The organism is Streptomyces sp. NPDC085866 (assembly GCF_044541035.1).
GTDB lineage: Bacteria > Actinomycetota > Actinomycetes > Streptomycetales > Streptomycetaceae > Streptomyces.
Map to the genome: position 1 here is coordinate 562,080 of NZ_JBITSQ010000004.1, position 56,657 is coordinate 618,736.

Here is a 56,657-nt window from a genome sequence, read left to right on the forward strand (position 1 = left end):
GACGACCACTTCGGCCACGTCCTGCGGCCTGACCGGGCCGAGTTCCCGGTGGATCTCGGCGGCGCAGTCCACCGCGGCGTCGATGCCGGGCCCGCCGGGGTGCATCTTGAACGACAGCGTGTCGGTGTGCCAGCGGCGGCCCAGCCCCTTCGCCACCGCCTGCGGCAGCGGCACGGTCGCGAACCGGGCCAGGAAACCGTCGCTGTGCTCCATGATGTCGGGCGCCCCGCGCAGCCCCGCGTACGCCGCGTCGCAGGCGTCCATCGCGGTGCGCACCGGCGTGAAGGTGTTGAACAGCCGGGCGTCACTGGCGAGGAAGGCCCGCATCAGCGGCCAGTTCGGCATCGCGAAGGCCAGCCCGAAGGAGTTCTCGAAGAGGGAGGCGGAAGCCCGGTCGCAGTGCAGGCGGCCCGCGACCGCGCCGGCCAGGTGGGTGTGCACGGCGCTCTGGCCGCGCAGCGGCCCGAGGGTCGCGGAGGCGGTGATGCGGGCCGCGCACTCGTTGGCCACGACCACCGCGGTGAGCAGCGAGAGCCCGTCCAGCCGACGGGCGTAGGCGAAGGCGAGCGGCACCGCGACCGTGGAGTTGGACAGGTGCCCGGCGTACGCGGTGTCGTCCAGGTTCAGCCAGGAGCCGAGCGCGGCGAAGACACCGGCGGCCTGGCGCGGGTCGCGCTGCATGGGGTGCCCGAAGGCGGCCACCAGCTTTCTGCCGAGGGGGTGCTGGAGACCGGCCCGGATGGAGGCGATCTGCGACAGCACCTGGCTCGCGGCGAGCTTCAGCACCCGGCACGGGATGTGCTGCGGGCGCAGGGTCGCGGCCCAGTGCGAGAGTTCGCGCAACGGGGTGTCGGCGGGCGCGCGGCCGCGGCCGGCCCGGGGCAGGGTGTGTGCCTGCTCGGCCCAGTCGGCGCACAGTGCCCGGGCGACGCTCTCCCCGAGGACAGCGGTCATGAGGCGGCTACCTTCCTTGCCGTGCGTGCGTCACGGGTGGGAACACGACCGCGGGAGCACCGTCGCCCCGGTGCTCCCGCGGTGTTGGGGGTGGTGCTCAGGCGGCCGGGACCTTGTCGAGGAAGCCGTAGACCGCCTTGATCTTGCCCTCGGCGTCGGTGACGATCACGTCGAAGCCGATCGCGATCGGCTCGGCACCCGGCTCGGTCACCAGGCCCCACTGGAAGCGGGCCTGGTCGTGGTGGGCGTCGACGGTGCCGTGCAGCTCGAAGGCGAGGCCCTTGAACTGGTCGCGGGCACCGGCCACCACGGCCCCGAAGCCCTCGTGACCCTCGACCGCCGCGAGCGGGTCGATGTACGGGGCGTCGGCGGTGAACAGCTCGGCGATGGCCGCGGCGCGCTTGTCGGCGTCCGCCTCGTTCCAGATGTCGAGGTAACGGGAGACGGTGGTGGTCAGGTCGCTCATGCGGGCGTTCTCCTCTGTGACTTGCTTGACTTGTTCTTCTGACAGGTGGCTTCGTACGGGCTTCAGGGGGTGGCCGGCGCCCAGACCGGGAGGGCTCCCGGGAGCACCTCGAAGGTGGCCGAGGCGCCGATGCCGTGCTGGTACTCGCCGTCGTGCTCCAGCGGCAGCCGGAGGCCGTCGGTACGCTCGACGGTGATCCTGCGACCGCGCGCGTACACGGTCGCCGGATGGTCCATGTGCGCGGCGTTCAAGGTCAGTTCGGGCACATCGGCCGCGGCGATCCCGCTGCCGATGACACAGACGTCGAGCAGTCCGTCGTCGAGCAGCGAGTCCGGCAGCACCTGGAACCGGCCGCCTCGGTACCGGCCGCCGCCGACGTTGGCGAGGACCGTGGGGCCCTCGTGCACGACCCGGCCGTCGACGGTGACCCGGCCCGGGTACGGCGGGTAGCCGTCGGCCGTGTCCGCGAAGGCGCGGGCATAGCGCTCCCGTCCGGTCAGGGGCAGCTCCCGGGCGGTGATCAGAGCGTCGGCGATCACGCCAGAACAGGCGCCCAGATAGACGTAGTTGCGGGTCTCGGCGAGGCGGGCCAGGTCCAGCCGACGGAGCCGGGCACTGCCGCCGATGCCGTTGTCGGTCAGGACCGCCTTCAGGGACTCGCTCCAGGGCCGCTCGCCCCAGAGCATTTTGTAGCCGGAGTTGCCGGTGCCGCCGGGCACCACCGCGAGGGTGGCGCTGCCGGTGACGGGCACAAGGCCCTGTACGGCTTCGCGAACGGTCCCGTCGCCGCCGATGACGACGATCAGGTCGGGCGCCCCGGTGGGCCGCTGCAGCGCCCGGCGCACGGCGACGGTGGCGTCGCCCGGTCCGGTGGTGAGGTGCACCTCGGCGCGTTCCAGGCAGGACGCGCACAACTGGCGCACCTCCTCGACCAGTTCGGGCGAGTGGCTGCCGGAAGCGGGGTTGCCCAGGACGAGGGCCCGGGTGGGAGCCGGGGCTGCGGTGTCTGCCATGAGGGGCGTACTCCTTCGTCGGACGGCACCCGCGGACCGGGCCGGCTGTGCGCCCGGCGTCGCGGCGATCTCCACTCTGCCGAGGGGCGCTGTCACGGGGCTGACACGGCGCTGACGCGGCACGCCGGGGCCGGAACGCGAACGTCCGGCCCCTTGCGCAGGGGCCGGACGCGGTGGGAGCGACGGGTGTCACTCCTTGACGAACGCCAGCAGGTCGGCGTTGAGCCGGTCCGCGTGGGTCGCGAACATGCCGTGCGCAGCGCCCTCGTAGGTGATCAGCCGGCTGTCGGGTATCAGTTCGGCGGTCCGCGGGCCGCACAGCGGGTACGGCGCCGCCAGGTCTGCGGTCCCGTGGATCACCAGGGTGGGCACCGGGACCGCGGCCGCCTCCGCGCGCTGATCGGTGGTGAACAGCGTGCGGTAGATCTCGATCCCGGCTCTCGGCGAGGTGTTCAGGCACATGCCGATCAGCCAGCCGGCGAGCTGCTCGGAGAGCGGCAGCTGATCCGGGTCCGGCTCCGGGCCCGCGAAGAACGGCCGGGTCAGCGCGGACAGCCAGGCGGCCCGGTCGGTCCGGATGGCCTGTTCCACCTGGTCGAAGAGCCCGGGTTCCAGTCCGTCGGGGTTGTCCGGGGCGCGCAGCAGGAACGGCGTCGTCGAGGCCACCAGGGCGAGCCCGGCCACCCGGGCGGTGCCGTACCGGGACAGGTAGCGCACGCACTCCCCGCCGCCCACCGCGTAGCCGACCAGCACGGCGTCCCTCAGGTCGAGGTGGTCGAGCAGGTCGGCGAGGTCGCCGGCCAGGGTGTCGTAGTCGTATCCGGTCCAGGGGATGTCCGAACGGCCGCTGCCGCGCCGGTCGTAGGTGATGCAGCGCAGCCCGTTCCCGGCGAGGAACGGCGCCTGGAACTCCCACATGCGCGAGTCCGCCATGGCCGCGCCGAGCAGGACGACGGGCCGTCCGTCGCCCCAGTCGCTGTAGTGCAGCCGGGTTCCGTCCCGGGTGGTGAGGTACGGCATCCCTTCTTGCCTCCTTCCTTCGTACGGTCGGGGGGGCTGGGAGCTCACTTCCGGGCGGCGCGGCCCGGGGCCGCGAGCACCAGCAGGGAGGCGAGGACGCCCAGGCAGACGAGGGGGATCAGGGTGACGGCGAACGCGTGCGGGTAGGCGTCGGCCTTGCCGCCCGCGTCCGCGAGCGCGGGGAAGAAGACCGTGCCGGCGATCGCCACGCCGACGGCGGCCCCGCCCTCCTGAGCGGTGTTGAGCAGCCCCGAGGCGGCGGCCGCGTGCTCGGGGACCGCGCCGCCCAGCACCAGGTTGGTCAGCGGACCGGTGGTCAGACCCATGCCCAGCCCGGCGATCAGCAGGACGGGCAGCAGCCACAGCACATGTCCGCTCATGTCCAGGCCGCGTGCCGTCAGCGCGATCGCGGTGTAGCCGACGGCCAGGACGAGCGGACCGACGGCGACCCGGCGGGCGGTCACCGAGGCGGCGAACCGGGCCGAGACGATGGAGGCGCCGAAGTAGCCCGCGCCCAGCGCCAGGAACATCAGCCCGGACTGCAACGGGGTCAGGCCGCGACCCAGTTGCAGGTAGAGGGCGAGGGTGAAGAAGAACGAGCCCATGGCCAGGAAGTAGACGACCGTCGCGACCAGGCCGACCGAGAACAGCCGGGAGCGGAACATCCCCGGCTCGATCAGCGGACCGCGCCCGGCGGCGGACCTGCGGCGCAGGTGCCGGACGGTCACGGCCAGCAGCACGGCCGCCCCGGCGAGCGACTCCCACACCCACACCGGCCAGTCCCGCTCCTGTCCTTCGAGCAGCGCGAACACCAGCAGTCCCAGGGTGACCGTGACCAGCAGGGCGCCGGCCAGGTCGAGCCGGGTGCCGCCCTGGCCGCGGGACTCGGGGATCGTACGGCGGACGAAGGCGAGGGAGAGCAGGCACAGCGGGACGTTGATCAGGAAGATCGTGCGCCAGCTCAGGCCGGCCACGTCGACCGAGATCAGCGCGCCGCCGATGAACTGGCCGAAGACTCCCGCCAGTCCGATGACCAGGCCGTAGACGTTGAAGGCGCGGTCGCGGGCCTGGCCGGTGTACACCGTGCCGATGATCCCCAGCACCTGCGGCACCATCAGCGCGGCGGACGCGCCCTGGGCGATCCGGGCCACCACGAGCACGGTCACCGAGGGCGCGAAGCTGCACGCGGCCGAGGCCACCATGAACAGCACCATGCCGAGGGCGAACATCCGTCGGCGGCCGTAGAGGTCGCCGAGCCGGCCGCCGGTGATCAGGCCCGAGGTGAAGGCGACGCCGTAGCCGACGACGATCATCTGGGCCTGTGCGGCGGTGGCGTCGAGGTCCGCCTTGATGGCGGGGACGGCCACGTTGGCGATGAAGAAGTCCAGCACCGTGATGAACGTCCCGACGAGGACCACCAGGAGGGCACCGGCGGAGGGGGCGGCAGCCGGTGCGCCCACGGGGGTCGTGCGCTCGCGCCCCTCCACCGCGACGTCGGGGGTTAATTCAGAAGTCATGACGACTCCGTTTCCTTGATCGTGCGTTGTGGGTTGTGCGGTGCACCGGGGATGTCTCCGGTCACCAGGTCACGGGCAGATGGGTCACCCCGTGGAAGACGGTGCCGCGGCGGAACAGCGTGCGCGGGTCGGCCGCGAGGCGGAGGTTCGGGAAGCGGCGCAGCAGGGAGCGCAGGGCCAGCTCCATCTCGAGCCGGGCCAGCGGGGCACCCTGGCAGTAGTGCGGGCCGAAGCCCCACTGCAGGTGGCCGCTGGTGTCGCGGTGCGGGTCGATGCGGTGCGGGCAGGCGAAGACGGACTCGTCGTGGTTGGCGGCGGGCACCGAGATGACCACGGCGTCGCCCTTCTCGATCGCCACGCCGCCCAGCTCCATGTCCTCGATCGCGAGGCGGACCATGGCGTCCTGGGAGATCGACCAATATCGCAGGCATTCCTCTACAAAATTCCCGATCAGCGCGCCGTCGTCGGCGGCGACCTGGGCCCGCAGTTCGTCGTCGCGCAGCAGAGCGAGGATGTTCAGGGCGATCTGGTTGGTGGTGGTCTCGTGGCCCGCGACCAGTACGAGGCGGGCGATGCCGACGAGTTCGTCCAGGGTGAGGGCGCCGGTCGCATGGTGGTTGACGGCGAGCCTGCTGATCAGGTCGTCCCCGGGGTCGGTGAGCTTGCGCAGCGCCAGCTTGGCGAGGTACTCGGACATCTCGACGAAGGCGGCCTGGGAGACGGCCGGGTCCTCCTGGGAGATGATGACGCGGGTCTTCTCGATGAAGAACGGGGAGTCCTCCTCCGGGACACCCAGTAATCGCGCGATGACGAGGGTGGGCAGCGCCCGGGAGAAGACGGCGTGCAGGTCGGCCGGCTGGGGCTGGGCGGCCAGTTCGTCCAGCAGCTCGTCCACCAGCCGCTGGACCGGCTCGCGCAGCCGCTTGACGCGGCGGTAGGTGAACTCGGTCTGGATCATGCCGCGCAGCCGCGCGTGCTCGGGATCGTCCAGGCGGAGGAACGAGCTGGGGTTGCCCCCGGGCGGCACCTGGATGCGCACGGGGGCGCCGGGTAACGTCTCGTCGGCGCTCAGCCGCGGGTCGGACAGGGCCTGGCGCACGTCGTGGTACCTGGTCACCAGCCAGGCCAGTCGTGACTGGGCTGCTCCCGCCGGGATGCGCACCACGCAGGGGGGTGCCTGGCGCAACTCGGCCAGCACGGGCGGCGGGTTGCCGTCCTCGGTGCGGGCGAAGGGCCAGTCCAGGATGTCGGTGTGGTCCGCGAGTGACATGTTCGTCCTCCGTGATCGGGGGGCAAAGGTGATCCTCGGCACCGACTCTCTTTCTGCGTGGGGCACGGTGAAGTGGGTCCGGACGACGCGCGGAAGAGGAATCTTTACCTCCGAGTTGTGCGCGGACGCCGAACGCCACCTTCGCGCAGTGCCCTGACGCGGCGCTGACACAGCGCTGACACGGGTCCCCGCAAGGGCCCGTGTGAGTCGGTGGTGAGTAATGACTTTGCCAAGGAGGACTGACCCGAAGCTGATCAGGGACTGACGGGGGTGGGCCGCGGGCGGGCAGCGGCGTGGGGGGCGGGGCCGTGCTGGGGCACGGCCCTCCTGTCACCCGCGGGGAGCGGCCGTCACCAGGTGACGGGGAGTTCCTCCAGGCCGTACACGAGGGTGTTCTCGCGGAAGCGCACGTCGTCGACGGGGACGGCCAGACGGAGCCCGGGGAAGCGGGCGAAGAGGAGGCTCAGGCAGACCTCCAGCTCCATGCGGGCCAGCGAGGCGCCGGGGCACAGGTGCGCGCCGAAGCCGAAGGCGAGGTGGCCGGAGGCGTTGCGGTGGATGTCGAGGCGGCCCGGGTCGGGGTAGACCGACTCGTCATGGTTGGCGCCGGGGATCGCCACGATCACGCCCTCGCCCTTGTGGATCTGCGCCCCGCCCAGCTCGACGTCGGCCACCGCGGCCCGCACCTGGTTGTCCTGCGAGATGGACCAGTAGCGCAGGAGTTCTTCGACCGCCGGCTTGAACAGGGCGGGGTCGGCGCGGAGTTCGGCCGACAAGGCCGGATCGCGCAGCAGGCTGAGGACGCTCAGGCTGATCTGGTGGGCCGAGGTCTCGTGCCCGGCGACCAGGAAGAACCGGGCCATGGCGACGAGTTCCTGGTGGCTCAGCTCGCCGGTCGCCACGTAGCGGGTGACCAGCCTGCTGATCAGGTCGTCCTGCGGGTCGGCGGTGCGCTGGGCGGCCAGCCGGTCCAGGAACCGGGTCATCTCCACGAACGCGCCGTACGTCTCCTCGGGCGTCGCGTCCTGGGAGAGGATGACCCTGCTCTGTTCGGTGAACGTCGCCTCGTCCTCCTCCGGGACGCCGAGCATGCGGGCGATCACCAGCGACGGCAGCCGGACGGCGAAGTTCTCCACCAGGTCGACCGGGTTCGGGCCCTTCTCCAGCTCGTCCAGCAGCTGCCCGACGAGGAGTTCGACCTCGGGGCGCAGGGCGCGGGTGCGACGGGCGGTGAACTCGGTCATCGCCATCCGGCGCAGCCGGCCGTGCTCGGGGTCGTCCATGCGGTTGAACGACATCACGCCGGGCTCCGGCGGCAGCTGGATCCGGATCGGGAAGCCCGGCTGCTGGTCGTCGGCGCTGAAGCGGTTGTCGTTGAGCACTTGGCGGACGTCCGCGTGCCGGGTCACCAGCCACGCCTCGCCGCCGCGTATGCGCACGCGCACCGGTGGCTCCTTGCGCAGCGCCGCGTAGGCGTCCGGTGGCGCGTACGGGCAGGAACGGGCCATCGGCCACTCGGGGAGCTGCTGCTCGCATTCGGACATAGGGGTTCCCTCCGTTGGCTGGTTTCCAGTAGGTGTCCAGCGTTGGAGACATCCTGATGAGCAGCCCTGACAGGGATCTGATGGATTACTGACGCGTTTTCAGCCAGTAAATGACTGGTTTCCGCTTGGCAAAAAGGGAAGGTTGCGTTCTGAACATTCGCAGGTGAGAGCCTCCCGGGAACACGGAAACGGGGGCCGGCGAGAACTCGCCGGCCCCCGTCGGGGGACTGTTTTCCGCCGCCGGTCAGGCGGCCTCGGGCGTGCTTTCGGCACCCGCCTGCCGCGCCCGCGGCAGCAGCTGCACCAGTGCCGCCACCAGGACGCAGAACCCGGCCTGCACCAGCAGGCTGGTGCCGAAGGCGTGGGCGTAGGTGTGGGCATCGATCCGGTGCCCGGCCACGCCGAAGAAGACCACGCCGATCACCGCGATGCCGATGGCGTTGCCCATCTCCTGGGCGGTGGAGAAGACACCGGACGCGGCGGCCGCGTGGTGCGGGGCCACCCCCTCCAGGACCAGCGAGGTGAGCGGGGCGACGACGAAGCCCATGCCGAACCCGCCGAGCACCATGGCCGGGATGCACCAGGCCACGGAACCGCTGCTGTCCAGGTGCCACACGGTCTCGGCCAGCGCCAGGTCACCCGCCGCCAGCAGCAGGGCGCCCAGGGCCAGCACCTGCTTGCCCAGCTTGGCCGCGGCCTTCGGCGCCTGCACCGAGCCGACGAAGAAGCCGAGGCCGAGCGGGATGAACAGCAGCCCGGACCGCAGCGCGGACTGGCCACGGCCCTCCTGCAGATACAGCGCGAGGACCAGGAAGAAGGAGGCCATCGCGGCGAAGAACACCAGCAGGGAGACCACGCCCACACCGAACGCGCGATCCTCGAAGAGGCTCGGATTGACCAGCGGCGACCTGCCGCGGGCCGCCTTGCGGCGCTGGGTGTACCAGAAGGCGGCCAGCAGCGGTACGGCCGCCACCAGGCACTCCCAGGTCCAGGTGGGCCAGCCCTGCTCGCGGCCCTCGACCAGCGGCAGCACGACGGCGGTGAGCCCGGCGGTCACCAGGACCACACCGGTCAGGTCGAGGCCCGTGTGGCCGTCGGCGCGGGACTCGGGCACCAGCTTCGGGGTCAGCAGCAGGACGACGGCGCCGATCGGCACGTTGATCAGGAAGATGGTCCGCCAGTCCCAGCCGAACACGTCCGCCTTGATCAGCAGGCCGCCGATCAGCTGCCCGAAGACGGCCGAGGCGCCGAGGGTCAGGCCGTAGGCGTTGAACGCGGCGACCCGGGCCTTGCCCGTGTACGTCGTGGTCAGGATGCCGAGGACCTGCGGGATCACCAGCGCGGCCGCGGCGCCCTGCACCGCGCGCGCCGCGATCAGCTCGCCCATGTTCGGCGCGATGCCGCAGGCCAGCGAGGCCAGCGTGAACAGGGCCAGGCCGATGGAGAAGATCCGCCGGCGGCCGTAGAGGTCGCCGAGCCGGCCGCCGGTGATCAGCATGGCCGACAGACCGATGTTGAACGTGGCGGCGACCAGCTGGATCTCGGCCGCGGTGGCGTGCATCCCCTGTTGCAGCGAGGGGATGGCCACGTTGACGATGAAGAAGTCGAGGTTGGTGATGAACAGGCCGGCCAGCACGACCAGAAGCGCGCCCCAGGCGGGTGCTCCGGCTGCCTCCTCGATGTCCGGTGGCGGTGCGGCCGAGGCCGCGCTGCCGGTCAGTTCCGCTTCGGTGGTCATGGACGACCCTCCCTAGGTCGTTTCGTGCCGGTTGATTGCGGGCCGCGGGGGTCCGCGACGCACTGCGGGGCGCGGGACGGCACCCGGAACACAGTCATCGGGTCACTGTCCCGCGCCCCGCTGACACGGCGCTGACGCGGTCTCCGGGCGCAGGGTCCGCCCTAGCCCGCGGCCTTGGCCACGGTCCGCTGCAGTCGGTGCGCGAAGTGCGCGGTGACGGCCTGGGCGTGCGTGTCGATGTAGAAGTGGCCGCCCTCGTACTCGTTGTGGCCGAGGTAGGCGGGGGTGCGTCCGGCCCAGTGGGTCATGGCGTCCGGGGCCTCCTGCAGCGGGTCGCTGCGGCCGCCGTAGGAGGCGAGCGGGCAGGTGACGCCGGCGCCGTCGTCCTCGTAGTCCCCGGCGACCCTGAGGTCGGCGCGCAGGGCGGGCACGACGAGCGCGAGCATCTCGGGGTTGTCGTAGATCTCGGCCGGGAACGAGCCCAACTTCTTGATCCACTCGACCAGTTCGGGCTCCGGCATCCGGCTCTGCTCCTCCGTCGGCTGGAAGAAGCCCACGGGCGACCATCCGGACATGCCGACCATCACCGGAACCGGTCCGCCCTCCGCCTCCATCCTGATCGCCAGCCGGAACGCCAGCTGGGCGCCGAGGCAGTGGCCGAAGAAGGCGAACGGCCGCTCGTCCAGGTCGTTGAGGACCGCCTCGTGCAGGGCGTCGAGCAGCGGCCAGAAGTTCTCGTAGGTCTGCTCCTCCCGGCGGTTGTGGCGGCCGGGCAGGGTCACCGCCTGGGCCGCGATGTCCGGGGGCAGCAGGCTCTCCCAGTCGCGGTAGATGATGGCGCCGCTGCCCGCGTGGGGCAGCAGGAACAGCCGGATGGAGGCGTCGGGCGAGGGCTCCACGGGGTGGAACCAGTGCCCCTCGGTGGACATCTGGCTGCCGACGGTGCCGATGGCGGTGGTCACGACTGCGTACTCCCAACGGTGGTGGACGGGCCGAGGGCGCGTACCGCGGGCAGCAGCACCTCGGCGATCTCCTTCAACTGCGGCTCGGGGTCCAGCGATCCGATCCGTACGACCAGGTGCCGGGCGCCGGCGCGGACGTAGCCGCCGAGCCACTCGGCGCACTTCTCGGCGCTGCCCCAGGCGTAGGCCTGGATGCTCCGCATCTGCTCCAGGGAGCGGCCGTAGTAGTGGCTGATGTAGTGCTCCAGTTCGGCCTTGGCCGCGCTCTCACTGGCGTTGACCGTGACGGTGGCGTACAGCGCGGGCACGACCGCGTCGGCTCCCCTGCCCGCCTCCTCGGCGAGTTCGGCGATACGACGGCGGGCGCGTGCGTAGGCGTCGACGTCCGGGAGGAAGGGCAGCCAGCCGTCGTAGCGGGTCGCCACGCGGGCCAGGACCTTGGGGGTGTCGCTGCCGGCCAGCCAGAGCGGCGGCCCGCCCGGGATCGCGGGCGAGGGAAGCCGGTCCAGGTTCTCCGCCTGCCAGAACCTGCCCTGGAACTCGGCGGGTTCGCCGTCCTCCCCCGACCGCCACGCCGTCCGCCACAGGGCGGTGATCTCGTCGAGGCGGCCGACGCGGCCCTGGAAGGAGGCACCGACCGAGGCGAACTCCTCCTCGGTCTCGGGCATGGGGAAGCCCGAACCGAGACCGAGGACCAGCCGGTCGGCGGCGACATGGCTGAGGCTCGCGATCATGTTGGCGCCGATGAGGGGGTGGCGCAGGGCCGGGGTGAGGGCCGCGGTGCCGACCGCGATGCGCGTTGTCGCTGCCGCTGCGGCCGAGAGTACGACGAGGGGGTCCAGGCGGGGGCGGGCGGTGAGGGAGTCCCCCGCCCACAGGGAGTCGAAGCCGAGCGCTTCCGCGGTTTTGGCGAAGTCGAGCAAGGGGGCTGCGGCGTAGGTGCCGTTGATGGCTTGTTCTCGGGTGGGCAGGAGTACGCCGATCTGCAAGAGGGACCTGCCGTCGTCTGCGGTCTGCGGGCCGGTGGGGGCTGGTCGCGCCCCACGGCGGAGCCGCAAGTCAGCAGAGCCCCGCGCCCCTTGGGAGTTGCTCTCCCTGGCGTTGGAAGGCATGCGGCGACTTCCTTTCTGGGCTGTCAGTGTTGTCAGATGACCGTTGCCTTCAAGGCGTCCCTGGTCGACGCCGTCAGCCGCTCCCTCACCGCGCGGCGCAGGATCTTGCCCGACGGGTTGCGCGGGAGGGACTCGGCGAAGTGGTACGTGCCCGGGATCTTGTAGTCGGCGATGCGGCCCCGCAGGGACAGCAGGAGTTCCCGGGGTGTGGCGGTCGCGCCGGGCCTGAGGACCACCACCGCGTGCACGCTCTCCCCCCAGCGGTCGTCGGGGAGCCCGACGACCGCCGTGTCGGCGACGGCCGGGTGCGCGGCGAGCGCCTTCTCGACCTCGGCCGGGTAGATGTTCTGCCCGGCGACGATGATCGTGTCGTTGATGCGGTCGCACAGATGGAGATAGCCGTCCTCGTCGAGGTAGCCGGCGTCGCCCATGTGCAACCACTCCCCCACCAGGGTGCGGGCGGTGGCCTCGGGCAGGTTCCAGTAGCCGAGCATCCGGGAGGGTGCGCGGACGCAGATCTGGCCGATGGCGCCCACGGGAAGGGTCTCGCCGGCGGGGCCGATCACCTTGACCTCGTTGCCGGGGCAGGGCCTGCCGACCGAGGTGAGGACCGTGCTGCCGGGGTGGTGCGCCTCGGGCGGGAGACAGACCGCGACGCTGCCGGTCTCGGTGCTGGCGTAGATCTGCGCGAACTCGCAGCGGTAGGTCTCCAGGCACTGTTTGAGCAGCGTCTCGGACATGGGGGCGGCGCCGTAGGCGATCTTGCGCAGGGAGGCGAACGCCTCGGGGCCCGCGCCGCGTTCGGCCGCCATCGCCTGGAGCATGGCCGGGGCGGCGAAGGTGGTGGTGACCCCGTGGCTGCGGATGAGCCGTACCGCCTGTTGCGGGTCGAACTGCGGCATGATCACGTTCGTGCCGCCGGCGTTGAACGTGTGCAGGAACCAGCCGATGCCGGCCACGCCGAAGCCCGGCAGGGAGATCAGGGCGACGTCCTCGGGCAGCCAGTCGATCCAGTCCACGCCCCGCTCGCGGCTCGCGTGCGGCAGCGTGAAGAAGCTGCGGTGGGCGAGGACCGCGCCCTTGGGCAGGCCGGTGGTGCCGCTGGTGTAGATCTGGATGACCGCGTCGTCCGGGCCGGTGCCGGGCGCGAGGTCGGTGTCGGGCTGGTCGGCGGCCCAGGCCGGCAGGCCCGCGCCGCGGGCGGGTTCGCCGTCGGCGTCGGTGCCGTCGACCCGGATCACCCTGCGCAGTCCGCGCAGCTGGTGGCGGACGGTGGCGACGGTGTCCCAGAACTCGTCGTCGACGAAGATCAGGGCGGCGCCGGAGTCACGCAGGATGTGGTCGACCTCGTGCGGGGTGAGCCGCCAGTTGACCGGCACCAGGACCGCGCCGGCCTTGGCGCAGGCGATCATCACCAGGTAGTAGTTGGCCGACTCGCGCCCCAGGTAGGCGACCCGGTCGCCACGCCTGACCCCGCTGGTGTGCAGGGCGTGCGCGGCGCGGTTGCTGTCGCGGTGGAGCTTCTCGTAGGTGGTGACGCGGCCCTCGCAGATGATCGCCGGGTGGTCCGGGCGGCTTCCGGCGTGGGCCCGGGAGGAGTGGTGGAGCGTCCAGCGCTCCCTCGGTATGTCAGTCATGGTGGGTTCCCGTCCCTGGGGGGCGTCCCCTGGCGAGGACGCCCCCCAGCTCTGTCACGCTGCCGGTACCGGACCGAGCTGACCGTCGACGAACTGGGCCAGCGCACGGACCGTGGGGTGGTCGTGGGTGAGGGAGGCCGGCAGGGGCAGCCGGAACGTCTGCTCCAGTGCGGCCTTGACCTGCTGGGCCATCAGGGAGTCCAGGCCCAGCGACACGAACTCGGTGGACACGTCCAGCTCGTCGCCCTCCTCCAGGTGCAGGACGGCGCCGACCTTCTCGCGGACCACGCCGGTGACGGCGGCCAGGCGTTCGGCCCCGGGCAGCGCGGCCAGTGCCGTGAGGTCGAGGCCGGTGCCGTCGTCGTCGGGGGTCTGCCGGGCGAGCCGGTCGTAGAACAGGTCTCCGGTGACGCTGCCCGCCACATAGCGGTCCCAGTCGAACTCGCCGACGATCCGCTGGGTGCGCGGCCGCCCCCACAGCCGGGCCAGGGTGTCCAGGGCCCGGGTCGGAGAGAAGAAGCGGACGCCGCTGCGCTCGATCTCCTGGCTGAGGTGCTCCTCCAGACGGGCCGACATACCGACCCGGGCCCAGGCACCCCAGTTGACCGAGAGCCCCGGCACCCCGCGGCGACTGCGCCACTCGGCGAGTGCGTCGAGCCCGGCGCTGGCGGCGGCGTAGTGGCCCTGGGTCGCGCCGCCGAGGACGGAGGCGATGGAGGAGTAGGTGACGAAGAACTCCAGCTCGGGGAAGGACTCCTCGGCCGCCTCGTGCAGCAGCCAGCCGCCGTACGCCTTCGCCGCCAGCTGGGCGTCGATCGACTCCCAGGTCAGCTCCGAGATCAGCTTCTTGTCGTAGGAGCCGGCCGCGTGCACGATCCCGCCGAGCGGGTACGGGCCCGCCGCGAGGTGCCGCACCAGGCGCTGGACGTCCTCCGAGCGGGAGATGTCGGCGCGTACGACGTCGATCTCGGCGTCGGCGGCCAGGTCCGCGAGGACCGGTGAGGCCTCCTCGGTGGCCCGGCCGCTGCGGCTGACCAGGGTCAGGTGCCGGGCGCCGAGCGCGACCAGCTTGCGCGCGGTGACCAGGCCGAGGCCGCCGAGACCGCCGGTGACCAGGTAGGTGCGGTCGGCGCGCAGTCCGGCCGGGCCCGCGTCGACCTGGTCGGTCTGCTCCTCCGCCGGGTCCTCGGGAAGCGTCACCCAGGCGCGTCCGGCGGGGTCGGACAGGGCGGTGCGCAGGGCCTCGCCGGTCTCGTCCAGCCGGAAGCGGGGCGCGGTGTCGTCGGAGCCGGTGGCGTGCACGACGGCCACCGCGGGCACGGTGAGCGTGGAGCGGAAGGTGCCGTCGTGCCGGACGAGGACCTCGTCGCCGGTTGCGAAGCCGGTGCCGTCGGCGGCGGCGAGGACCGTGCCGCGGGCCAACTGGCCGAGCAGCGGCGGCGGTTCCTCCACGCCTGCCTCCTCCTCCGCGCGTTCGGCGCGTCCGGTGTCCAGGGCGGTACGGGCGTCCTCGGCGGTCAGGCCGACGGCGTGCACGCGGACCTGGACCTCCTCGGCCTCGGGCGCCCGGTCCGTGACCGAGGCCGGCGCCAGGTCGGACAGGTCACCGGAGTCGGGGGCGCGCAGTTCGAAGCCGCCGGTCCAGGTGAGGGTCGAGTCACCGGCGAGCAGCCGGCGCACATAGCGGCGGCCGGGGCGGTGGGCGACCTGGTACTCGCCGGGCGGCTCGCTGCGCCACTCGTCCGCGAGCGGGGCGAGACCGCTGCCCGGGGCGAGGTCCACCAGGGTCGTCCGGTACTGCGGGTACTCGGTCAGCAGCACCCGGCCGAAGCCCCACAGAGTGGCGGCGCCGAGGTGCCCGCCGTCGCCGGCCGGGTCTCCGGGCAGCCACTGGGCGCCCTCGGTGACCAGCCACAGCCGGGGCGGCCGCGCGGCGCCGGAAGCGTCCAACGCGCCGATGAGGGTGAGGAGTTCGCGGTAATTGTCCTCGCACTCCACGCGCAGCCGGCCGTCGGACATCGGCGCCGGGCGCTGCCGCCAGATCCGGCAGACGTCGGTGACGGTGGGGTCCTCCAGGGCAGCCTTGAGGTCGGTGAGGTCGGGCAGCCAGGTGACCTTCAGACCGGGCTCGGCGGCGAGTTCGGCGGCGCGGACCGCGGACGGGTCGAGCAGGACGACGTGCCGGGCCGGTGCGTGCTCCTTGGCGGGCAGTGCCCGGCGCACCCAGTCGGGGCGGTGCAGGAACTGACGGCGGCCACCGCGGCCCTCGGGCCGGGCCATGCGCACGCCGAGCAGTTCGGCGACCGGATCGCCGTTCTCCAGCAGCAGCACGTCGGCCAGCCGCCGGTCCTGCTCGCCGCGGACCCGGGCGAGAACACGCAGATTCTCGCCGCGCGGCTTGCGGAAGTGCCGTACGGAGGCGATCTCGCGCGGCACGAACACCGGGCCCTCGGGGTCGAGGACGACCAGGGCCTGCACGGCGGCCTCCAGCAGTTCCGCCGGGACGTGCTCGACGGCGGTGGCGTCGCGGCCGGTCAGCTCTCCGGTCACCAGGCCGGCGCCGTGCCGGGCGGCGCGCAGCAGCAGCCGCATCCGGGGGCCCTGCGGGCGGCCGACGGAGGCGAGGTCGGTGTAGATGTCCTCGTCGTCGATCTGCTGTCCGGCGGGGGCGAGGGTGGCGTCCAGCTCGGCCAACTCCGAGACCGGGACGAGGGGTTCGCGTTCCGCGGCGACGACGGCGGTGGCGTGTATGTTCTCCTCGCCGCCGACGACCGTGAACACCTCGACCTCGGCGCCGCCACCCGGGCGCGGCCGCCAGCGGGTGGTCAGCGCGGTCACGGTCTCGGCGGGCAGCTCCAGCGGGGCGAGCAGCCTCAGGTCGCGGACGGCGGAGCGGGCGTGGCCCTGGACCGCGTCCTGCACGGCGAGCAGCAGGTCGACGTAGGCGCCGGCGGGCAGGACGGTACGGCCGCCGTCGGCGAGGTCGGCGAGCGCGCCGAGTTCCTCGGTGGTGAACTCCGCGTTGAACTCCCGCACTCCGCTGGCGAACCGCTCCTCGATGCCGAGCAGCAGGTGCCGGGCGGTGCCGTTCGCGACCGCCCTGCGGGGCGTGGCGGTGGGCAGCCAGTAGCGCTTGCGCTGGAAGGCGTACGTCGGCAGGTCCACGCGGGCGGGCGCGGGGTGCCCGGCGTGGTAGTCGGTCCAGGAGACGCCGAGGCCTGCCGCGTAGTAGTCGGCGAGTGCGGTGAGGGTGGTCGAGGTGGTGGTGTCGCGGCGGCGCAGGCTGGCCAGCCACAGGTGGTCCTCGACGGTGACGCTCCGCCGGGCGAGCGCCGTGAGCCCGGCCTGCGGGCCGATCTCGATCAGGGCGTGCCGGCCGCGCTTGGCGACGGCCCGGATGCCGTCGAGGAAGCGGACGGGTTCGCCGATGTGCCGCACCCAGTAGTCGGGGTCGCCGATCTCGCGGAACCGGGCGAGGCGCCCGGTGACGTTGGAGATGAGGCTGATCTTCGGCTCGTGGAAGGTGATGCCGTCGAGCGCGGCACGGAAGTCGTCGTAGACCTCGGCCATCAGCGGGGAGTGGAAGGCGTGCGAGACCTTGAGGCGGTCGACGCGGACGCCCCTGTCCTCCAGGACGCCCACCACCTCGTCCAGCGCGGCGGTGGCACCGGAGATCACCGTCTGGTCGGGGGCGTTGACCCCGGCCAGGGCCAGGTCGGCGCGGCCCTCCAGCAGGGGGGCGACCTCCTCGGCGGGGGCGGCGACAGCGGCCATGCCGCCCTCGGTGCGCACGGCCTGCATCAGCCGGGCCCGGGCGGCGACCAGCGTGACCGCGTCGGCCAGGCTGAACAGTCCGGCCACGGCGGCGGCGACGACCTCACCGATGCTGTGCCCGATGAGCACGTTCGGGCGCACCCCCCAGGCCATCCACTGCTGGGCGAGGGCGTACTCCAGGGTGAACAGGGCGGGCTGGGTGTACTCGGTGCGGTCGATCGCCTCGGGGTCGGCGGCGGTGCCGAGCAGCAGCTCGCGCACCGAGCGGCCGAGGTGCTCGGCGAACAGCCGGTCGCAGGCGTCGACCTGGGCACGGAAGACGGGGAGGGCTTCATAGAGGGCGGCGCCCATGCCGGCGTACTGGGAGCCCTGTCCGGTGAACATGAACGCGGTCTTGCGGATGCCGGAGGGCCCCTCGTGCTCGGCCTCGGCGGCCTGGTCCAGGAGCCGGGCGAGCGCGGCGCGGTCGGTGACGGGCGCGGCGACGCGGTAGGGGTGGTGGGTGCGGGTGGTGTTGGCGCTGTGGCAGAGCGCCGCCAGTGGCTGCTCCTCCACCAACTGCCGGTATTTTGCCGCAAGTTCACGCAGAGCGCCGGCGTTCTTCGCGGACAGGGTGAACACCGGTGCGGCCCCGCCCTCGGAGAGCTTCTCGGCCGGCTCGGGGGCCTGCTCCAGCACGACCGCGCCGATGGTCCCGGCGAAGCCGAAGCTGTTGACGACCGCGCGCCGGACCTCGGCCTCCCAGGGCTCGCAGGCCGTCGGGACCCGGACCGGGTAGAGGTCCCAGGGGATGCGTCCCGAGGGGGTGTTGAGGTTGATGTGCGGGTAGATCGTGCCCGCGCGCAGCTGGAGGACGGTCTTGATGACGCCGACGATGCCGGAGGCGGGCTCCATGTGACCGAAGTTGGTCTTCACCGAACCGACCAGCACCGGCCGGTCCTTGGTGTGGGAGTCGACGAAAACGTCCCCGATGGCGCCGAACTCGATGGGGTCGCCGAGCGGGGTGCCGGTGCCGTGCGCCTCGACGTACTGGATGTCCTCGGGCGCGAGGTGGGCGGCGGCCAGCGCGCTGCGGATCACCTTCTCCTGGGCGGGGCCGTTGGGCACGGTCAGACCGGCGCTGTCGCCGTCCTGGCCGACGGCGGTGGCGCGCACCAGCGCGAGGATCCGGTCGCCGTCGCGCTCGGCGTCGGAGAGCCGCTTGAGGACGACGATGCCACAGCCCTCGGCGCGCGCGTAGCCGTCGGCGGCCTCGTCGAAGGTCTTGCACTGCCCGTCCGGGGACAGCATCTGCGCGTTGGAGAACATCACCGGGATGCGCGGGTGGTGCAGGGCGTTGACGCCGCCGCACAGCGCGATGTCGCTCTCGCCGGCGCGCAGCGCCTGCACCGCGAGGTGCAGCGCGACCAGGGAGGACGAGCAGGCCGTGTCGACGCTCATGCTCGGGCCGCGCCAGCCGAGGAAGTAGGAGAGCCGGCCGGACAGCGGGAACATGGTGATGCCGGAGGCCAGATGGCCGTCCAGCTCCTCGTAGGGCAGCGAGTCCAGTTCGAGCGCGTAGTCGATGGAGCTGGCTCCGATGTACACGCCGCCGTTGCCGCGGCGCAGCGGCGCCGGGTCGATGCCCGCGTGCTCCAGGGCCTGCCAGGCGGTCTCCAGCAGCAGCCGCTGCTGGGGGTCCATGTAGCGGGCTTCCTTCGGGGAGATGTTGAAGAAGCCGGCGTCGAACAGGTCGATGCGGTCCAGGAACCCGCCGGCCGAGGCGCGGATCTTGCCCTTGTCGTCGGGGCCCTCGGGCGTGAACGCGTCGACGTCCCAGCGGTCCCGGGGGATCGGGCCGATTCCGCTGCGGCCCTCCCGCAGGAAGGCGTCGAACTCGTCGGGCGAGCCGCTGCCGCCGGGGAACCGCAGACCGATTCCGACGATCGCGACCGGCTCGGGCGCCTGCTCTGATTCCGTACGCGGCATGGAACGACTCCTCAAGCTTCCTGGATGGCCTGGGTCAGGTGGTCCACGAGGTGGGCGATCGTCGGCTCGTTGAAGAGCACGTTGACGTTGATCGACAGGTCCAGGAGCTGCTCCAGGCTCTGTCGTATCTCGGTCAGCCGCAGCGAGGTGAGGCCGAGATCGAAATAGCTGACGTCGAGGGGAAGATCCTCGGAATCGTCCATGAGCAGTACGGCCTTGAATTTCTTCAGGACGATTGACTCGATTTCTTCGGCGAGTTCACTGCGCGGCAGATCGCGCAACCGCTGGATCGTGCTGTCGACAGGTGGCATGCGGTCATGCAAGCAAGGCCGGCTGACGCCCCGCTGACGGCGCCGAGAGCGCTCCCGTGGCTTGATCGGCGCGGTCAGTCACGTGTCAGCGCGGGGTCAGATTCCGCTGTCAGGCTCGCATTGCTTCAAGAAATCCACACGCCATATCCGAAAGGCTGAAGATGCTTCGCGAAGCCGCGCAGGAGGAGAGTGCTGAGGCACCTTCCGGATTGAAGAGTTACGACCTCTACATCGCGGGCAAGGACGTCGCCGGGGACGGGTGGGTCTACACCGTCAGCGGGCGCTCCCTGCTGGAAGACGTGTTCACCAGCGTGACCCTGAAGCGCTCGCTCGAACAGGACCCCGAATCCGACGCGGCCAAGCACCCCTATGTCGTCGGGCGCTGCGCGATCGCGGACGACTCCGCCATCGACCTGGCCACCCAGGCGGCCGCCGCGGCCGCCCCCGACTGGGCGGCCGTACCGCTGGAGCGGCGGATGCAGCTGGGCACCCGCTTCCGCGAGGAACTGATCAAGCACCAGGACGAGTTCCTGCGCATGCTGGTCGCCGAGTCCCACCCCGTGAAGCTGGCCCGCTGGGAGCTGAGCTGCCTGCTGCAGATCTACGCCCCGGGCTCCCTGCGCTGGTACCTGAAGCAGATGCGGGTCGAGAAGGAGTACAACGGCCGCAAGCTGATCCTGCACCGCCAGCCGGACGGCGTGGTCGCCTTCAACCCGCCGCAGAACGCCCCGCTGCCCAGCACCGCCCTGTGCGTGCTGGCGCTCATGGCCGGCAACGCCGTGGTGGTGCGGGCGCCCCGCAGCATCGCGCTGTCCACCATGTGGCTGCTGCGCGACATCGTCGCCCCGTTGCTGGAGGAGATCGACGCGCCGGCCGGTGTGCTCAACGCGGTGTGCTCCAACCCGAAGCAGACCATGGACCGCTGGATCGCCGACCCGTTGATCAACGACATCTTCTACATCGGCGGCAGCCAGGAGGGCCTGCGCTTCGAGCAGCAGTGCGTGGCGCACGGCAAGAAGCCGATCCTCGAACTCGCCGGCAACGACGGCATCGTGGTGTGGAAGGACGCCGACGTGAAGTGGGCGGCCGAGGCCATCACCGAGTCGTTCTACGGCTCCGGGCAGATCTGCATGGTGCCCAACTACGTGCTGGTCCACCCCGAGATCGCCGAGGCGCTGATCACGGAGGTCAAGGAGCAGGTCAGGGGCATCAAGCCGGGCCTGCCCGAGGAGGAGGACGTGCTGCTGTCGCCGGTGCGGCGCAGCGAGCGCTTCTTCCGGCTGCTGCGGCAGGCGATGGACAACGGCGCCGAGCTGGTCACCGGCGGCAACCGCACCGAGGTCGACGGCACGGTGTCCGAGACGGGTGTCTTCCTGCAGCCGACGGTGGTCCGGGTGGACGGCCTGGACCGGGCCCGGACCTACGACGTGGTCCGGGAGGAGACGTTCTTCCCGCTGATCCCGATCGTGGTCGCGGAGCGCGACAACGACGACGCCCTGCTGGAGGCGTTCCTGCAGTTCGTCAACAGCAACGACTACGGGCTGCGCAACTCCCTGTGGTCGCGCTCGGACCACGTCATCGAGACCTTCGTGCGCCGCGTGGTCAACGGCGGCCTGCTCAAGGTCAACGACTCCCACATCGGCTTCCTGCCCTACCTGCCGAGCCACGGCGGCACCGGCCGCACCGGCGGCGCGTTCGGCGAGGCCAACTACCCGATGCTCAAGACCTCCCACGTCCAGGGAGTCAGCATCGCCCGCGACGTGAGCCCGTACGACGCGGTCTTCGGCGCCTGACCACACCCAGTCCTGCGGAGGTTTCCCGTGCGTTCCCTCGATGCTGCCCGGACCGTCTGCGAGCGGTTCCACCCCGGACTCCTCAAGGAGCTGGAGCAGATTCCGTACGCCGAGCGGGAGCGGCCCGGCAGCCCGGTGATCGACCTGTTCCGCATCCACGGCGGGGTCGGTCTGCTGATACCCGAGGCCTACGGCGGCCACGGAGCCGCCCCGCTCGAGGCGCTGCGGGTCCAGCTCGCCCTCGGCGCGCTCTCGCCGTCCCTGGTCGCGGCCGTGTCCATGCACCACTTCACCGCCGCCATGCTGTACTCGCTGGCGGTCAAGTCGGGCCGGCTCACCGCCGCGCAGACCGAGCTGCTGCACCGGATCGTGCCGGAGCAGCAGGTGATGGCCTCCGGCTGGGCCGAGGGCCGTACCGCGCAGAACATCCTGAAGCCGGCCGTGACCGCGCGTCCGGTCGAGGGCGGGTTCCTGCTGTCCGGCTCGAAGAAGCCGTGCAGCCTGTCGGGTTCGATGAGCCTGCTGACCGCGTCCATCGCCATCCACGGCGAGGAGGGCGGCGAGCCGGAGCTGGCGCTCGCGCTGGTACCGGCCGACGCGCCCGGCATGTCCGTGCACCCGTTCTGGGGCAACGACCTGCTGGCCGGCGCGGAGAGCGACGAGGTACGCCTGGAGGACGTGTTCGTCCCGTCCGAGATGGTCGTCCGGGCCGGCGCCGACGACCCCACCCGCCTCGACGACCTGCAGTCGGCCGGGTTCGTCTGGTTCGAGATGCTGATCTCCGCAGGGTACGCGGGCTCCGCCGCCGCGCTGGTGGAGCAGGTGCTGGAGCGGCAGCGGGGCAGCGCAGAGGAGCGGGCGGCTCTCGCCGTCGACATGGAGGCGACCCTCGCCCTGCTGGAGGGCGTGGCCCGGGGCACCGGTCCGGAGCCGGGCGACGAGGAGTCGGTGGCGCGGGTGCTGATCGCTCGGTACGCGGTGCAAAACGCACTGCCGGGCATTGTGGCTCGGGCGCTGGAGCTGCTGGGCGGGCTGGACTTCATCAGCAACTCCGCGAGCGCGCAAGCCGCTGCCGCTACTCGTGCGCTGGCCTTTCATCCGCCATCTCGACTCGCCGCCGCGGAGCCGCTGCTCGCGTACTTCGGCGGAGGGCCGCTGGTTCTGGCGTAGAGCTCGGCCGGAAGAGCTATGTGGGCGACTGCGGGTCCGTCGTGGCTGTTCGCGCAGTTCCCCGCGCCCCTTCGGGGCGCTCCCCCCCACCCCACCTTTTTGGAGTGAGCGACACGTGACCGTCATCCAGGATTCCCCGGCGCCGGCGACCGCCGTCGACGACGAGGCGGAGATCCTCAACCTGTACCGGGCCCACCTCAGCAAGGGCCGCGCCACGCTCGCCGAGTTGTTCGGCAGCCACATGGAGGTGGCGTCGGAGGGCGCCTGGCTCACCACCAGCGACGGTGAGCGCTTCCTGAACGCGGGCGGCTACGGCGTGTTCATCATGGGCGCCCGGCACCCGATCGTCATGGAGGAGGTGGAGCGTCAGCTGCGCACCCACCCCACCGCGACCCGCATCCTGCTGGAGCCGACTGTGGCCCGCGCCGCCGAGGCCTTGGTCTCCGTGCTGCCGGCCGGGCTCGACCGGGTGCACTTCGCGCTGTCCGGTGCGGAGGCGGTGGAGACCGGTCTGAAGCTGGCCCGTGCGAACGGCTTCAAGCGCACCGTCTCGATGCGCGGCGGCTACCACGGCAAGACGCTGGGCGCCCTGTCTGCGACCGCGAAGGACGTCTACCAGGCGCCGTTCCGCCCGCTCGTGCCCGACTTCCAGCACCTGCCGTTCGGCGACGCCGACGCACTGGAGGCGGAACTGCGGGCGCACCCGGGCGAGGTGTGCGTGATCCTGGAGCCGGTGCAGGGCGAGGGCGGGGTCGTCCTCCCGCCGAAGGGCTACCTCAAGCGGGTCGAGGAGCTGGTCCGCGAGTACGAGGGCTTCCTCATCCTCGACGAGGTGCAGTCCGGCTTCGGGCGGCTCGGCGAGTGGTGGGGCGCCGACATCGAGGGCGTCGTCCCGGACGTCCTGCTCACCGGCAAGGCGCTCGGCGGCGGGGTGATGCCGGTGTCGGCGGCCGTCGCCACCCGCAAGGCGTTCCGCCCCTTCGACAAGGACCCCTACGTCCACACCGCCACCTTCTCCGGGCAGCCGGTGCTGATGGCCGCGGTGCAGGGCGCGATCCGGGCCGTCAAGGAGGAGCGCCTGGTCACCCGGGCGATGGACCTCGGTGCCCGGCTGCTGCCGCGGATCGCGGAGGTCGCCCACCGCAACATCCCCGAGCTGGTGGTGGACGTGCGCGGCCGGGGTCTGCTCATCGGCGTGGAGCTCGTGGAGGCCGGCCTGGCCGGCGAGCTGCTGATCGAGCTGTTCAACCACGGCGTGGTCGCCAACCACTCCATGAACGGCAGCTCGGTGGTGCGGTTCACGCCGCCCGCCGTGCTGGACGACACCGACGTGGACTTCCTCGTCAACTCCTTCGACCTGGCCACCCGCGACCTCATCCGAGGCGCGGCCAAGATGCCGGAAGGCGGTAACTGATCGTGCGGCACGTCGAACTCGATGCCCTGATACCCGCGGAGCAGGCCGAAACGGTCCTGCACGCCGTACGGCGCTGGGAGAAGTACCCGGACCTCGCGCCCCACGTCAACGCGACCACCGTGCACGCCTCCTACCCCGACCCGAAGGCCTCCTCCAGCTGGGAGCTGCACTTCCGCAGCGGCCTGCTGCGCTGGACCGAGGACGACACCGTGCTGCCGGAGAGCGGCGAGATCCGCTTCGAGCAGTCCGACGGCGACTTCGACTCCTTCTCCGGGACCTGGTCTGTGCAGCAGGACGGCACCGACGTCAGCGTCCGCTTCGACGCCGACTTCGACTTCGGCATCCCGAGCCTGGAGGGCATCCTCGACCCGATCGCCGAGCGGGTCATCAAGGAGACCGTCGCCTGGGCGCTGACCGGGCTGTACCCGGCCGTGCGGATCCAGGGCGGCATCGCACTCACCGAGCCCGCCGCGGTCGGCGCCCAGTAGCCCGCCGAGGAGCTGACCATGGACCAGGCGAACCCCTTCGAGACACCACGCACGTACTCGCTGCACCGCGCCGAGTACCTGGTGGGCCTCGCCGTCACCACCGGCCTGATCGTCTACCACTTCGGCGACATCCGCTGGCTGCCGGCGCTCGGACTGTTCCTCTACATCGACCTGATCGGCTACATCCCCGGCGCCATCGCGTTCAAGAAGAGCGGCGGCCGGCCGATCCACAAGGCGTACTACGTCCTCTACAACGTCATGCACAGCCTCATCACGCAGGGCGCGGTGGCCGCGCTGTGGTGCTGGCTGGTCAAGCCCGAGTGGGCGCTGCTGGTGCTGCCGTTCCATCTGTTCGGCGACCGCGGTCTGTTCGGCAACTTCATGAAGTCCTTCGCGCTGCCTTTCGAGCCGGTGCGCCAGGAGGGCTATCTGCGGCTGCTGGACGACCTCGGCCTGCCCCACCCGAAGCCGGTCGGGCACGCCATGGACCCGGTGCCGGTCGGGCACGTCCCGGCGCGGCCGGTCGTACGGGAGACGGAGGCCGTGCGATGACCACCGCGACCGGCGTACGGCGGACGGTCCGGCAGGACCCGGCCGAGCGCCGCCGGGCCCTGTACCACCTGGCGTCCCCGGTGTCGGTGCTGACCACCGGACCCGAGGACCGGATGCACGGCACCACCGCGAGCACGGTCACCCTGGTCTCGCGCTCCCCCCTGCTGGTCGGAGTGGCGCTGCGGGCGGGCTCGTCCTTCGCCCGGCTGGCCGCCGCCGAGGGCCGGTTCGCGATCAACGTGCTCGGCGGCGACCAGGCCGACGTGGCCCGGCGGTTCGCCGACAGCGGCCGGCCCGACGGCGACGAGGCCTTCGCGGGCCTGGCCTGGACGGCGGACCGGTACGCGCACGCCCCGCTGATCGCGGGCGCGCTCGCGCACTACGTCTGCCGGTTCCACTCCGCCCACGACGCGGGCGACAGCGAGCTGCTGCTCGGGTACGTCGTCCGCGCCAACGCCGACAACGGGCGGCTCCCCCTGTTCAGTTACGCCGGCGGGCTGTTCGCCGGCTCCCTGCGCCCGGCGAAGGAGGCCGCCGCATCATGACCGCACCCGTTGCTCCTGAGGCGGACTGGGACAAGGCGCCCGGTCTGCTGGACGGCGCGAAGGAACTCACCCTCGGCCCCGAGGAGTGCGACCTCGCCTACTGGATCACCTCGGTGGCCCAGGGCACGCTGCGCGGCCGCGGGGTGACCGGCCACCACGAGAACGCGATCACCCCGGACTTCCTCAAGGCGCCCGGCCCGTTACGCGAGGCCCTGGTCCTGGAGTTCGGCTTCCGGGCACTGGCGGAGGAGCTGGCCACCCGGCTGCTCGGCCACTACGTCTCCGTCGCGCCCGGCATCCCGCAGATGGAGTTCTACGCCACCCAGCTGATCGACGAGGCCCGGCACGCCAGGGTCTTCCGCCAGCACCTGGTGGAGCTGGGCATCCCGGCGACCACGCTGCTCAAGGACATCGACGAGATGGCCCGGGACTACCGCAAGCGGGTCCTGGACCCGGTGGTGGACTTCACCCTGGACATCGTCCGCGACCAGGCCGACTTCCCCGGCGGAGTCGCCGTGTTCGCCATCATCATCGAGGGTGTGCTCGCCCCGGCGGCCGAGCTGAGCGAGCGCAAGTGGACCCCGCTGTCCCCGGCGACCGGCGAGATCTCGCGTGGCACCGCGATCGACGAGATCCGCCACCTCACCGTGGCCAGCACCATCCTGCGCGACCACGTGATCGAGCACCCGGAGTACAAGCCGCGGCTGCTGGAGATCCTGCGCGCGGGCGTGAAGCTGTGGGACGAGATCCCGGACCGGGAGTTCGTCATCCACCGCGAGGAACTGTTCCAGGAGGGCATGTTCCAGCACGCCGACAAGATCGGGGACTACGAGATCTGGCCGGGTGTCCGGCTGCTCGACACCACCGCCGAACAGCGCTACGACATGGCCGAGCAGTGGACCGACGAGATGGCCGAGGTCCGCATGGACTACATGGGCCTGCCCGTCGGCGTCCTGGCCTCGGAGGCCGGCGCATGAGCACCGGGCGGGCCGCGGTCGTCACCGGCATCGGGTCGTACGTCCCGCCCAATGTGGTGACCAACGACGACCTGGCCGCCCGCCTCGACACCTCCGACGCCTGGATCCGGTCGCGCACCGGGATCGCCGAGCGGAACTTCATCTCCCCGGGCACCTCCACCGGCGATCTGGCGGTGCAGGCCGGCCTGAGGGCGCTGAAGTCGGCGGGTGACGAGGAGGTGGGGGCGGTGGTGCTGGCCACCACCACCCCGGACCAGCCCTGCCCGGCCACCGCACCGCAGGTGGCCGCGCGGCTGGGGCTCGGGCAGGTGCCCGCCTTCGACGTGGCGGCCGTCTGCTCCGGGTTCCTGTACGGCCTGGCCTCGGCCGCGGGGCTGATCGCGGCCGGGATCGCGGACCGGGTGCTGCTGATCGCGGCGGACGCCTTCACCACGATCATCAACCCCGAGGACCGCACCACCGCGGTGATCTTCGCGGACGGCGCGGGGGCGGTGGTGCTGCGCGCGGGCTCGGCCGGTGAACCCGGTGCGATCGGCCCGCTGGTGCTCGGCAGCGACGGCGAGCTGAGCCATCTGATCGAGGTCCCGGCGGGCGGTTCCCGGCAGCGGTCCACCGACCGGCCGGCCGCCCCGGAGGACCACTACTTCCAGATGCTCGGCCGGGACACCTACCGGCACGCGGTGGAGCACATGACCGCCGCGTCCACGGAGGCGGCCGAGCGGGCCGGCTGGCAGCTGGACGACGTCGACCGGTTCGTGGCGCACCAGGCCAACGCCCGGATCCTGGAGGCCGTTTCGGACCGGCTCGGCATCCCCGCCGAGCGGCAGCTGAGCAACATCGCGCGGGTCGGCAACACCGGCGCCGCCTCGATTCCGCTGCTGCTCGCCGAGGCCACCGCCGAGGGCCGGCTCGCCGCGGGCCACCGGGTCCTGCTCACCGCGTTCGGCGGGGGCCTGTCCTGGGGTGCCGCCACCGTCATCTGGCCGGAGCTGCAAACCATCTGACCGATCGTCAGTCACTCATATCGATTCAGCGGTACGCGGGGTGCGTACACCTTCGAAAGGAACCGACATGCTGGAGCAGCTCAAGGAAATCCTGTCCAACAAGCTCAAGGTGTCGCCCGACTCGATCACTCCGGAGGCCACCCGGGAGGACATCGAGCTGGACTCGCTGGCCGTGGTGGAGCTGTCGCTGCTGCTGAAGTCCGAGCTGGACCTGGACATCAGCGACGACGACCTCCTGGAGGCCGAGACCGTGGGCGACATGGTCCGGCTCATGGAGGAGCGGAGCGCGAAGGTCTGATGGCCGGGATGGACATCGCCGTCACCGGGCTCGGCCTGGTCACCCCGGGCGGTATCGGGGTCGGGCCGAGCTGGGCGGCGGTCTGCGACGGCAGGCCGGCCGCCGCCCTCGATCCGGTGCTGGCGGACAACCCTGTACAGATCTCCTGCCGGGTGCCGGACTTCGACCCCGAAACGCTGCTGAGTGCGCGGCGAGCTCACCGCCTGGACAGGTTCGTGCAGTTCGCGCTGGTCGCCGCGCACGAGGCGGTGGCCGACGCGGGCCTCGACCCGCAGACCTGGGACGGCGCACGCGTGGGCGTCGTGCTGGGCTGCGCCGACGGCGGTCCGGGCACGGTCGAGGAACAGCACCATGTGCTGCGCGAGCACGGCGCCGACCGGGTGTCGCCGCTCCTGCTGCCCATGCAGCTGCCGAACATGCTGGCCGGTCAGACGGCCATCGAGTTCGGGGCGACCGGACCCAACCTGGTGGTGGCCACCGCCTGCGCCTCGGGCGCGACGGCCATCGGGACCGCCCGGGACCTGCTGGCGCTCGGCCGGTGCGACATCGTGCTGGCGGGCGGCAGCGAGGCCATGATCACCCCACTGGTCATGGCCGGGTTCGCACAGATGGGCGCGCTGTCCGGGCGGCACGACGATCCGGCGGCCGCGTCCCGCCCGTTCGACGTGGACCGCGACGGCTTCGTCGCCGGTGAGGGCGCGGGGATCCTCGTGATGGAGCGTGTCGCGGACGCCCGCGCCCGCGGTGCGCACATCCACGGCCGGATCATCGGGTACGGCGCGACCGCTGACGCGCATCACATGACGTCGCCGCATCCCGACGGCGCCGGCATCGAGGCGGCCGTACGGGCGGCTCTCGCCGACGCGGGGGCCGATCCGGACGATGTGCAGCACGTCAACGCCCATGGGACTTCGACCCCGTTGAACGACCTGTCGGAGGCCCGGATGATCCAGCGGACCCTGCGTGGGGATCCGTTGGTCACCTCCACGAAGGGAGTCACCGGTCATCTGCTGGGCGCGGCGGGCGCGGTCGAGGCGGCGTTCGCTGTGCTGAGTGTCGAGCACGAGTTGATTCCGCCTGTCGCCAACCTGGTCATGCCCGATCCCCGGATCGAGATCAAGTTGGCGCAGACCGTCACCGAGATGCCCATCGATCTGGCCCTGAGCAACTCGCTGGGCTTCGGCGGTCAGAACACGGCACTGGCGATCGCACCAGCCTGACCAGGTACGACGCCAACAGCAAACAGCCGTCCGCCGGTCCGCCGCGGGCGGCTGTTGCACGTTTCCCGTCCCTCTCCCCAACCCCTTTGAGCAGCCCAGGAGTCACCCATGTCCACCAGTGGTCCCCCACCCTCCCGGAGCCGACTCGGCACCGGGCACATCCTCTTCCTCATCGTCGCCGCCGCAGCCCCCCTCTCCGCCATGGTCGGCACCGTCCCCCTCGCCTTCGCCTTCGGCGACGGAGCCGGCGTGCCCGCGGCCTTCCTGTTCGCCGGAGTCACCCTCCTCTGCTTCTCGGTCGGCTATGCGGTGAGCGCCCGCCGTACCGGAGGCTCCGGCGGCTTCTACGCCTCCGTCGCCGACGGGCTCGGGCGGCCGCCCGCGGTCGCCGCCGGGTATGTCGCTCTGCTGTCGTACAACTGCGCGACGATCGGGCTGGCGGGTGCGCTCGGGTACTTCACACACCTGGTGTTCGCCGCCCACGGGATGACGGTGTCCTGGGAGTGGTGCGCGGCCGTCGGGCTGGTGCTGACGGCCGTGCTCGGCTACCGGGAGATCGCGCTCAGCGCCCGGGTGCTGGCCCTGCTGATGCTCGGCGAGATCGGCGTGCTGGCCGCCCTGGACGTGGCGATCCTGGCCCGGCACGGACTGCATGCGCTGCCCACCGCCTCGTTCTCCCCGCACGTCGCGGTCGGGCACGGCGTCGGTGTCTCGCTGATGTTCGCGTTCGTCTCCTTCATCGGCTTCGAGTCGGCCGCCCTGTACGGCAAGGAGGCGAAGGACCCGCGGCGCAGCGTGCCCAGGGCCACCTACGCGGCCGTCGTCCTGATCGCCGGTTTCTACGCACTCACCAGCTGGCTGGCGGTGGGCGCGGTCGGCAGCGACAAGGTGCGCGAGGTCGCGGGCAAGCAGATGGGCGACCTGTTCTTCGTCCTCGGCGACGACTTCCTCGGCAAGGCGGGCAGCACCGGGCTCCAGGTCCTGCTCTGCACCAGCCTGTTCGCGGCGACGCTGGCCCTGCACAGCGCCGCCAACCGCTACGCCCAGGTGCTCGCCGAGGACGGTCTGCTGCCGCACGGCCTGGCCGCCGAGCACCCGCGGCACCGCTCCCCGCACCGGGCCAGCCTCGCGCAGAGCGCGCTGACCACGCTGGTCGTGGCCGGCTTCGCCGTCGCCGGTCTCGACCCGTACGCCGACCTGACCACCAGCATGCTCGGCCTCGGCACCCTGGGCATCGTCGCCCTGCAGGCGCTGGCCGCGCTGTCCGTGCTCGGGCTGCGGCTGCGGGGCGGCAGTGGGCACTGGTGGCGGGAGCTGCTCGCCCCGCTGCTGGGCTTCGCCGGCCTCGCCGCCTCGGTGTGGCTGGTGGTCGGCAACTTCGACATGCTCACCGGCTCCCCGTCCAAGGTCATCGCCGCGCTGCCCTGGCTGCTGCCGCTGGTCGCCCTGGGCGGCCTGCTGTACGCGGCCCGCCTGCGCTCGGCCCACCCGCTCCGCTACCGCCTCCTCGGCACCCGGCACACCGATACCGCCGTTCCTGAGCAGTCCCCCGCCTCCTCCCCCGCCCTGTCAGGAGACCGCCATGCATGATCCCCACGAGCTGATCGAGGCCGGTCCGGACGCCGTACGGCGCCTGGCCCGCCGCCGCTACGAGCTCGACCTGGACGCCCTGAGCACCGCGCTGCGCGCCCGCTCGGCCACGCAGGCCGAGGTGACCCGGCTGCGCACGGAGCTGAACCGCACCGCCAAGGCCCGCCGCTCCGGCCCGCCCACCGAGGCGGAGAAGGAGTCCGCCCGGGCGCTGCGTGCCGAGGTGCAGCAGGCGGAGGGCGCCGCCCGCACCGCTGCCGGCGAGCTGACGGAGCTGCTGCTGGGCATCCCCAACCTGCCGCTGGACACGGTCCCGGACGGCGACTCGGAGAAGGAGGCCGTGGAGATACGGCGGGGCGGTCCGGACCCGCGCCCCGCGGCCGGTGCCCGGCACCACGCGGAGATCGGCGAGACCCTCGGCGTCCTCGACTCCCCCGCGGCCGCCAAGCTCTCCGGCGCCCGCTTCAGCGTCTCGCACGGCGCCGGAGCCCGTCTCGAGAGGGCCCTCGGCGACTTCTTCCTCGACCTGCACACCCGCGAGCACGGCTACACCGAGCAGTCGGTGCCGTTCCTGGTCAGCCGCGACACGATGACCGGCACCGGACAGCTGCCCAAGTTCGAGGAGGACCTGTTCCGCACCCAGGTCGGCGACCGCGAGCTGTTCCTGATCCCGACCGCCGAGGTCCCGCTGACCAACCTGGTGGCCGGGCAGCTCCTGGACTCCCGGACCCTGCCGTACGCGTTCACCGCCCGCACCCCCTGCTTCCGCGCCGAGGCGGGCGCGTACGGCCGTGACACCCGGGGCGTCCTGCGCCTGCACCAGTTCGAGAAGGTGGAGCTGGTGCGCGTCTGCGCCCCGGAGGAAGCCGAGGAACAGCTGGAGCTGATGGTCTCGCAGGCCGAGGAGTGCCTGCGCCGGCTCGAACTCTCCTTCCGGACCGTCCTGTTGCCCGCGGGCGACCTGGGCTTCTCGGCCCGGACGACGTACGACATCGAGGTCTGGCTGCCGGGCGGCGGCTCCTACCGGGAGATCTCCTCGGTCTCCGACTGCGGCACCTTCCAGGCCCGCCGCGCCGACATCCGGGTCAAGCGCGCCGACGGCCGCAAGACCCCGGCGGCCACCCTGAACGGCTCGGCCCTCCCGATCGGCCGCACGGTCGCCGCGCTGCTGGAGCAGGGCGTCCAGGAGGACGGGTCGCTGGTCCTGCCCGAGGCGCTGGTCCCGTACACCGGCTTCCGGCGCATCCTGCCGGGCGGCGGGACCGAGTAACTGCAGGCGAAAGGGGCGGGAGTTGAGGCTCGATCCTCAACTCCCGCCCCTTTCCGCGCGGTTCACGCGCCCATCATGTGCACCCCGCCGTCCACGTGGACGACCTCGCCCGTGGTGCGCGGGAAGAAGTCCGACAGCAGGGCCACGACCGCGCGGGCGGCCGGGTCCGGGTCGGCGAGGTCCCAGCCGGCCGGGGCCCGCTCGGTCTCCCAGACGTCGGCCAGCTGCGAGAAGCCGGGGATGGACTTGGCGGCCATGGAGCGCAGCGGGCCGGCCGCGACGAGGTTGCTGCGGATGCCGCGGGGGCCGAGGTCGCGGGCGAGGTAGCGGCTGGTGGACTCCAGGGCGGCCTTGGCCACGCCCATCCAGTCGTAGTGCGGCCAGGCTACCGTCGCGTCGAAGGTGAGGCCCACGACCGAGCCACCGCGCCGTTCCAGGAGCGGCAGACAGGCGGTGGTGAGGGATTTCAGGGAGTACGCCGACACGTGCACGGCCGTCGACACGTCGTCCCAGGTGCCGTCCAGGAAGGAGAAGGCGCCCTGGGGGCCGTAGGCGATGGAGTGGACGATGCCGTCGAGGGAGTCGACGTGCTCGCCGATGCGGTCGGCGAGGGTGTCCAGGTGACCCTGGTCGGTGACGTCCAGCTCGATGACGGGGGCGGGCTTGGGCAGGCGGGACGCGAAGCGCTCGATGAGAGTGAGGCGGCCGAAGCCGGTCAGCAGGACCTCGGCGCCCTCCTCCTGGGCGATACGGGCCACGTGGAAGGCGATGGAGGCGTCCGTGACGACCCCGGTCACCAGGATCCGCTTGCCGGCGAGGATGCCGCTCATGCCACCGACACCCCCTTCGGCAGGGCGCTGACCAGCGGCGAGTCATGGTCCTGGGGGCCGAGGGCACTGCCGCCGCCCGGTTCGCCGAGGCTCTCGAAGAAGGCGGCGTTGGAGGCCGCGTGGTCGTCGCCCCACTCCTCGGGCAGGTCGTCCTGGAAGTAGATGGCGTCGACCGGGCACACCGGTTCGCAGGCGCCGCAGTCCACGCATTCGTCCGGATGGATGTACAGGGCGCGCTGCCCCTCGTAGATGCAGTCCACGGGGCATTCGTCGATGCAGGAGCGGTCCTTGACATCGACGCAGGGCAGTCCGATGACGTAGGCCATGCTCAACTCCTTCGGGAAATAGGCGAGTTCAACGGACCGGCCGGCCGGTGGTGCGCTCGCCCAGGGTCAGCACGGTGCCGGCGAGGACGGCCATGGCGGCGGCGATGACGGCGAACAGGGCGCCGGGGCCGTGCGCGTCCAGGACCGGCAGCAGTACGAACGGCAGGGCGGCGGCGCTGAGTTTGGACAGCGAGTAGGCGGCGCCGGAGGCGGTGGCCCGGATCGCGGTGGGGTACTGCTCGGACAGGTAGACGTGCGAGACGCTGGAGAAGACGTTGCTGCACAGCGTGTAGGCGAAGCCGCAGGTGACGATCAGCGCGGCCGAGCCGGCGTAGGCGAACCCGAGTCCGGCCAGGACCATCGCGGCCGCCGACAGTGCGATCAGGGTGCGCCGCTCGATGCGGTCCACGACGGGCAGGGCGAGGGCGGAGCCCACCGGGTAGCCGAGGAAGGACAGCGCCGTGAAGCCGAGGCCGGCGACGATGCCGTAGCCCTTGGCGGCGACGATCTGCGGGGCCAGCGTGCCGAAGCCGTAGTAGCCGATGACCGACAGCACACAGAACAGCCAGAGCACGAGGGTGCGGCGGAGCATGCCGGGGCGGAAGACGTCGCGCAGACGGGAGTGGTCCACGGCCTCCTCGGCCGCCGGCTCGGGCGTCTCCAGCGGCAGCCCGCGGCCCGCCGCCTCCGCCTCCATCCGGGCCACCAGCCGCTCGGCCTCGGCGGCCTTGCCGGTCGCGGCCAGCCAGCGCGGGGACTCGATCAGCTGCCGGCGCAGCACCCACACCACGGCCGAGCCCAGCGCGCCGAGCACGAACAGCCAGCGCCAGCCGGCCACGCCCAGCGGGGTCAGCGGCACCAGCCACAACGCGGCGAAGCCCACCGCGGGCACTCCGCAGAAGGCGAGGGTGTAGGCCGAGGCGATGAACCGGCCGCGCTTCCTCGCGGGCAGCACGTCGGCCAGGTAGCAGTCGGACAGGGCCTGTTCGGCGCCGATGCCGATCCCCGCGAGGAAGCGGGTGACGATCAGCCACGTGGCGTTCGGGGAGAAGGCGCCGAGCAGCGAGAAGACGGAGTAGATCGCGAGGTTGACGAGGAAGGCCCGGCGCCGGCCGAACCGGTCGGCGATCCGGCCGAGCGTCAGGGAACCGATGAACTGGCCGACGAACACGGAGGCCAGGGTGAGTTTGAGCGAGGTGGCGCCGAAGCCGAAGTCGCTCTGCAGCACCTTGCCGATGGTGCCCGACAGGTTGTTCTCGAAGGTGTCGAAGAACAGGCCGACGCCGATGACCGCGGTGAGTCTGCGGTGCAGGGGAGTGATCGGCATACGGTCCAGGCGGACCCCGATCGAGGCGGGAGCGGTGACACCGCCCGCCGCCGCGGTGGTCTGGGACATGGGGCTGGCTCCTTTGGGGACTCCTTGCGAACGCCCCCGTCGCTTCCGGGAAGGAACCGCCCGGGCCACCGGCCGGCCCGGGCGTGCGGCCCGGGGGCCGGGGTGTGGGGGGTGTGGGGGAAGTAGCGGTGTGAGTAAGGGAGTGGGGGGAGGTCAGGCCGCTTCTTCCATGGCCCGGCGGCGGAGCTGCTCCGCCACGTCGCCGCGGCGCACGGGCGCGCTGACCTCGTGCAGGTAGGCGGCGACCTCGCGGTACGAGGCCCAGAACCCGACCTCGTGGTACGGCACCCCGCGCTCGGCGCAGTACTCCATGGTCAGCTCCCGGGCACGTCCGAGGTTCTTCTGCGGCATGGCCGGGAACAGGTGGTGCTCGACCTGGTAGTTGAGGCCGCCGTAGAGGAAGTCGACCAGCCGGTTGGGGCGGATGTTGCGGGAGGTGAGGACCTGGCGCTCCAGCCAGTCCAGGGTCTCCTCCTCGCCGTCGCGGACGTCCATGCCCTTGTGGTTCGGGGCGAAGATCATCCCGAAGTAGACGCCGAGGGCGGCGTGCTGGACCAGGATGAAGGCGACCGCGAGGCCCGGGGACAGGACGGTGAAGACGAGGCCGAGGTAGACGGCGGCGCGCAGCAGGATCAGGAACGTCTCCAGGGCGGGCCGCTTGGTCTTGCCCTGGACGATCGACAGGACCGCGGTCTTCAGCATCTTGAAGCCCTCGAGCACCAGCAGCACGAAGAACAGCACGCTCTGGTAGCGCACGACGAACTTCTGGGTGCCCTTGCGGCTCGGGTACTGCTTGATGTCGAAGATGGCGGTGCGCCGGCCGATGTCCGGGTCCATGTCCAGGTGGTTGGGGTTGCTGTGGTGCCGGTTGTGGTGGTTGACCCACCAGCCGTAGCTGACCCCGTTGACCAGGTTGGCGTGGATGTAGCCGACCGCGGAGGCGGCCTTCTTGCTGCGGAACATCGCCTTGTGGCCGGCGTCGTGCCACATGAACGCCGACTGGCCGCCGCACAGGCCCATCCACAGGGCCGTGACCAGCTGCCACCAGGAGTCGCCCAGCTCGAAGAAGGCGGCGAACCCGATCAGCAGCAGGGTGGTGTTGAGGGCCAGCTTGCCCACGTAGTAGCGGGGGTCGAGGTCGAGGAGGCCCTCGGCCTTGACCCGTTTGAGCAGCTCGGCGAAGGTCGCCGAGGCACCGGTGCGCTGCCCGGCGCCGGCGCCTCCACCGGCGGCGAGTGCCCCGGCTTCTTGTATGTGCGGACGCTGCATGCGTTGCTCTCCTTGGGAGAAGTGCCCGGATCGGGCGGCGGCGCCGCTGCCCCGCGGACCTGCGGGCGCCGCGAGTCGACAAGGCTCCCGCGTGCGGTCACCGTCGCGGGCGCATCCGCCCGGCGGACCCGGGCGACGGGGGCACAGTGCGGTACTCCCGGGCCCGGACCGCCGGGCGAACGTGCGTCCAGCGTTCCGTGGAACGCTGATGTGACACTGATGCCGGTCTGATCGGGTGGGCGGTGCGTCTTCGGTGCGCGGCTCAGGCGGCCGCCCCGGTGCGCAGCCGCTCGTCGAGGGCGCGCACGACCGCGTCGGCGGCCTCGGCGACCGCCTCGTCGTCGGGGGCCCCGATGACGGCCATCAACTGCTCGACCATGGCGTGCTGGAGTTCCTCGGTGGACTGGCTCATGTCGTCGTCTCCTTGGGGTGAGAGTGGGTCAGAAGGCGTTGCAGGCACGGAAGATGTGCGCGAAGCCGGGCAGCGAGGCCTGCGGCCCGTCGAAGGCGACGTACTCGGGAATCAGCACGTCGGGGGCCCACTTCTGCTTGTACGACAGCTGCGTCTGCGCCGGGTACAGCGCCGCGCCCTCGGCCCACAGGGCGTGCATCAGCCACTGGAACGCGGGGCTGTGGCCGTCGAGTTCGTGGCCGGCGTCCAGGCCGGTGAACGGCGTGAACCCGAAGTGCAGCCACTCGACGCCCTCGGCCCGGAACACCTCGATGGCGTGCGCGTTGATGGCCTCCATCAGGCCCGGGGAGCCCTCGGGGACACGGCGGCTGAGGTCGTGCATCCAGCCGGCCCGGCTGCCGTAGACCGGCGAGTACGAGATGTAGGCGACCGGGGCGCCGTCGATGGTGCCGGTGAAGAGCCGCCGGTGCGCCTGGGCCGCGCCGCCGATCTGGCCGACAAGGAACTCCAGTTGCTGGGCGCCGCCCTTGGAGCCGAGCCAGGCCCGGTCGATGGCGGCGATGGCGTCCTGCACGTCGGCCGCGTCGACCTCCTGGATCTGCAGGCCGTTGCGGTGGGCGCGGGAGATCTTGTTGCGCAGCTGCATGAACTTGGTGCCGCGCAGGGTGAACTCGGGGAGGCCCACCGCCCAGGAGGCGCCGACCTGGTTGACGGTGAAGCCGAGCGCGGCGTAGCGCTCGGCGTCGGTGCGCTGGAGCTGGACGCCGACGAGGCTGAGGCCCTCGTCGCGGACGTACTTCCGGAAGGCCTCCAGGAGGGTGCCGTAGTCCTGCTCGGCGGCGAAGGGGCCGCCGAACTGCACGGCGTGGCGGCCGGTGCGGCGGTAGACGACGACACCGTCCGCGTCCGGGACGGTGAAGACACTGTTTCCGCTGTTGAGCGCCAGGAACGAACTCGGGTTCTCGCTTGCCGTGTGGGCGCGTATCGCCTCGAGAATCGGGGTGCCCGTGCTGGTTTCGGTGGTGGTCGCGGTCATTCCCGTACCCCTTTCGGGAGCGTTTTCCATCGAAGGGAGTACAGCACCGAGAGGATGCCCGGGAAAAGGGCCACAAGGAATTCATTGCCGGTGTCAGAAGCGTGTCAGCATTCCGTCAGCGAGTGGTGCCACTGTGGCTCCAGACCGGAATTCCGTACGCGGTGACCACGAATTCACCAGTCGACGCACGGAACGAACTTTTCCCACCCGGTGCTGCGCCAACGGCGGCTCGGCACCGGTCCCCCAGGACCGCCGGCCGCCCCCCGTCCCGGCGGAGCAACCGCCCCGGCGGGCCGTCCAGGAAGCAGACGCCCGCCGGGGCGCGGCGCGTTCGGCCACCCTGTCTTTCACCGCAGCACGACCCCGTAAAGAAACACCTTCGCCAGGAATTTTCACCAAGGGGGGAAGACATGCTGAGGTTCTCCATTCTCGGGGCACTGCAGATACTCACCGCATTCGGCCCGGCGGACATCTCCGGCGATCTGCAGCGCACCCTCGTGCAGACGCTGCTGGTCAGCGAGGGCCAGCCGGTGTCCGGGGAGAGCCTGGCCGAGGAGATGTGGGGGGACGCCGTCCCCGACAACCAGGCCAACGCGCTCCAGGCCCATGTCAGCCGGTTACGCCGCCGGCTCCGTGATCTGGAGCCGGACCGGCCGGCCTCCCGGGTGACCATGCACCCGTCCGGCTACCGGCTGGGCATCGGGGAGGGCGAGCTGGACGCGGCCGAGTTCATCCGGGCGGTGCGGCTGGCCGAGTCCGCGGCGCCGGACGACGCGGCCCGCACCGCACGACTGCTGGGCGACGCGCTCGGAATGTGGCGCGGCCCCGTCTTCGGCGGGTTCGCCGGCGGGACGCTGTGCCAGCTGGCCGGTGCCCGCTACGAGGAGTACCGGATGCGGGCCATGGAGCTGCGCTTCGACGCCGAGCTGCGGCTGGGCCGGCATGCCGCCGTGCTCGCGGAGCTGACCGAGGCGCACACCAACCATCCCCTGCGGGAGCGCTTCTGCGAGCAGCTGATGATCGCCCTGTACGGCTCGGGAAGGCAGGCCGACGCCCTGGACGTCTTCCGCCGGATGCGCCGCCACCTCGACGACGAACTCGGCATCCAGCCATCCCCCGCCCTGCGCCGGGTGGAGAGCGCGATCCTCTCCCACGACCCCGCGCTGACCGGCGATCTGCGCCTGCAACCGGCTTGAGGACCGGTCGACTCGAGGGAGGTGCGAGCAGGACCGCGTAAGCAGTCCGTCAGTCACCGGTCAGTCCGCCTTGGCACGCTCGACGGGCAAGTGGAATCAGACCCCCTACCTTCGGAGGCCCCATGACCACGAGCCAGACCCCGGCACACACGGCGACGCATACGCCGACCCGTGTCGCCGCGGCGCGCCCGTTACGGACCTTTCTCGCGCTGGACGCGGCCGTGACCGCCGCCAACGGCCTGATCTACCTGCTCGCCGCGGGCCCGGTGGGCGATCTGCTCGGCCTCGATGCCGGATTCCTACGGGGCATCGGTGTGTTCCTCACGGTGTACGGCGGCCTCGTGGCGCTGCTGGCGAGCCGTCCGGTGCCGAGCACGGCCGCCACGAAGGCGGTCATCGAGGCCAACGCGCTGTGGGCGGTGGCGTCCGTCGCCACCGCGGTGTTCGGCTGGTTCGGCCCGAACACCGTCGGCACGGTGTGGACCGTGCTGCAGGCAGCGGTCGTGGGGGCGTTCGCCGCGCTCCAGTCGAGCGGGCTGCGCAGGCTCGGTAACTGACGTTCCGTCACTTCAGGGAAACAGGGGGAGACATGAGGTCCCACGTCGAGGAACTGGCCGGCATACGCGAGAGCGTCCTCGCCGGCCCCGGTGAGAAGGCGACCGCCGCCCAGAAGGCCAAGGGCAAGCTCACCGTGCGCGAACGGATCGGCCTGCTCCTCGACGAGGGCTCCTTCCAGGAGGTCGAGCCACTGCGCCGGCACCGGGCGACCGGGTTCGGCCTGGAGGCGAAGAAGCCGTACACCGACGGTGTCGTCACCGGCTGGGGCACGGTCGAGGGCCGGACCGTCTTCGTCTACGCCCATGACTTCCGGATCTTCGGCGGCGCGCTGGGCGAGGCGCACGCCGCCAAGATCCACAAGATCATGGACATGGCCATCGCGGCGGGCGCACCCCTGGTCTCCCTGAACGACGGCGCGGGCGCCCGCATCCAGGAGGGCGTCACCGCCCTCGCGGGCTACGGCGGCATCTTCCGGCGCAACACGGCGGCGTCCGGTGTCATCCCGCAGATCAGCGTGATGCTCGGCCCGTGCGCCGGAGGTGCCGCCTACAGTCCCGCGCTCACCGACTTCGTGTTCATGGTCCGCGAGACCTCCCAGATGTTCATCACGGGACCGGACGTGGTCAAGGCCGTCACCGGCGAGGAGATCACCCAGAACGGCCTCGGCGGCGCCGACGTCCACGCGGAGACCAGCGGGGTGTGCCACTTCGCCTATGACGACGAGGAGACCTGCCTGGAGGAGGTCCGCTACCTGCTGTCCCTCCTCCCCCGCAACAACCGCGAGAACCCGCCCGCCGTGCCCTGCGACGACCCGGCCGACCGCCGCTGCGAGACGCTGGCCGACCTGGTGCCGGTCGACGGCAACCGGCCGTACGACATGGCCAAGGTCATCGAGGAGATCGTCGACGACGGCGAGTACCTGGAGGTCCACCAGCGCTGGGCGCGGAACATCATCTGCGCGCTGGCCCGCCTGGACGGCCAGGTGGTCGGGATCGTCGCCAACCAGCCGCAGGCCCTGGCCGGCGTCCTGGACATCGAGGCGTCCGAGAAGGCGGCCCGCTTCGTGCAGCTGTGCGACGCGTTCAGCATCCCGATCGTCACCCTGCTCGACGTGCCCGGCTTCCTGCCGGGCGTCGGCCAGGAGCACGGCGGCATCATCCGCCACGGCGCGAAGCTGCTCTACGCCTACTGCGACGCGACCGTGCCGAGGATTTCGCTCATCCTGCGCAAGGCGTACGGAGGTGCCTACATCGTCATGGACTCCCAGTCGATCGGCGCCGACCTCACCTACGCCTGGCCCACCAACGAGATCGCCGTGATGGGCGCGGAAGGCGCCGCCAACGTCATCTTCCGCCGCCAGATCGCCGAGGCCGACGACCCCGAGGCCAAGCGTGCCGAGCTGGTCAAGGAGTACAAGGCCGAGCTGATGCACCCGTACTACGCCGCCGAGCGCGGCCTGGTGGACGACGTGATCGACCCGGCCGACACCCGCCGCGTCCTCATCGGCGCGCTGGCGATGCTGCGCACCAAGCATGCCGAACGCCCCGCCCGCAAGCACGGCAACCCCCCTCAGTGACGGAGGTCCCCATGTCCGTATCCCCCACAGCCCCCATCCGCGTCGAGAAGGGCGAGGCCACCGAGGAGGAGCTGGCCGCCCTCGCGGTGCTGCTGCTCAGCCGCACGGCCCTGGCCGGGTCCGGCGCCGAGCCGTCCTCCCCCGGCACCACCTCCTGGCGCCCGCACGCCTTCCACGCCCCCCACAGCTGGCAGCGCTCCTGACTCCCGACGACAGGACCGAGCGGCCCGGCACACGTACCTGCGACGTGTGCCGGGCCGTTCGGCGTGGGTGTCACTGCTGGACGAGAGTGACGTCCTGCTCCTGGAGCGCGTGGAAGGCGGGCAGCGGGACGATGCCCGCGGGGCGCAGCTCCATGAGCGTGGCCTCCACATGGGCCGTGCCGGCCTTGAGGGAGTCGGCCGAGACCTTGCCGGAGTTCTGCCAGGGGTGCTCGGCGCCGTCGCACAGGGCGGCGCTGCCGCCGATGCCGTGCTTGAGCCCGGGGTCGTCCTGGCTGACCGAGGAGCTGACGAAGACCGGTCCGGTGTTGCCGGTGCAGCGGTAGGTGCCGGAGAGGGTGACGGTGCCGTCGGCGGCGATCCGGCCGGTGGGGGCGACGGTGACGGTCTCGCCCACGTCGGCGGTGGCCGGGGCGGCGGCACACAGCAGCGCGGCGGCACCGAGGGCGGCGGCGAGGGCGGGGCGTACGGGCATGGGATACCTCCCGGTTGCGTGGGGTGGGGGCCTCCACTGGTACCGGGCGGCGTTGCCGCCGGGCGTGATCATCACCCCTTCGGTGGCGCGTCATGGAACCGTCCGGGAGTTGTCCGCATGTTGTCACGCTTCACGGCGGGCGGTTCCGGGGCGTTCACGACGGGAGCATGGTCTATGCATGACGGGCGGCGGCCGAACCGGCCGGCCCCCTCACATCCGCTGTGGAGGTGCGCCATGTGCTCCTACGAAATCTCGTGCGCCGCGTCCGACACCGGCACCCCGCACACCGTGTCCGCCCACCCCGAACAGGGCTGGGCCCTGCTCTGCGACGGCTCGATCCGCTTCGACGACAGCGGGGAGCTGCTCGCGGACGGCAGCGTGGTCCAGCCGCACCGGGTGCCCGCGTAGCGTCATGCCTGTTCGAGTTCCACCGCCCACGCCTCCGGGCCGTCGTAGCGGAACGCGATCAGCCCTGTGACCTTCCGGTTCTCGTGCAGACCACGCACGAGTCCCGCCCGGCTCGGCACGGTGAAGGCCTGGATGCCCCGGCCGAAGTCGATGGTGCCCGATGCCCGGCTCCTGATCTGGGAGACGCGGCCCTCGAGCCGGGTCAGATAGGCGGGCGGCGGCTCGCCCTCCCGGCGGTTCCAGTCCTTCAGGTCGCGGTGAGAGACGAGCCGGCCCAGCTCCGTCCCCGCGCCCAGCCATTCGTACGCGCTGGAGTGACGATTGGCGAAGCCGCTGGCCCGGTCCCGGCACCGGTCGAGTTTCTGCCGGTACTCGTCGATAGCGGAGTCCTGGCCCGCGAGCACACGCAGACACGCGAGTACATAGTCGTAGAAGAGGGCTTCCCTGGTGGACTCGGTCCGTGCCCAGGTGTGGACGTGGTCGGCCGCACGGTCCAGCGAAGCGGGCAGGAACCGCGCCACCTGCAACCACTCCCGCAGGCTCGTGAAGTCGCGGGGGTTGTCCATGAGGTTCGCGCTGAGGAGCTCGACGGCCTGCTTGACGTCGTTCGGCGTCGCCTTGCGCCAGGACCCGCTGCGCTGCCGGTAGGCACGGGCCAGCCGTCGGCGCACCGTGGGTTTGTACGTGTCCGCACGGTCCAGCAGATTGCGCCAGCCCTGCAGCAGCGCCTGGTAGTTGTCGTAGAGCTTGTGGAGTTCCACCTCCGTCTCCTCCGCCCGGTACGACAGCCGGTCCGAACCGCGAATCTCGAGCACCGCGTCGAGGGCGTCCTCGGCGTCCTCCAGCAGGGCCCGGTAGACGCCCGCGCTCTGGCGGGCCAGGAACGCGGAGTAGGTCTCGGCCCCCGAGTGTCTGAACCCGAACTCGATGACCTTGATGCACATCTGGGCCAGCGCGATGTGCCCGTACTCACTGGAGTCGTCGAGTTCCGTGGCCTTCTCGAAGGAGGCGCGCGCGGACTCGACGAGTTCCAGAATGCGTTTCTCGCGGTTCTTGACGTCCTCGTGGGAGTGCGCCCGGCTCTCGCTGATGGACCTGATCTCGTTGCGGAAGACCATCCCGCGCATGTGGTGCAGCAGCGGGTCGCCCGACGAGAGCGAGATGGCCCGGTCCAGCGCGCGCAGGGCGGCCGCGAAGTCACGGGAGTCGTACGACAGCAGGCGGCCGTAGTGGCCCCAGTAGTGGGATTCGCCGGGGAAGGTCTCCACCAGGGCACGCATCACTTCCTTGCGCCCCGGCACCGTCATCTGCTGCAGCAGCTCCGTATACGTACCGGTCCGCTGGAACTCCACCGGCTCCCGTGCGTCGCGCTGGATGAACAGGCGATCCAGGAGGATCTTCAGATTGTCGGGCAGGCTGTGCTGGAAGACCTCACCCGCGTGTCCGACGAGCTTCACGCACCACGTCGGCAGCGCGACCTTCCAGTCGTCGGGCCCGTGGGCGGCGGCGGACGGGAGCAGGAGCTGCTTGAGCACCTCCTCGGCGATGAGGCTGTGGGAGAGCCGCCACATTCCGTCGCTCTCCTCGATGAGCATCGCCTGGAGCCGCTCGTCGACGTGCTTGCGCAGGTCCACTTCGTCGGCGCGCGGCACACCGAGCAGGTTCGCGAAGAGGTCGGCGGGCACGGGGACGCCGCTGTAGCGGTGCGCGAGGGCCAGCAGGACGCAGATCTCCCGGTCGATCTCGGAGATGCCGTCGAGGAACTGGCCGACGTATCCCGGCAGTCCCTCGAAGTCCTTGACGAAGGCGGTCAGGGCGAAGAAGAACGGGACGCTCTGCTGCGACTCCTCAACCGCCAGTTCGAGCAGGGCGCTCTCCCGCTCCGGCACGAGTGCGGCGAAGTGCCGGGCCATCTCGATCCGGTCGTCGAGCCTGCGCATCGGGCCGATCCGCACGCTCCGCTGCGACGAGAACGCGGGCGTCTCCCCGCGCGGTGCCGGCACGTCGGCCAGCCGGCCCAGCCCGGTCCGGCGGGTGGTGATCAGCATGACCGCGGGGACGCTGCTGGCCCGCAGCATCTCGTAGAGCCGCTCCTGGGAGGGCTCCGGGAGGAGTTCGAGCACCAGCAGGACAGGGCTGCCGGTCTCGGACGCCAGGTCGCCGACGAGCTGGGCCATTACGGCGTCGTCCTGGCTGCCGCGGGCCACCACCGTCGGGAACTCGTCCTTGAGGGTCCAGGCCACACGCCGGGCGATGGTCGTGCCGCCGGCGCCAGGGGTGTGACCGAGCATCACACGCAGCGTGTCGCGCTGTTCCAGGGCGCTTCTGACCTGCCCGGTGAACTCCTCCGTGACAGGGCGGGGCAGGTCCAGCTGAAGATCCAGCTCGAACCAGGAGATGGGGCGGCCGCGGTAGAAGGCGCCCACCTCGAACTCGCCCGCCTCGGACTCCACGCCGACTTCGGAGTGCAGCAGGACGGCCGTGTCGTCGAAGCGCGCCAGCAGGCCCTCGGAGAGTTCGATGACTCCTCTCTCGGCCGGAACGCGCGGTCTGCGGCCCTCCACGGTGACCGGATCCGGGGCGGGCAACGCTTCCAGGAGGTCGTCCGGCTCACAGGTGAGGAGTTCGACGTCGTACTCGGCGATGCTGCCCTCACCGGTGCCGGAGACGGAGAAGACCTTCGCCCGGTCCTCGAAGACGTCGATGCACGTCTCCACCACGGCGCGCTCGGCGCTGCGGCCCTCGCCGAAGCACACGACCGACACCGGCCGTCCGGAGTGGCGGCTCAGCGCCTCGAGCGAGTCCCGTACGAACGGCAGGTAGAAGGAGCGCCAGCGGCGCAGTGCCGTGACCGGAGAGACCGGGTCGACGTCACTCATCCCCGCCGCCGCGATCCAGGTAGTGCTGGTGCGCCCGAACAGCATGTCCTGGTCACGCAGCCGGAGGCGGTGGATGCGGTTCTGTCCGGTCGAGGCGGCCGCCCAGCCGCCGTCGACGTCGGTGTTCGGGTTGAGTTCGACGACCAGGTTCCAGCCGAGCGCGGCGAACTTCCGCCGCGCCTCCTCGCCGAAGGCCGCGGAGTCGATCACGGCGACGGTGGTACGGCGGGAACTCCATCGGTCGCAGGCGTCGAAGAGTCTGTCCACCGCGGCCGAGACCTCCGGTCCGCTCTCGGCCACGCGGATGAGGCTGCAGCGGGGCGCGGACGGAACGGGCGGGCGGACACCGCGCAGGGCCAGGAACCGGCCCAGGGCGCTGCAGGCCAGTTGGTAGAACCACAGCCGGTCCCGTGGCGCGACGGTCGTGTCCCGGGTGGCGAAAAGCAGCGCGTTGCCCACCATCGACAGGGCGTACTGGTCCTGCCAGTCGTCGCGCATGGACAGGTCGTCGGCGTACGACTCACCGGCTTCGGCGATGTCGTTCGCGAGGTTGCACAGCCCCACCACCTGGAGCGCCGAGCCGATCTCCGCCGACGGATCCACCAGGAAGTCGGCCACCGCCTTTCGCTGAACGTCCGTCAGCTGAGGCAGCTCGCTGAGAATGAGGGCCAGTGTCAGATGGGCGAGGTCGCGGGAGAGGGGCGCGTCGGCCGTGTATCCGGACAGGTCGATGAGCCGGTAGCTGTCGCCGTCGACGCGCGGTGACATCGGCAGCAGGATGTTGTCCGCGTGCAGATCACCATGGGCCCGCCCGAGGATCGCCATGACGTGGTCGCTGTCCAGACCTTCCCAGACGGGGAGGCCGAGCCATGCGACCACGTTCGGTACGACCTGGCCGTCCGAGAAGCTGATCCAGAGCGGTGTCCGGCCGGCGGCGGGGTCGTAGGCGAGCTGGTCGGCCAGTGTCGCCACCGGACCGTCCTTGTCCAGCCGCGTGCCGAGATGGCTCACCAGGAAGTCCCGGGCCGTTCTGCGCCGGATCTCCGAGGGCTCGGGATTCCAGTCGGCGAGGACCGAGCGCGCCACGATCCCGGCGAGTTCCGGGAGTTCGCGGCCGCGCTGGGCGGACAGCGGACGAACGGTGCGGATACTGCCGCCGGCGACCTCCTGGAACATCACCTTCCAGCCGCCGCGCACACTCAAGGGCTCGACGGGCTGCTTGACCAGGTGCCGGTCGGCGAATCCCTCGGGGGCCTCGCGCAGGGCACTGTCGTGGCGGCCCGGCTCACCTCCGGTCGGGCCCGGCGGGCAAATCTTCATGACGACCCTGCCGTTGAAGAGCGGGCCGGTCAACGCGACAGCCGCCAGCTTGGCCTTGCTCCTGCCGGGAGTCAGCCACTTGTCGAAGGCGATCTGCATGCCACGGTCGTGCTGCCACTTCTCCAGCTCGTCGACGACCGCGGGTTCGACCTTGGCGCCACTCAAGTCGTCGGCCAGCGCGGGCCCTTCCACGGATGCCACCGGTCCCGGCATACCTCGTCCCCTCCGTGATCACGCTTCCACCGAGGGTAGCCGTATCCCGTCTCCCGCGGACCCGTTCGGGGTACTTCGCTCAGGAAAGCACCGCGAACCCGTCCAGCTCCACCAGTGCCTGCTCGTCCCACAGCCGTACGACCTCCACGACCGCCATCGCCGGGTAGTCCCGGCCCGCCAACTGCTGCCAGATGCGGCCCAGTTGACGGGCGTGGGTGCGGTAGGCGGCGACGTCGGTGGCGTAGACGGTGACGCGGGCGAGGTCGGCGGGGGTGCCGCCGGCCGCGTCGAGGGCGGTGAGGAGATTGGCGAGCGCCCTCTCGAACTGCTCGGGGAGCGTGGCTCCGGTGACCTTGCCGTCGGTGTCGAGGGCGGTCTGGCCGGCCAGGAACACCACGCGGGAGCCGGCCGTGACGACGGCGTGGGAGAAGCCCGTGGGCGGGGACAGCTCGGGCGGGTTGATGCGCTCGGTCGTCACGGGTGGTCCTCCCGGGTGGCGGTGGCGTACAACTCCTTGGCGATGATGCCCCGTTGAACCTCGCTCGCGCCCTCGTAGATCCGCGGGGCGCGCACCTCGCGGTAGAGGTGTTCGAGCAGATGGCCCCGCTCCAGCGCCCGGGCTCCGTGCAGTTGGACGGCGGCGTCGACGACGTACTGCGCGGTCTCGGTGGCCAGCAGCTTCGCCATCGCGGCCCGCTTGGGCACGTCCGGGGCGGTGTCGTCGTACGCCGTCGCCGCCGCGTACACCATCAGGCGGGCCGCGTCCGTACGCAGGGCCATCTCGGCGACCTGGTGGGCGACGGACTGAAGGTCCATCAGCTTGCCGCCGAAGGCGTCCCGTCGGGCGGTGTGGGCGAGTGTCGCGTCGAGCGCCGCCTGGGCCATGCCGACGGCGAAGGCGCCAACGCTCGGCCGGAACAGGTTGAGCGTGCCCATCGCGACCCGGAAGCCGCGGTCGACCTCCCCGAGCACGTCGTCCTCGGTCACCGGGACGGCATCGAAGTCGAGGCTGCCGATGGGGTGCGGGGAGAGCATCTCCAGGGCGGAGCCGGTGAGGCCGGGCCGGTCGGCGGGGACGAGGAAGGCGGTCACGCCACGGGCGCCGGCATCGGGGGTGGTCCGCGCGAAGACCGTGTAGAAGTCGGCCTCGGGGGCGTTGGAGATCCAGCACTTCCGTCCGGTCAGCCGCCAGTGCCCCGCCCCGTCCGGATCCGCCCGCAGCGCCAGCGCCGCCGCGTCCGACCCCGCCCCCGGCTCGCTGAGCGCGAACGCGGCCACCGCGGTGCCGTCGCTCACGCGGGGCAGCCAGTGCTCCCGCTGGGCGGGGCTGCCGTGGGCGTGGACGGGGTGGGCGCCCAGGCCCTGCAGGGCGAGGGCGGTCTCGGCCTCCGTGCAGGCGTAGGCCAGGGACTCCCGCATCAGGCAGAGGTCGAGGGCGTCGGAGGCGAAGAGCCGGGCCAGTAGGCCCAGCCGGCCCAGTTCCGCGACCAGTGGCCGATCGACCCGGCCCGGCTCGGCCTTCTCGGCGAGCGGGCGCAGCCGTTCGGCGGCCAGGGTGCGCAGCTCGGCACACCAGGCGACCTGTTCCGGTCCGAGTGAGAATGCAGGCATCGCCGGTCCCCTCTCCCGTGCTGTCACCCGACCGTATCGCGCTCCATTGACTGTCGTCACCAACACGATACGCTCCTTGTGCTGGGGCCTGTCTGACGATTCCCGTCGTCCGCCCGGAGGGCGGGCCCCGCGGCGTCTGGTGCGTGCGATCGCAAGGCGCCGGAGCGCCCTCGTGGCGGAGCCACGTGGGCGGTCCGGCAACGCGGCGAGCGTGCGTGCCAGACGCCGCGGGGCAGGCGGGAATCGTCAGACAGGCCCCATGGCCACCACGAGCCCACCAGGCAAGGGGGCGCCATGCATCTCTCGGCCCACGTCGACACCTTCGCCCGCGACCACCTCCCGCCGCCGGACGAGTGGCCCGACCTGTGTTTCGAGCTGCCGGAGCTGAGCTACCCCGAACGGCTGAACTGCGCCGTCGAGCTGCTCGAACACGCCGACCCCGCGCGCCCGGTCTTCCACACCCCGGCCGGCCCCAGCTGGACCTACGGCGACCTGCGCGCCCGCGTGGACCGCATCGCCCACGTCCTGACCGGCCAGCTCGGCGTCGTACCCGGCAACCGGGTCCTGCTGCGCGGCCCCACCACCCCCTGGCTGGCCGCCTGCTGGCTGGCCGTGCTGAAGGCGGGCGCGGTCGCGGTCACCGTGCTGGCCCAGCAGCGCGCGCACGAGCTGGCCACGGTGTGCGAGATCGCCGAGGTCCGGCACGCGCTGTGCGACATCCGGGCCCTGGACGACCTGGCGAAGGCCGAGGTACCGGGCCTGCACATCACCGCTTACGGCGGTGACGCGGCGGACGACCTGCTGCACCGCCCTGCACCCGGCACCCCCTTCCCGGCGGTCGACACCGCCTCCGACGACGTGGCCCTGATCGCGTTCACCTCAGGCACCACGGGTCGCCCGAAAGGGTGCATGCACTTCCACCGGGATGTGCTGGCCATAGCCGACACCTTCTCCAGACATGTGCTGCGCCCCCACTCGGACGACGTCTTCACCGGCAGCCCCCCGCTCGGGTTCACCTTCGGCCTGGGCGGACTGGTGATCTTCCCGATGCGGGCCGGCGCCAGCTCCCTGCTCCTCGAACAGGCCGGCCCCCGCCAGCTGCTGCCGGCGATCGCCGAGCACCGGGTCTCGGTCCTGTTCACCGCGCCGACCGCCTACCGGGCGATGCTCGACGATCTGGCCGGCTACGACACCTCGTCCCTGCGGCGCTGTGTGTCGGCCGGCGAGAACCTGCCCACGGCCACCTGGCGGGCCTGGCAGGAGCACACCGGGCTGCGCATCATCAACGGCATCGGCGCCACCGAACTGCTGCACATCTTCATCTCCGCCGCGGACGAGCGGATCAGACCCGGCACGACGGGCGTCCCGGTGCCGGGCTGGCAGGCGCGCGTCCAGGACGCCGACGGGGACCCGGTGCCCGACGGCGAGCCGGGCCTGCTCGCGGTCCGCGGCCCGGTCGGCTGTCGCTACCTCTCCGACCCACGGCAGCGGGAGTACGTACGCGGCGGCTGGAACATCACCGGCGACACCTACGTCCGCGACAGCGACGGCTACTTCCGCTACGTGGCCCGCGCCGACGACATGATCATCTCGGCGGGGTACAACATCGCCGGACCGGAGGTGGAGGACGCGCTGCTGCGCCACCCCGACGTGGTCGAGACGGCGGTCGTCGGCCGCCCCGACGAGGCGCGCGGCCAGGTCGCGGTCGCCTACACGGTGCTGCGGGACGGAGTGCGGCCGGACCCGGAGTCCCTCCGCACCTTCCTCAAGTCCGAACTGGCGCCCTACAAATGCCCGCGCGAGTTCGTCTTCCTCGACGCACTGCCCCGCACGGCCACCGGCAAGCTGCAGCGGTTCCGGCTGCGCACCGGAGGTGACCAGCAGTGATGCCGACGACTTAAAATGATCAACGTGTCCGAGCAGCACGCCCCCAGGTCCCTCATCGTCACGCTCTACGGCGCGTACGGCCGCTTCATGCCGGGCCCCCTGCCCGTCGCCGAGCTGATCCGTCTCCTGGCCGCGGTCGGGGTGGACGCCCCCTCCGTGCGCTCGTCGGTGTCCCGGCTCAAACGCCGCGGCCTGCTGCTGCCGGCCCGCACGGAGGGCGGCGCGGCCGGGTACGAGCTGTCCCCTCAGGCGCGCCAGTTGCTGGAGGACGGCGACCGCCGCATCTACGCGACGGCACCTCCCGAGGACGAGGGCTGGGTCCTGGCGGTCTTCTCCGTCCCCGAGTCGGAGCGGCAGAAGCGGCACGTCCTGCGCTCCCGGCTGGCCGGCCTGGGCTTCGGCACGGCGGCCCCCGGGGTGTGGATCGCCCCCGCCCGCCTGTACGAGGAGACGCGGCACACCCTGCGTCGGCTCCGCCTCGACCCGTACGTCGACTTCTTCCGCGGCGAGCACCTCGGCTTCGCCCCCACCCCCGAGGCCGTCACCCGCTGGTGGGACCTCACGGCGATCGCCAAGGAACACGAGCGCTTCCTGGACGCCCACGGCCCCGTCCTGCGCGCCTGGGAGCACCGCACGGACACCGCTCCCGAGGAGGCCTACCGCGACTACCTCCTGGCCCTCGACTCCTGGCGCCACCTGCCCTACACCGACCCCGGCCTTCCCACCCACCTCCTCCCCACCGACTGGCCGGGCGTCCGCTCGGCGGAGGTGTTCCGGGGGTTGCACGAGCGGCTGCGGGACGCCGGGGCGGAGTTCGTGGGGGTGGGGTGAATGCGGTGGCTCAGAGGTGAGTGACCGGCGGCTCAGAACCGGCGCAGCCGCATCGCGATGCCGTGCCCGACCGCGAGGTAGATCACCGCGGGCAGACCGTAGTCGAGCAGGACCCGGAGGTTCTCCGTGTCCATGGTGAAGATGTCCTGCGACCACCAGGCCAGCGAGTCGGCCACGTCCTCGACGAACCCCACGAAGACGTTCGCGTGGTTGGCCTCCAGCAGGTACAGCAGGATCCACAGCCCCAGGAACGCCGCCGCGACGTCGGCGATCGTGTGGATGACCAGCGCGGCACGCCGGGTGCCCGAGCCGTCCGGACGGCGCCGAGCGGGCGCGGCGGGCTGCGCCGCGGGTCCCGGGTACGGAGGGCCCGGGTCCGGAGAATGGCCGTAGCCGTATCCGGGTGGCTCGGGCAGCGGCCTGCTGTCAGTCATCTCAGTCTCGATCCCTGTGATTCTTCCGAATGGCTCGAAAGAACCTAGGCAGCCGCCGATAACGGGCCGGTTCAGGAACCGTGCGAATCGCGTGGAAGGCGTGTGACCGTACTGAGCGACAGGCGCGGCTTCGGGGCGTCCGTGCGGCCGGTCTGGGGACGGCGGCTGCCCGCCCGGTAGGGCGCGGGCCAGGCGACGCCGGGGCCGTCGTAGCCCTGCTCGGCGGCCGCGTGCAGGGTCCAGTGCGGGTCGTACAGGTGCGGCCGGGCCAGTGCGCACAGGTCCGTACGCCCGGCCAGGATCAGGGAGTTGACGTCGTCCCACGAGGAGATCGCGCCGACCGCGATCACCGGGACGCCGACCTCGTGCCGGATGCGGTCGGCGAACGGCGTCTGGTACGACCGCCCGAACTCCGGGCGCTCCTCGGCCACCACCTGTCCCGTGGAAACGTCGATCGCGTCGGCGCCGTGCGCCGCGAAGGCCCGGGCGATCCCGACCGAGTCCTCGGCGGTGGTGCCGCCCTCGGCCCAGTCCGTGGCCGAGATGCGTACGGTCAGGGGCTTCTCTTCCGGCCACACCGCGCGTACGGCGTCGAACACCTCCAGCGGGAACCTGAGCCGCTTCTCCAGCGAACCGCCGTAGGCGTCGGTGCGCCGGTTGGTGAGCGGGGAGAGGAAGCCGGAGAGCAGGTAACCGTGCGCGCAGTGCAGTTCGAGCAGGTCGAAGTCGGCGCGGGCGGCCCGCCAGGCGGATGCGGCGAACTGCTCGCGGATGTCGGTGAGCTGGGCCCGGGAGAGCTCGCGCGGGGTCTGGCTGCCCGGCTTGTACGGCAGCGGGGAGGCGGCCGTCAGCGGCCAGTTGCCGTCGGGCAGGGGTTCGTCCATGCCCTCCCACATCAGCTTCGTCGAGCCCTTGCGGCCGGAGTGCCCGAGCTGCACCCCGATCGCCGTACCCGGTGCCTGGGAGTGCACGAAGTCGGTGATCCGCTTCCAGGCCTCCGCCTGGCGGCCGGTGTAGAGACCGGTGCAGCCGGGGGTGATCCGGCCCTCCTCGCTGACGCACACCATCTCGGTCATCACCAGACCGGCGCCGCCGAGGGCACGGGCGCCGAGGTGGACCAGGTGGAAGTCGCCGGGGACGCCGTCGACCGCGGAGTACATGTCCATCGGGGACACGACGACCCGGTTGCGCAGGGTCAGGCCGCGCAGCCGGAACGGGGTGAACATCGGGGGTGTGCCGGACGGGCACCCGAACTCGCGCTCGACGGCCTCGGTGAAGCCGGCGTCCCGCAGCCGCAGGTTGTCGTGGGTGACCCGGCGGCTGCGGGTGAGGAGGTTGAAGGCGAACTGGCGGGGCGGCTGGTCGAGGTGGAGCCGCACGTTCTCGAACCACTCAAGGCTCGCCAGGGCGGCCCGCTGGGTGGAGGCGACGACGGGTCTGCGCTCCTCCTCGTAGGCCGCGAGAGCCCGTGGCACGTCGGGCTGTTCCTCCAGGCAGGCCGCCAGGGCCAGCGCGTCCTCCACGGCGAGCTTGGTGCCGGAGCCGATGGAGAAGTGGGCGGTGTGGGCCGCGTCCCCGAGGAGGACGACGTTGCCGTGCGACCAGCGCTCGTTGACCACCGTACGGAAGGTGGTCCAGGCGGAGTTGTTGGAGCGCAGCGGCCTGCCGCCGAGCGCGTCGGCGAAGATCTTGGCGCAGCGCTCGATGGACTCCTGCGGGGTGGCCCCGTCGAATCCCGCCGCCCGCCAGACCTCCTCGCGCATCTCGACGATCACGGTGGAGGCGCCGAATTGATTCTGCGGCTCGGAGGGCCCCGTTGAGGGGTGGTGGTCGGGAGACGGGCGGGCGTACGGGTAGCCGTGCAGCTGCATCACGCCGTGCTCGGTCTCGGCGATCTCGAAGCGGAAGGCGTCGAAGGGGAAGTCCGCGGCGAGCCAGATGTAACGGCAGTGGTGTTCGGTCACCTGGGGGCGGAACACATGGGCGTAGGCCCGGCGGGTGCTGCTGTTGACTCCGTCGGCTGCGACGAGGAGGTCGTGGGTCGCCGAGAGGTGGTCGGGGCCGGGAGCCTCGGTGCGGAAGCGGATGTCCACGCCGAGGGTGCGGCAGCGGTCGTGCAGGATTTCGAGGAGGCGTTTCCTGCCCAGCGCCGCGAAGCCGTGTCCTCCGGAGGTTTGGCGGGTGCCTCGGTGGACGATGTCGATGTCGTCCCATCGGGTGAAGTTGCTCTGCAGGGCCGTGTAGACCACTGGGTCGGCGTGTTCGATGCCGCCCAGGGTTTCGTCGGAGAGGACCACTCCGAAGCCGAAGGTCTCGTCGGGGGCGTTGCGTTCCCAGACGGTGATTTCTCGGGTCGGGTCGAGTCGTTTCAGGAGCGCTGCCGCGTACAGGCCGCCTGGGCCTCCGCCGATGATCGCGATGCGCTGGGGGTGGCTTGTGTCGATCTGCGGGTGCGGGTGCGTTGTGGCTTGTCGCGCAGTTCCCCGCGCCCCTTTGTCCCTCACGTCGGCCGGCATGGTTACCGTCCCTGCCACTTCGGGGGGCGCTTCTCGGTGAACGCCGCGTGGAATTCCGCGTAGTCCTCGCCGTTCATCAGGAGGGCCTGGGTCGAGGCGTCCAGTTCGATCGAGGCCGCCAAGGGCATGTCCAGCTCGGCCGTGAGCAGGGCCTTCGTCTGCGCGTACGCCAGGGCGGGGCCGTCGGCCAGGCGGCGGGCCAGGGTGCGGGCCGCCTCGTCCGCGGCGCCCTCCTCCGTCAGTTCGCTGATCAGGCCGATGCGCACTGCCTCGGGGGCGCGTACGGGCTCGCCCAGCATCAGGAGGCGGGTGGCATGGCCGAGGCCCACGACCCGGGGTAGCAGGTAGGCCGCGCCCATGTCGCCGCCGGAGAGGCCGACGCGGGTGAAAAGGAAGGCGAAGCGGGCCGAGGGGTCCGCGATGCGGAAGTCGGAGGCGAGGGCCAGGACCGCGCCCGCGCCGGCGGCCACGCCGTGCACGGCGGCGATCACCGGGAACGGGCATTCACGGATCGCCCGTACCACCTGCCCGGTCATCCGGTTGAAGTCGAGCAGCTGGGCGGTGTCCATGGAGAGGGTGGCACCGATGATCTCGTCCACGTCGCCGCCGGAGCAGAAGCCACGCCCCTCGCCGGACAGGACGAGGGCGCGGACCGACCGCTCCCGGCTCAGCTCGGCGAGCAGGTCACGCAGGTCGGCGTAGGCGCCGAAGGTGAGCGCGTTGAGCTTGTCGGGGCGGGCGAGGGTGACGGTGGCGACCCCGTCGGCGAGCTGGACCCGCAGGTGCTCCCAGTCGCAGGTGCGGGCGGCGGAGCCGGTGAAAGGACTCATGACGTGCGGCCTCCTAGGGGGGCGGTGCCTCACGCAGCACTACCCGACGAAGTTAACACGCATTTGTGACTGTCGTCACGAGGGCGCGACAGCGCGGCCTGGGATGGCCGGGTACCGTCACGCGCGTCACTGATCGTCCACAGCGTCGTAACAGTGGGCTCGGCCGGGCGAGGCAGGGCGTTCAGCCGGGTAAGCCGCCCGGTACCGGGGCCGATGGTCCCGAGCGGTGCCCGACGACGGTCTCTGTGGCCGGGCCCGTACCATTCCTACGGTTGAAAGCAGGACAGCCTGCTCCATGAACGGACTCGCCTTGTACGAACGCCCCACCGAACCGGCCTCCTGGCGCATCGCGCTGCCGCACACCGCAGCGGCGGTGCCCGTGGCGCGTGCCCTGGTCCGTACGGCCCTCGCCGAGGTGGAGCACGCAGCCGATCCCGACACCGCCGAGCTGCTCACGGCCGAACTGGTCGCCAACGCGGTGGAGCACACCGACGGGCGTGGCCCGATCGAGCTGGTCGTCGAGCTGCTGCCGAGCGGCTGCCAGGTCGAGGTGCACGACCCGGACCCGGCACCGCCCGGGCATCTCACGCGTCCGGTGATCGAGGAGCCCGACCCCTGGCAGGAGGGAGGGCGCGGTCTGCTGCTGATCCGCGCCCTCAGTTCGTCCTGCGGTCACCGCCCGACCCCGTCGGGCAAGGCGGTGTGGTTCAGACTGCCTGTGGTTCCGGGGCAGCGGCGTCCGGCGTGACCTCGGCGGCCGGCTGGGCCAGCGTGGAGTGCCGGCGCCCGTAGGCGACGTAGACGAGCAGTCCGACCACGAGGAACACCGCGAACTGGATCCAGGTCTGCCAGCCGGTCTCGTACATCAGGTACAGGCAGAAGCCGACACCGAGCAGCGGGCCGACGGGGTAGAGCGGCACCCGGAAGCTGCGGGCGAGGCCCGGCTCGCGGCGGCGCAGGGCGATCACGGCGATGTTGACGACGGCCATGATGGCGAGCGTGCCGATGGTGCACAGGTTCATCACGGCGTCGAGCGAGGCGAAGGCCGCCGGGACCGCGAAGACGACCGCCACGATGAGGGTGCCGGCCACCGGGGTGGAGGTGCGCGGCGACACCTTCTCGAAGACGCGCGGGATCAGGCCGTCCCGGGACATCGACATCAGGATGCGGGTCTGGCCGTACATCACGGCGAGAACGACGGAGGCGATGGCGACCACCGCGCCGAAGGCGACGACACCGCCGCCGACGGTGGAGCCGGTGACCTCGTTGACGACATAGGACAGCGCGGCGGGGCGGCCGGCGACCTGGTCGCCGCCGATGGCGCCGATCGCGGCGAGCGCGACCGCGCAGTAGAGGAGGGTGACCAGGCCCATGCAGACCAGGATCGCGATCGGGATGTCCCGGCGGGGGTTCTTCGCCTCCTCGCCGGCCGTGGTGATCGCGTCGAAGCCGATGTAGGAGAAGAAGGCGGCGGTGGTGCCCGCGCCGATGCCGCCGAGGCCGGCCGGGGAGAACGGGGTGAGGTTGCCGTCCCTGAAGGCGCTGTAGCCGATGGCGCAGAAGGCCAGGAGGATGACGAGCTTCACGGCCGCCATGGCGGCGGTGGCCCGGGCGCTCTCGCGCACCCCGCGGACCAGGAGCACGGAGGCCATCGCGATGACGATCACGGCGGGGAGGTTCACGATGCCGCCGTCGCCCGGACCGGCCGAGAGGGCGGCGGGCAGCTGCCAGCCGGTGAGGCTGTGCAGCAGTTCGTTGACGTACTGGCTCCAGCCGACGGCGACCGCCGAGATGGAGATGCCGTACTCCAGCAGCAGGCACCAGCCGACCAGGAAGGCGGTGGACTCGCCGAGGCCGGCGTAGGCGAAGGAGTACGAGGAGCCGGAGACCGGGATGGCGCCGCCCAGCTCGGCGAAGGAGAGGGCCGTGAAGACGCAGGTGATCGCCGCGAGGACGAAGGAGACGACCACGGCGGGGCCGGCCTGGGCGACGGAGTCGGAGAGGCCGACGAAGATGCCGGTGCCGACGATGGCGCCGACGCCGAAGCAGATGAGCTGGAAGAGACCCATCGTGCGCTTGAGGCCGTGGCCTTCACGGTCGGCGCCGGATTCGGCTATGAGCGCGCCGGGGGACTTGATGCGGGGAGCGGGCATGCGGGTGGAGCTCGTTTCTGGTGGTGCGGGCGCGATCACAGGTCGATCGCTGCGGCGGCCGCGGCAGGGGTGGCGCCGGGCCGCCGGTCAGGATAAGGCCTGGTGAGGTGGGTCAGGCAAGGCTGTGTGACGCGCCCGCCAGGGTGGCCACGAGGACCGCCTTGATCGTGTGCATCCGGTTCTCCGCCTCGTCGAAGACGACGGAGTGCTCGGACTCGAACACCTCGTCGGTGACCTCCAGCTCGGTCAGTCCGTGCCGTTCGTGGATCTCGCGGCCGACGGCGGTACCGAGGTCGTGGAAGGCCGGCAGGCAGTGCAGGAACTTCACCTGGTCGTTGCCGGTGGCGCGGAGCACGTCCATGGTCACGGCGTACGGGCCGAGCAGTGCGATGCGCTCGTCCCAGACCTCCTTGGGCTCGCCCATCGACACCCAGACGTCGGTGGCGATGAAGTCGGTGCCGCGCACGCCGTCCTTCACGTCGTCGGTGAGGGTGATCCGGGCACCGGAGGCGGCGGCGAGCTGCCGGGCCACCTGGATGATCGTCTCGTCCGGCCACAGCAGTCTGGGGGCGACGATACGGACGTCCATGCCGAGCAGGGCGCCGGTGACCAGGTAGGAGTTGCCCATGTTGTACCGTGCGTCGCCGAGGTAGGCGAAGACGATCTCGGCCAG

The 56,657-nt window shown here is 71.6% G+C and carries 48 protein-coding genes (2 of these 48 cut by a window edge); 20 read left to right on the plus strand and 28 right to left on the minus strand.

Annotated features, from left to right (window positions below):
• From ACIF83_RS12610 to ACIF83_RS12670, 13 genes are all read right to left on the minus strand, one after another.
• Positions 1-954, minus strand: the 5' portion of a protein-coding gene (locus ACIF83_RS12610; protein ID WP_393473904.1) for an MmgE/PrpD family protein. The gene continues 615 nt to the left of window position 1, outside the view; 954 of the gene's 1,569 nt are visible here — the first part of the coding sequence; the start codon lies at positions 952-954; its stop codon lies off the left edge, out of view.
• Between the two features lie 97 nt (positions 955-1,051).
• The gene (locus tag ACIF83_RS12615; protein WP_145884124.1) at positions 1,052-1,420 is read right to left on the minus strand and encodes a nuclear transport factor 2 family protein; all 369 of its coding nucleotides are present in this window, start codon (positions 1,418-1,420) and stop codon (positions 1,052-1,054) included.
• 62 nt (positions 1,421-1,482) lie between these two features.
• Positions 1,483-2,433 (minus strand): diacylglycerol/lipid kinase family protein, encoded by a 951-nt coding sequence (locus tag ACIF83_RS12620; protein WP_399726141.1) that lies wholly within the window; start codon positions 2,431-2,433, stop codon positions 1,483-1,485.
• Positions 2,434-2,622: 189 nt separating this feature from the next.
• Positions 2,623-3,453, minus strand: coding sequence for an alpha/beta fold hydrolase (locus tag ACIF83_RS12625; RefSeq protein WP_398140888.1), 831 nt, complete (start codon positions 3,451-3,453; stop codon positions 2,623-2,625).
• A 44-nt stretch (positions 3,454-3,497) separates the two neighbouring features.
• Positions 3,498-4,970 (minus strand): MFS transporter, encoded by a 1,473-nt coding sequence (locus ACIF83_RS12630; RefSeq protein WP_399726144.1) that lies wholly within the window; start codon positions 4,968-4,970, stop codon positions 3,498-3,500.
• A 61-nt stretch (positions 4,971-5,031) separates the two neighbouring features.
• Positions 5,032-6,240 (minus strand): cytochrome P450, encoded by a 1,209-nt coding sequence (locus tag ACIF83_RS12635; protein WP_399726147.1) that lies wholly within the window; start codon positions 6,238-6,240, stop codon positions 5,032-5,034.
• A 350-nt stretch (positions 6,241-6,590) separates the two neighbouring features.
• Positions 6,591-7,784: a cytochrome P450 gene (locus tag ACIF83_RS12640; protein ID WP_399726150.1), complete on the minus strand. Its 1,194-nt coding sequence runs from the start codon at positions 7,782-7,784 to the stop codon at positions 6,591-6,593.
• 244 nt (positions 7,785-8,028) lie between these two features.
• Positions 8,029-9,522: an MFS transporter gene (locus ACIF83_RS12645; protein ID WP_399726153.1), complete on the minus strand. Its 1,494-nt coding sequence runs from the start codon at positions 9,520-9,522 to the stop codon at positions 8,029-8,031.
• 161 nt (positions 9,523-9,683) lie between these two features.
• A complete protein-coding gene (locus ACIF83_RS12650; protein WP_399726310.1) occupies positions 9,684-10,451 on the minus strand; it encodes a thioesterase II family protein in 768 nt (255 codons plus the stop codon).
• A gap of 29 nt (positions 10,452-10,480) precedes the next feature.
• Complete coding sequence (locus tag ACIF83_RS12655) at positions 10,481-11,473, minus strand: LLM class flavin-dependent oxidoreductase (protein ID WP_393473924.1); 993 nt, start codon at positions 11,471-11,473, stop codon at positions 10,481-10,483.
• A gap of 155 nt (positions 11,474-11,628) precedes the next feature.
• Positions 11,629-13,233 (minus strand): fatty acid--CoA ligase, encoded by a 1,605-nt coding sequence (locus ACIF83_RS12660; protein WP_393473927.1) that lies wholly within the window; start codon positions 13,231-13,233, stop codon positions 11,629-11,631.
• Between the two features lie 54 nt (positions 13,234-13,287).
• Positions 13,288-18,975: an SDR family oxidoreductase gene (locus ACIF83_RS12665; protein WP_399726158.1), complete on the minus strand. Its 5,688-nt coding sequence runs from the start codon at positions 18,973-18,975 to the stop codon at positions 13,288-13,290.
• Between the two features lie 11 nt (positions 18,976-18,986).
• The gene (locus ACIF83_RS12670) at positions 18,987-19,286 is read right to left on the minus strand and encodes an acyl carrier protein (RefSeq protein ID WP_097251870.1); all 300 of its coding nucleotides are present in this window, start codon (positions 19,284-19,286) and stop codon (positions 18,987-18,989) included.
• Positions 19,287-19,447: 161 nt separating this feature from the next.
• Here ACIF83_RS12670 and ACIF83_RS12675 point away from each other — a divergent pair, with 161 nt between their 5' ends.
• From ACIF83_RS12675 to serS, 12 genes are all read left to right on the plus strand, one after another.
• Positions 19,448-21,079 carry an aldehyde dehydrogenase family protein gene (locus ACIF83_RS12675; RefSeq protein ID WP_398140882.1) on the plus strand — a complete coding sequence of 544 codons (1,632 nt, stop codon included), beginning with the start codon at positions 19,448-19,450 and terminating at the stop codon, positions 21,077-21,079.
• Positions 21,080-21,106: 27 nt separating this feature from the next.
• The gene (locus tag ACIF83_RS12680) at positions 21,107-22,249 is read left to right on the plus strand and encodes an acyl-CoA dehydrogenase (protein WP_399726162.1); all 1,143 of its coding nucleotides are present in this window, start codon (positions 21,107-21,109) and stop codon (positions 22,247-22,249) included.
• Between the two features lie 115 nt (positions 22,250-22,364).
• Complete coding sequence (locus tag ACIF83_RS12685; protein ID WP_393473939.1) at positions 22,365-23,663, plus strand: aspartate aminotransferase family protein; 1,299 nt, start codon at positions 22,365-22,367, stop codon at positions 23,661-23,663.
• A gap of 2 nt (positions 23,664-23,665) precedes the next feature.
• Complete coding sequence (locus ACIF83_RS12690) at positions 23,666-24,151, plus strand: type II toxin-antitoxin system RatA family toxin (RefSeq protein WP_399726166.1); 486 nt, start codon at positions 23,666-23,668, stop codon at positions 24,149-24,151.
• Between the two features lie 18 nt (positions 24,152-24,169).
• Positions 24,170-24,703, plus strand: a complete 534-nt coding sequence (locus ACIF83_RS12695; protein ID WP_386575742.1) for a hypothetical protein — start codon at positions 24,170-24,172, stop codon at positions 24,701-24,703.
• Complete coding sequence (locus tag ACIF83_RS12700) at positions 24,700-25,248, plus strand: flavin reductase family protein (RefSeq protein WP_393473945.1); 549 nt, start codon at positions 24,700-24,702, stop codon at positions 25,246-25,248. The genes ACIF83_RS12695 and ACIF83_RS12700 overlap by 4 nt, the downstream gene beginning before the upstream one ends.
• Positions 25,245-26,225 (plus strand): VlmB-like protein, encoded by a 981-nt coding sequence (locus tag ACIF83_RS12705; RefSeq protein ID WP_393473947.1) that lies wholly within the window; start codon positions 25,245-25,247, stop codon positions 26,223-26,225. The genes ACIF83_RS12700 and ACIF83_RS12705 overlap by 4 nt, the downstream gene beginning before the upstream one ends.
• On the plus strand, positions 26,222-27,229 hold the full coding sequence (locus ACIF83_RS12710; RefSeq protein ID WP_399726171.1) for a beta-ketoacyl-ACP synthase III: 1,008 nt from the start codon (positions 26,222-26,224) through the stop codon (positions 27,227-27,229). Before ACIF83_RS12705 ends, ACIF83_RS12710 begins: the two co-directional genes overlap by 4 nt.
• A gap of 67 nt (positions 27,230-27,296) precedes the next feature.
• A complete protein-coding gene (locus tag ACIF83_RS12715) occupies positions 27,297-27,527 on the plus strand; it encodes a phosphopantetheine-binding protein (protein WP_393473952.1) in 231 nt (76 codons plus the stop codon).
• Positions 27,527-28,747: a beta-ketoacyl-[acyl-carrier-protein] synthase family protein gene (locus ACIF83_RS12720; protein WP_393473955.1), complete on the plus strand. Its 1,221-nt coding sequence runs from the start codon at positions 27,527-27,529 to the stop codon at positions 28,745-28,747. The genes ACIF83_RS12715 and ACIF83_RS12720 overlap by 1 nt, the downstream gene beginning before the upstream one ends.
• A gap of 108 nt (positions 28,748-28,855) precedes the next feature.
• Positions 28,856-30,337, plus strand: a complete 1,482-nt coding sequence (locus ACIF83_RS12725; RefSeq protein WP_393473958.1) for an APC family permease — start codon at positions 28,856-28,858, stop codon at positions 30,335-30,337.
• Positions 30,330-31,607, plus strand: a complete 1,278-nt coding sequence (gene serS / locus ACIF83_RS12730) for a serine--tRNA ligase (RefSeq protein ID WP_399726175.1) — start codon at positions 30,330-30,332, stop codon at positions 31,605-31,607. The genes ACIF83_RS12725 and serS overlap by 8 nt, the downstream gene beginning before the upstream one ends.
• 62 nt (positions 31,608-31,669) lie before the next feature.
• Here serS and fabI read toward each other — a convergent pair whose 3' ends face one another.
• The 6 genes from fabI to ACIF83_RS12760 all read right to left on the minus strand — a co-directional run bounded on the left by fabI (position 31,670) and on the right by ACIF83_RS12760 (position 36,876).
• Entirely contained in the window at positions 31,670-32,437 is a 768-nt protein-coding gene (gene fabI, locus ACIF83_RS12735; RefSeq protein WP_398140877.1) for an enoyl-ACP reductase FabI, read from the minus strand.
• Positions 32,434-32,763, minus strand: a complete 330-nt coding sequence (gene fdxA / locus ACIF83_RS12740) for a ferredoxin (protein ID WP_393473967.1) — start codon at positions 32,761-32,763, stop codon at positions 32,434-32,436. Before fdxA ends, fabI begins: the two co-directional genes overlap by 4 nt.
• A gap of 28 nt (positions 32,764-32,791) precedes the next feature.
• The gene (locus ACIF83_RS12745) at positions 32,792-34,159 is read right to left on the minus strand and encodes an MFS transporter (protein ID WP_399726178.1); all 1,368 of its coding nucleotides are present in this window, start codon (positions 34,157-34,159) and stop codon (positions 32,792-32,794) included.
• A 153-nt stretch (positions 34,160-34,312) separates the two neighbouring features.
• Positions 34,313-35,428 carry a fatty acid desaturase family protein gene (locus ACIF83_RS12750; RefSeq protein ID WP_399726181.1) on the minus strand — a complete coding sequence of 372 codons (1,116 nt, stop codon included), beginning with the start codon at positions 35,426-35,428 and terminating at the stop codon, positions 34,313-34,315.
• Positions 35,429-35,690: 262 nt separating this feature from the next.
• Complete coding sequence (locus ACIF83_RS12755) at positions 35,691-35,840, minus strand: hypothetical protein (protein WP_301971887.1); 150 nt, start codon at positions 35,838-35,840, stop codon at positions 35,691-35,693.
• Positions 35,841-35,868: 28 nt separating this feature from the next.
• On the minus strand, positions 35,869-36,876 hold the full coding sequence (locus ACIF83_RS12760; protein ID WP_399726184.1) for a DUF2156 domain-containing protein: 1,008 nt from the start codon (positions 36,874-36,876) through the stop codon (positions 35,869-35,871).
• A 410-nt stretch (positions 36,877-37,286) separates the two neighbouring features.
• Here ACIF83_RS12760 and ACIF83_RS12765 point away from each other — a divergent pair, with 410 nt between their 5' ends.
• The 4 genes from ACIF83_RS12765 (at position 37,287) to ACIF83_RS12780 (ending at position 40,409) form a co-directional block, all read left to right on the plus strand.
• Positions 37,287-38,072 (plus strand): BTAD domain-containing putative transcriptional regulator, encoded by a 786-nt coding sequence (locus ACIF83_RS12765; RefSeq protein ID WP_399726187.1) that lies wholly within the window; start codon positions 37,287-37,289, stop codon positions 38,070-38,072.
• Between the two features lie 122 nt (positions 38,073-38,194).
• Entirely contained in the window at positions 38,195-38,629 is a 435-nt protein-coding gene (locus ACIF83_RS12770) for a hypothetical protein (protein WP_399726190.1), read from the plus strand.
• A 32-nt stretch (positions 38,630-38,661) separates the two neighbouring features.
• Entirely contained in the window at positions 38,662-40,206 is a 1,545-nt protein-coding gene (locus tag ACIF83_RS12775) for an acyl-CoA carboxylase subunit beta (RefSeq protein WP_399726193.1), read from the plus strand.
• 11 nt (positions 40,207-40,217) lie between these two features.
• Complete coding sequence (locus ACIF83_RS12780; RefSeq protein WP_097251889.1) at positions 40,218-40,409, plus strand: acyl-CoA carboxylase epsilon subunit; 192 nt, start codon at positions 40,218-40,220, stop codon at positions 40,407-40,409.
• Positions 40,410-40,479: 70 nt separating this feature from the next.
• On the opposite strand, the gene ACIF83_RS12785 is transcribed toward ACIF83_RS12780, so the two are convergent.
• Positions 40,480-40,902 carry a DUF6299 family protein gene (locus ACIF83_RS12785; protein WP_393473990.1) on the minus strand — a complete coding sequence of 141 codons (423 nt, stop codon included), beginning with the start codon at positions 40,900-40,902 and terminating at the stop codon, positions 40,480-40,482.
• Positions 40,903-41,136: 234 nt separating this feature from the next.
• Between ACIF83_RS12785 and ACIF83_RS12790 the strand changes: the two genes are divergently transcribed.
• Entirely contained in the window at positions 41,137-41,310 is a 174-nt protein-coding gene (locus ACIF83_RS12790) for a DUF5999 family protein (RefSeq protein WP_393473993.1), read from the plus strand.
• A 2-nt stretch (positions 41,311-41,312) separates the two neighbouring features.
• Here ACIF83_RS12790 and ACIF83_RS12795 read toward each other — a convergent pair whose 3' ends face one another.
• The 3 genes from ACIF83_RS12795 to ACIF83_RS12805 form a co-directional block, all read right to left on the minus strand.
• Positions 41,313-45,710: a hypothetical protein gene (locus tag ACIF83_RS12795; protein WP_399726198.1), complete on the minus strand. Its 4,398-nt coding sequence runs from the start codon at positions 45,708-45,710 to the stop codon at positions 41,313-41,315.
• A gap of 91 nt (positions 45,711-45,801) precedes the next feature.
• A complete protein-coding gene (locus tag ACIF83_RS12800) occupies positions 45,802-46,200 on the minus strand; it encodes a RidA family protein (RefSeq protein ID WP_393473998.1) in 399 nt (132 codons plus the stop codon).
• The gene (locus tag ACIF83_RS12805) at positions 46,197-47,333 is read right to left on the minus strand and encodes an acyl-CoA dehydrogenase family protein (RefSeq protein WP_399726201.1); all 1,137 of its coding nucleotides are present in this window, start codon (positions 47,331-47,333) and stop codon (positions 46,197-46,199) included. The genes ACIF83_RS12800 and ACIF83_RS12805 overlap by 4 nt, the downstream gene beginning before the upstream one ends.
• Before the next feature lie 294 nt (positions 47,334-47,627).
• Here ACIF83_RS12805 and ACIF83_RS12810 point away from each other — a divergent pair, with 294 nt between their 5' ends.
• Both ACIF83_RS12810 and ACIF83_RS12815 read left to right on the plus strand, forming a co-directional pair.
• Positions 47,628-49,220, plus strand: a complete 1,593-nt coding sequence (locus ACIF83_RS12810) for an AMP-binding protein (RefSeq protein ID WP_399726204.1) — start codon at positions 47,628-47,630, stop codon at positions 49,218-49,220.
• Positions 49,221-49,235: 15 nt separating this feature from the next.
• Entirely contained in the window at positions 49,236-50,051 is an 816-nt protein-coding gene (locus ACIF83_RS12815) for a PaaX family transcriptional regulator C-terminal domain-containing protein (RefSeq protein ID WP_399726206.1), read from the plus strand.
• A gap of 32 nt (positions 50,052-50,083) precedes the next feature.
• Here ACIF83_RS12815 and ACIF83_RS12820 read toward each other — a convergent pair whose 3' ends face one another.
• From ACIF83_RS12820 to ACIF83_RS12830, 3 genes are all read right to left on the minus strand, one after another.
• Positions 50,084-50,485 carry a hypothetical protein gene (locus tag ACIF83_RS12820; RefSeq protein WP_393474010.1) on the minus strand — a complete coding sequence of 134 codons (402 nt, stop codon included), beginning with the start codon at positions 50,483-50,485 and terminating at the stop codon, positions 50,084-50,086.
• A 71-nt stretch (positions 50,486-50,556) separates the two neighbouring features.
• A complete protein-coding gene (locus ACIF83_RS12825) occupies positions 50,557-53,001 on the minus strand; it encodes a bifunctional salicylyl-CoA 5-hydroxylase/oxidoreductase (protein ID WP_399726209.1) in 2,445 nt (814 codons plus the stop codon).
• Between the two features lie 2 nt (positions 53,002-53,003).
• Positions 53,004-53,831 (minus strand): enoyl-CoA hydratase family protein, encoded by an 828-nt coding sequence (locus ACIF83_RS12830; RefSeq protein WP_399726212.1) that lies wholly within the window; start codon positions 53,829-53,831, stop codon positions 53,004-53,006.
• A 295-nt stretch (positions 53,832-54,126) separates the two neighbouring features.
• Between ACIF83_RS12830 and ACIF83_RS12835 the strand changes: the two genes are divergently transcribed.
• On the plus strand, positions 54,127-54,579 hold the full coding sequence (locus ACIF83_RS12835; RefSeq protein WP_145884085.1) for an ATP-binding protein: 453 nt from the start codon (positions 54,127-54,129) through the stop codon (positions 54,577-54,579).
• On the opposite strand, the gene ACIF83_RS12840 is transcribed toward ACIF83_RS12835, so the two are convergent.
• Together ACIF83_RS12840 and argF are read right to left on the minus strand one after the other, a co-directional pair.
• Positions 54,539-55,984: an amino acid permease gene (locus ACIF83_RS12840; protein ID WP_399726215.1), complete on the minus strand. Its 1,446-nt coding sequence runs from the start codon at positions 55,982-55,984 to the stop codon at positions 54,539-54,541. The two genes, ACIF83_RS12835 and ACIF83_RS12840, sit on opposite strands and share 41 nt — an antisense overlap.
• Before the next feature lie 112 nt (positions 55,985-56,096).
• Positions 56,097-56,657, minus strand: partial view of an ornithine carbamoyltransferase gene (gene argF, locus ACIF83_RS12845; protein WP_399726218.1) — the 3' portion only. Its footprint extends 468 nt past the window's final position; only the last 561 of its 1,029 coding nucleotides appear in the window; its start codon lies beyond the right edge, outside the window — the gene reads right to left on this strand; its stop codon occupies positions 56,097-56,099.

Excerpts from the sequence above, each read along its gene's own strand:
- ACIF83_RS12650 (WP_399726310.1), bottom strand. The coding sequence starts at position 10,451 with ATGTCCACCGAGGGGCACTGGTTCCACCCCGTGGAGCCCTCGCCCGAC.
- fdxA (WP_393473967.1), bottom strand. The coding sequence starts at position 32,763 with ATGGCCTACGTCATCGGACTGCCCTGCGTCGATGTCAAGGACCGCTCC.
- ACIF83_RS12710 (WP_399726171.1), top strand. The coding sequence starts at position 26,222 with ATGAGCACCGGGCGGGCCGCGGTCGTCACCGGCATCGGGTCGTACGTC.
- ACIF83_RS12805 (WP_399726201.1), bottom strand. The coding sequence starts at position 47,333 with ATGCCTGCATTCTCACTCGGACCGGAACAGGTCGCCTGGTGTGCCGAG.
- ACIF83_RS12725 (WP_393473958.1), top strand. The coding sequence starts at position 28,856 with ATGTCCACCAGTGGTCCCCCACCCTCCCGGAGCCGACTCGGCACCGGG.
- ACIF83_RS12660 (WP_393473927.1), bottom strand. The coding sequence starts at position 13,233 with ATGACTGACATACCGAGGGAGCGCTGGACGCTCCACCACTCCTCCCGG.
- ACIF83_RS12715 (WP_393473952.1), top strand. The coding sequence starts at position 27,297 with ATGCTGGAGCAGCTCAAGGAAATCCTGTCCAACAAGCTCAAGGTGTCG.
- ACIF83_RS12625 (WP_398140888.1), bottom strand. The coding sequence starts at position 3,453 with ATGCCGTACCTCACCACCCGGGACGGAACCCGGCTGCACTACAGCGAC.
- ACIF83_RS12750 (WP_399726181.1), bottom strand. The coding sequence starts at position 35,428 with ATGCAGCGTCCGCACATACAAGAAGCCGGGGCACTCGCCGCCGGTGGA.
- ACIF83_RS12645 (WP_399726153.1), bottom strand. The coding sequence starts at position 9,522 with ATGACCACCGAAGCGGAACTGACCGGCAGCGCGGCCTCGGCCGCACCG.
- ACIF83_RS12720 (WP_393473955.1), top strand. The coding sequence starts at position 27,527 with ATGGCCGGGATGGACATCGCCGTCACCGGGCTCGGCCTGGTCACCCCG.
- ACIF83_RS12665 (WP_399726158.1), bottom strand. The coding sequence starts at position 18,975 with ATGCCGCGTACGGAATCAGAGCAGGCGCCCGAGCCGGTCGCGATCGTC.
- fabI (WP_398140877.1), bottom strand. The coding sequence starts at position 32,437 with ATGAGCGGCATCCTCGCCGGCAAGCGGATCCTGGTGACCGGGGTCGTC.
- ACIF83_RS12825 (WP_399726209.1), bottom strand. The coding sequence starts at position 53,001 with ATGCCGGCCGACGTGAGGGACAAAGGGGCGCGGGGAACTGCGCGACAA.
- ACIF83_RS12615 (WP_145884124.1), bottom strand. The coding sequence starts at position 1,420 with ATGAGCGACCTGACCACCACCGTCTCCCGTTACCTCGACATCTGGAAC.
- ACIF83_RS12755 (WP_301971887.1), bottom strand. The coding sequence starts at position 35,840 with ATGAGCCAGTCCACCGAGGAACTCCAGCACGCCATGGTCGAGCAGTTG.
- ACIF83_RS12745 (WP_399726178.1), bottom strand. The coding sequence starts at position 34,159 with ATGTCCCAGACCACCGCGGCGGCGGGCGGTGTCACCGCTCCCGCCTCG.
- ACIF83_RS12780 (WP_097251889.1), top strand. The coding sequence starts at position 40,218 with ATGTCCGTATCCCCCACAGCCCCCATCCGCGTCGAGAAGGGCGAGGCC.
- ACIF83_RS12770 (WP_399726190.1), top strand. The coding sequence starts at position 38,195 with ATGACCACGAGCCAGACCCCGGCACACACGGCGACGCATACGCCGACC.
- ACIF83_RS12640 (WP_399726150.1), bottom strand. The coding sequence starts at position 7,784 with ATGTCCGAATGCGAGCAGCAGCTCCCCGAGTGGCCGATGGCCCGTTCC.
- ACIF83_RS12705 (WP_393473947.1), top strand. The coding sequence starts at position 25,245 with ATGACCGCACCCGTTGCTCCTGAGGCGGACTGGGACAAGGCGCCCGGT.
- ACIF83_RS12670 (WP_097251870.1), bottom strand. The coding sequence starts at position 19,286 with ATGCCACCTGTCGACAGCACGATCCAGCGGTTGCGCGATCTGCCGCGC.
- ACIF83_RS12815 (WP_399726206.1), top strand. The coding sequence starts at position 49,236 with ATGATCAACGTGTCCGAGCAGCACGCCCCCAGGTCCCTCATCGTCACG.
- ACIF83_RS12835 (WP_145884085.1), top strand. The coding sequence starts at position 54,127 with ATGAACGGACTCGCCTTGTACGAACGCCCCACCGAACCGGCCTCCTGG.
- ACIF83_RS12840 (WP_399726215.1), bottom strand. The coding sequence starts at position 55,984 with ATGCCCGCTCCCCGCATCAAGTCCCCCGGCGCGCTCATAGCCGAATCC.
- ACIF83_RS12695 (WP_386575742.1), top strand. The coding sequence starts at position 24,170 with ATGGACCAGGCGAACCCCTTCGAGACACCACGCACGTACTCGCTGCAC.
- ACIF83_RS12675 (WP_398140882.1), top strand. The coding sequence starts at position 19,448 with ATGCTTCGCGAAGCCGCGCAGGAGGAGAGTGCTGAGGCACCTTCCGGA.
- ACIF83_RS12620 (WP_399726141.1), bottom strand. The coding sequence starts at position 2,433 with ATGGCAGACACCGCAGCCCCGGCTCCCACCCGGGCCCTCGTCCTGGGC.
- ACIF83_RS12760 (WP_399726184.1), bottom strand. The coding sequence starts at position 36,876 with ATGACCGCGACCACCACCGAAACCAGCACGGGCACCCCGATTCTCGAG.
- ACIF83_RS12810 (WP_399726204.1), top strand. The coding sequence starts at position 47,628 with ATGCATCTCTCGGCCCACGTCGACACCTTCGCCCGCGACCACCTCCCG.
- ACIF83_RS12630 (WP_399726144.1), bottom strand. The coding sequence starts at position 4,970 with ATGACTTCTGAATTAACCCCCGACGTCGCGGTGGAGGGGCGCGAGCGC.
- ACIF83_RS12785 (WP_393473990.1), bottom strand. The coding sequence starts at position 40,902 with ATGCCCGTACGCCCCGCCCTCGCCGCCGCCCTCGGTGCCGCCGCGCTG.
- ACIF83_RS12790 (WP_393473993.1), top strand. The coding sequence starts at position 41,137 with ATGTGCTCCTACGAAATCTCGTGCGCCGCGTCCGACACCGGCACCCCG.
- ACIF83_RS12775 (WP_399726193.1), top strand. The coding sequence starts at position 38,662 with ATGAGGTCCCACGTCGAGGAACTGGCCGGCATACGCGAGAGCGTCCTC.
- ACIF83_RS12700 (WP_393473945.1), top strand. The coding sequence starts at position 24,700 with ATGACCACCGCGACCGGCGTACGGCGGACGGTCCGGCAGGACCCGGCC.
- serS (WP_399726175.1), top strand. The coding sequence starts at position 30,330 with ATGCATGATCCCCACGAGCTGATCGAGGCCGGTCCGGACGCCGTACGG.
- ACIF83_RS12820 (WP_393474010.1), bottom strand. The coding sequence starts at position 50,485 with ATGACTGACAGCAGGCCGCTGCCCGAGCCACCCGGATACGGCTACGGC.
- ACIF83_RS12765 (WP_399726187.1), top strand. The coding sequence starts at position 37,287 with ATGCTGAGGTTCTCCATTCTCGGGGCACTGCAGATACTCACCGCATTC.
- ACIF83_RS12830 (WP_399726212.1), bottom strand. The coding sequence starts at position 53,831 with ATGAGTCCTTTCACCGGCTCCGCCGCCCGCACCTGCGACTGGGAGCAC.
- ACIF83_RS12635 (WP_399726147.1), bottom strand. The coding sequence starts at position 6,240 with ATGTCACTCGCGGACCACACCGACATCCTGGACTGGCCCTTCGCCCGC.